The sequence below is a fragment of the Streptomyces sp. NPDC005435 genome, from assembly GCF_040703155.1.
Taxonomy (GTDB): domain Bacteria; phylum Actinomycetota; class Actinomycetes; order Streptomycetales; family Streptomycetaceae; genus Streptomyces.
Genome location: NZ_JBEXEQ010000002.1, coordinates 285,256 through 337,468 on the forward strand (window position 1 = coordinate 285,256; position 52,213 = coordinate 337,468).

The following is a 52,213-nucleotide window of genomic DNA, read 5'->3' on the forward strand; positions in this document are numbered from 1 at the left end:
CAAGCCCTTCGAGCCCGACGAACTCGTCCGGCTCGTCAAGGGGCTCATGGAGCGGAGTAAGCGGGATAAGGGGAACGGGTGGCATGGGGGTGGCGATGACGACGTCAACGGTGGGGTCGCGGGTGGGTGTGGATCGGTGATCAGTTAAGTCCCGCCCATCCCGCCTATTTGTCCCTCTATCTCTTTGTCATTCGCCGGATGTCCGCCTCCACTTCCGCCTTCGCCCCCGCCTCCCCTCCTCCCCGTCAAACACCCCCCTCTCCCCTCCCCTACGCTTGTCCCGTGACCCCCCTCGACCTCTCCCGGACCGTCCTGGACGCCGTGCGGTGTGCCGTGGACGCGGGGGAGCTGACGGTGGGGCTGCCCGACAAGGTCGTCGTCGACCGGCCCGGGCCCGGGGGATGCGGGGACTTCGCCACCAACGTCGCCCTCAGGCTCGCCCGGCCCGCCGGCCAGACCCCGCTGCGCGTCGCCGAGATACTGCGGTCCCACCTCGCCACAGCCGAGGGCATCAGCGACGTCGTCATCACCGGCCCCGGCTTCCTCAACATCAGCCTCGCCGCCCGCGACGACCTCACCGCCGGCCTCGTCGGCGACATCCTCACGCGCGGCACCGCCTACGGGCACAGCCGCGCCCTCGACGGGCAGGTCGTCGTCATGAGGGTGCCGTACGAAGTGCGGGCCGAAGTCATCGCCGACGCCGTCGCCCGTATCGTCGCCACCCAGGGCGGCCGCGCCGAGATCGCGCACCTCAAGCCCGACGACGACCAGAGCACCGGGGTCCTCCGCCCCGTCCCCGCCCCCGAGGACCCCGCCCCCCTCGGCCCCGACGCCGCCCAGTGGGCCCTGCTGCACCCGGCCGCGCACGACCGCCCCCGGATCAGCGCCGATCACCTCGTGCAGCGCGAGAGCAACCCCCTCTTCCGGGTGCGGTACGCCCATGCCCGCGTCCGTTCCCTCTCCCGCGCCGCCCACCTCCTCGGCTTCACCGCCGAACCCGGCGACACCGGCGACACCGGGAACACCGGCGACACCGGCGACACCGGGAACACCGGCGACCCCGCCGCACAGACCGCGCAGCACACCGCCCAGGACACCCTCCTCACCGCCCTCGCCGCCCACCCCCGCGTCCTCACCGCCGCCGCCACCCACCGCGCCCCCGACCGCCTCGCCCGGCACCTCGTGACCGTCGCCGACGCGCTCTTCCCCCTTCTCCCCGGCGTCCTGCCGCTCGGCGAGGAGAAACCCGAGGCCGCCCACCGCGCCCGGCTGGCGCTCGCCGAAGCGGCCGGGACGGTGCTCGCCGGTGGCCTGTCCCTGCTCGGCATCGACGCACCCGAACACCTCTGAGGGCACCGCAAGAGGCCCCAGCGCGACACAGAGAGCCAACGTCATGAGCCGTTCCGCCCACCCCGCCGGGCCCCGCCACGCCGACGTCCTCCCCGAGGGGCACTACTCCGCCCCGCCCGCCGACCTCAACGCACTGGACCCCAAGGTGTGGGCCCGTACCGTGCGCCGGGACGAGGACGGCGTGGTCACCGTCGGCGGCATCCCCGCCACCCGGCTCGCGGAGGAGTTCGGCACCCCCGCGTACCTCCTCGACGAGGACGACTTCCGGGCCCGGGCGCGCGCCTGGCGCACCGCGTTCGGCGAGGACGCCGACGTGTTCTACGCCGGCAAGGCGTTCCTCTCCCGCGCCGTCGTGCGCTGGCTGGACGAGGAGGGGCTCAACCTCGACGTCTGCTCCGGCGGCGAGCTGGCCACCGCGCTGTCCGCCGGAATGGACCCCGCGCGCATCGCCTTCCACGGCAACAACAAGTCCGTCGAGGAGATCACCCGCGCCGTCGAGGCCGGCGTCGGGCGGATCGTGCTCGACTCCTTCCAGGAGATCGCCCGCGTCGCGCACATCGCGCAGGGGCTCGGCAGGCGGCAGCGGGTGCAGATCCGGATCACCGTCGGCGTCGAGGCCCACACCCACGAGTTCATCGCGACCGCGCACGAGGACCAGAAGTTCGGCATCCCGCTCGCGGGCGGCCGCGCCGCCGAGGCCGTACGGCGCGCGCTCACCCTCGACGGGCTCGAACTCATCGGCATCCACAGCCACATCGGCTCGCAGATCTTCGACATGTCCGGCTTCGAGGTCGCCGCGCACCGCGTCGTCGGACTGCTGAAGGACATCCGCGACGAGCACGGCGTCGAGCTGCCCGAGATCGACCTCGGCGGCGGCCTCGGCATCGCGTACACCAGCGACGACGACCCCCGCGAGCCGCACGAGATCGCCAAGGCGCTCACCGAGATCGTCACCCGCGAGTGCGAGGCGGCCCGGCTGAGCGTGCCGCGCATCTCCGTCGAGCCGGGCCGCGCGATCGTCGGACCCACCGCGTTCACGCTGTACGAGGTCGGCACCGTCAAGCCGCTCGCGGGGCTGCGCACCTACGTCTCGGTCGACGGCGGCATGTCGGACAACATCCGTACGGCGCTGTACGACGCCGAGTACAGCGTCGCCCTCGTCTCGCGCACCAGCGACGCCGAGCCCATGCTCGCCCGGGTCGTCGGCAAGCACTGCGAGAGCGGGGACATCGTGGTCAAGGACGCGTTCCTGCCCGCCGACCTGGCGCCGGGCGACCTCATCGCCGTACCCGCCACCGGCGCGTACTGCCGCTCCATGGCCAGCAACTACAACCACGTGCTCCGCCCGCCGGTCGTCGCCGTCCGCGACGGCGAGGCGCGCGTGATCGTCCGGCGCGAGACCGAGGAGGACCTGCTGCGCCTCGACGTCGGCTGAGCCGCGGGAAAAAGCCCAGCCGGTGGGGCCGCCGGGAAAACCTCCTGCGGCCCCACCGGGCGAGATGAAATACATGTCTCAGGATCCGGACCAAGGGGAGAAACCGCCGTCCGGTGAGTGAGACTGGTCCCACCGCACACGGTATGAGGGAAACGAGGTCGGATGATGCGTACGCGTCCGCTGAAGGTGGCGCTGCTGGGCTGTGGAGTGGTCGGCTCCGAGGTGGCGCGCATCATGACGACGCACGCCGACGACCTCGCCGCCCGCATCGGCGCCCCGGTGGAGCTCGCCGGTGTCGCCGTACGCCGCCCGGCCAAGGTGCGCGCGGGCATCGACCCGGCGCTGGTCACCACGGACGCGACGGCGCTGGTCAAGCGCGGTGACATCGACGTGGTGGTGGAGGTCATCGGCGGCATCGAACCCGCCCGCACCCTCATCACCACGGCCCTCGAACACGGCGCCTCCGTCGTCTCCGCCAACAAGGCCCTGCTCGCCCAGGACGGCGCCGCGCTGCACGCCGCCGCCGAGGAGCACGGCAAGGACCTTTATTACGAGGCCGCCGTCGCCGGTGCCATCCCGCTGATCCGCCCGCTGCGCGAGTCCCTCGCCGGCGACAAGGTCAACCGCGTGCTCGGCATCGTCAACGGCACCACCAACTTCATCCTCGACAAGATGGACTCCACCGGCGCGGGCTACCAGGAGGCCCTGGACGAGGCCACCGCCCTCGGGTACGCCGAGGCCGACCCCACCGCCGACGTCGAGGGCTTCGACGCCGCCGCCAAGGCCGCCATCCTCGCCGGGATCGCCTTCCACACCCGGGTCCGCCTCGACGACGTGCACCGCGAGGGCATGACCGAGGTCACCGCCGCCGACTTCCGCTCGGCCAAGCGCATGGGCTGCACCATCAAACTGCTCGCCATCTGCGAGCGCGCCGAGGACGGCGCCTCCGTCACCGCGCGCGTCCACCCCGCGATGATCCCGCTCGGCCACCCGCTGGCCTCGGTGCGCGGCGCGTACAACGCCGTCTTCGTGGAGTCCGACGCGGCCGGCCAGCTGATGTTCTACGGCCCCGGCGCCGGCGGCGCGCCCACCGCCTCCGCGGTCCTCGGCGACCTCGTCGCGGTCTGCCGCAACCTGCTCAGCGGTACGACGGGCCCGGGCGAGTCGGCGTACGCGGCGCTGCCCGTCTCCCCGATGGGGGACGTCGTCACGCGCTACCACATCAGCCTCGACGTCGCCGACAAACCGGGTGTCCTCGCCCAGGTCGCCACGGTGTTCGCCGAGCACGGGGTGTCCATCGATACGGTCAGGCAGCAGGGCAAGGACGGCGAGGCATCGCTTGTCGTCGTGACCCACCGGGCCTCCGACGCGTCCCTGTCCGGGACCGTCGAGGCGCTGCGCAAGCTCGACACCGTGCGGGGTGTCGCCAGCATCATGCGGGTTGAAGGGGAGTAAGCGGCAATGACCCACCAGTGGCGCGGAATCATCGAGGAGTACCGGGACAGGCTGCCGGTCACCGACAGCACGCCGGTCGTGACGCTCCGTGAGGGCGGCACGCCTCTCGTGCCCGCGCAGGTGCTCTCCGAGCGCACCGGCTGCGAGGTCCACCTCAAGGTGGAGGGGGCCAACCCCACCGGCTCCTTCAAGGACCGGGGCATGACCATGGCCATCACGCGGGCCAAGGAGGAGGGCGCCCAGGCGGTCATCTGCGCCTCCACCGGCAACACCTCCGCCTCCGCCGCCGCCTACGCGGTGCGCGCCGGCATGGTCTCCGCGGTGCTCGTCCCGCAGGGCAAGATCGCGCTCGGCAAGATGGCCCAGGCCCTCGTGCACGGCGCGACCATCCTCCAGGTCGACGGAAACTTCGACGACTGCCTCGACCTCGCCCGCGCCCTGAGCGACAACTACCCGGTGGCGCTGGTCAATTCGGTCAACCCCGTGCGCATCGAGGGCCAGAAGACGGCCGCGTTCGAGATCGTCGACGCGCTCGGCGACGCCCCCGACATCCACATCCTTCCGGTCGGCAACGCGGGCAACATCACGGCCTACTGGAAGGGCTACACGGAGTACAAGGCCGACGGCCCCGCGCGCCGCACCCCGCGCATGTGGGGCTACCAGGCCGCGGGCAGCGCGCCCATCGTGCGCGGCGAGGTCGTCAAGGACCCCAAGACCCTCGCCACCGCCATCCGCATCGGCAACCCCGCCTCCTGGCAGTACGCCCTCGCGGCGCGGGACGAGTCCGGGGGCGTCATCGACGAGGTGACGGACCGTGAGATCCTGCGCGCCTACCGGCTGTTGGCCGCGCAGGAGGGCGTCTTCGTGGAGCCCGCCTCCGCCGCCTCGGTGGCCGGTCTGCTCAAGGCGGCGGGGCAGGGCAGGGTCGATCCGGGCCAGACCATCGTCTGTACGGTCACCGGCAACGGCCTGAAGGACCCGGGCCTGGCGACCGAGGGTGCCCCGCAGCCGGTCGTCGTACCGGTCGACGCGGCCGTCGCGGCCCGGCGCCTCGGTCTGGTCTGACCCCGGTCCGAAACCCCGGAAGCGGATCGCGGCGGCCGGAACGGATGCACAGGGGGCTTACGACACGCATCGTGCGCCTCCTGTGCGCCCTATGTCGCCACTGAACCTTCCTTCGATAGGCTGGGACCAACCCGCCCACCGCACATGCCCACGCGTGTGGCACGGCGCCGCGTCGTCTGCGCGGCCCGACGGGTCTTCGTACGTCATCGAATGTCCACACCGAATGTCCGCCGCAGGGCACATTCGGGCAGCCACGCAGCTCAAGGAGAGTCACGAGCGATGGCCGGTCCCGCGTTCCGCGCCGCCGCCGTCCGGGTGCGCGTCCCCGCCACCAGCGCCAACCTCGGTCCGGGCTTCGACGCCCTGGGCCTCGCGCTGGGGCTCTACGACGACGTCGTCGTCCGGGTCGCCGACTCCGGGCTGCACATCGACATCGCGGGCGAGGGCGGCGAGAGCCTGCCGAGGGACGAGCGCCATCTGCTGGTCCGCGCCCTGCGCACCGCCTTCGACGTGCTGGGCGGCCAGCCGCGCGGGCTGGAGATCGTCTGCGCCAACCGCATCCCGCACGGCCGCGGCCTCGGCTCCTCCTCCGCCGCCATCTGCGCCGGCATCGTCGCCGCGCGCGCCGTCACCATAGGCGGCGAGAACCGTCTCGACGACGCGGCGCTGCTCGAACTGGCCACCGAGATCGAGGGCCACCCCGACAACGTCGCCGCCTGTCTGCTCGGCGGGTTCACCCTCTCCTGGCTGGAGCGCGGCGCCGCCCGCGCCATCAGGATGGAGCCCGACGATTCCATCGTTCCGGTGGTTTTCGTGCCCGGGAAGCCGGTGCTCACCGAGACCGCGCGCGGACTGCTCCCGCGCACCGTCCCGCATGTCGACGCCGCCGCCAACGCGGGCCGCGCGGCCCTGCTCGTCGAGGCCCTGACCAGGCGCCCCGAGCTGCTGCTGCCCGCCACCGAGGACCGTCTCCACCAGGACTACCGCGCCCCGGCGATGCGCGACAGCGCCGCGCTCGTGGAGCGGCTGCGCGCCGACGGCGTACCGGCCGTCATCTCGGGCGCCGGACCCACCGTCATGGCCCTGGCCGACGCGGGCACCGCCGACAAGGTCCAGGCGCTGGCCGGGGCCGACTGGGCGGCCAACCGCCTCGACCTCGATCTGCAGGGAGCGAGCGTGCTGCCGCTTGCGTCCTGACACCCGGTTGCCGGATTTGGAGAGGGGGAATGTTTGTTGCATCCGGTAGTGTTAATCTCAAGTCTGCACCCGACCCCACCATGGCGAGGTGCTTCGTGTCCCCGTCAGGGACAGACATTCTTCCGGGAGCCTCCCAAGCCACTCCGTGTTCCGTGCGCCGTACCTGGGCAGTACGACGTATGGGGGCACTGAGCGAGGCACAGGACCCGCTCCGGAATCGGCGCCGCCGCGCCATGTGACACCGGGTGTCACGGCTCGCGGGGAGCGCCATCACCAGAAATTTCTCTTCCGCCGTTTCCAGGCGGACCACCGCCCCGGCACGGTACTCACCGACAGAACCGATGCCGGACAGCACAACCGGTCGCCGAGCCAGACAGGCCGACGTCCGCTCCAGGGAAGGACCCTTCGTGAGCGACACCACCGATCTGATGGGCGCACGTGTCGAGGAGACCGCTGCCGCGCCCGCCACGGACTCCGCGCCTGCCACCGGTGCCGGCTCCCGGCGGCGCCGAGGCACCGGCCTTGAGGGCATGGTGCTGGCCGAGCTGCAGCAGGTCGCCTCGGGCCTCGGTATCAAGGGCACCGCGCGGATGCGCAAGAGCCAGCTGATCGAGGTCATCAAGGAGGCGCAGGCCGGGGGAGGAGCCCCCAAGGCCGAGGCCGCCGCCGAGACCAAGCCCAAGCGCCGCGCCACCTCCAAGACCCGTACGGGTGAGGAGGCCGCCGAGGCGAAGGCGGAGAAGTCCGCCGAGAAGGCCGCCGCCCAGATCGAGATCCCGGGCCAGCCCTCCCCGAAGGGCCAGCCCGAGCAGCAGACCGCCGCCGAGGACACCTCCGGCGAGCGCCGTCGCCGCCGCGCGACCGCCGAGGCGGGCAGCCCGGCCGAGACCGCCGCCGAGGCGCCGAAGAGCGAGCCGAAGGCCGAGACGCAGCAGCAGAACAACGACGCCAAGGGCGACGCCGGTGACGGCGAGGGCCGTGGCCGCCGCGACCGCCGCGACCGCGACCGCGACCGCGACCGTGACCGCGGGGGCCGGGACCGTGACCGCGACCGCCGTGGCGGCAAGGGCGACGACCAGCAGGGCGGCCAGCGTCAGCAGGGCCAGCAGCAGGGCGGCCGTCAGGACCGCCAGCAGCAGGACGACGACGACTTCGAGGGCGGCCGCCGTGGCCGTCGTGGCCGCTACCGCGACCGCCGTGGCCGTCGTGGCCGCGACGAGGTCGCCGAGGTGCAGGTCAACGAGGACGACGTCCTGATCCCCGTCGCGGGCATCCTGGACATCCTCGACAACTACGCCTTCATCCGGACCTCCGGCTACCTGCCCGGTCCGAACGACGTGTACGTCTCCCTCGCCCAGGTCCGCAAGAACGGCCTGCGCAAGGGCGACCACCTCACCGGCGCGGTCCGCCAGCCGAAGGAGGGGGAGCGCCGCGAGAAGTTCAACGCGCTCGTCCGCCTCGACTCCGTCAACGGCATGGCGCCCGAACACGGCCGCGGGCGGCCGGAGTTCAACAAGCTGACGCCGCTGTACCCGCAGGACCGCCTCCGCCTCGAGTCCGAGGCCGGCATCCTGACGACCCGCATCATCGACCTCGTGTCGCCGATCGGCAAGGGCCAGCGCGGTCTGATCGTGGCCCCGCCGAAGACCGGCAAGACCATGATCATGCAGGCGATCGCCAACGCGATCACGCACAACAACCCCGAGTGCCACCTGATGGTCGTCCTGGTCGACGAGCGTCCGGAAGAGGTCACCGACATGCAGCGCTCGGTCAAGGGCGAGGTCATCTCCTCGACCTTCGACCGTCCGGCCGAGGACCACACCACGGTCGCCGAGCTGGCCATCGAGCGCGCCAAGCGCCTGGTGGAGCTGGGTCACGACGTGGTCGTGCTGCTCGACTCGATCACGCGTCTGGGCCGTGCGTACAACCTCGCCGCCCCGGCCTCGGGCCGCATCCTCTCCGGTGGTGTCGACTCCACCGCCCTGTACCCGCCGAAGCGCTTCTTCGGTGCCGCGCGCAACATCGAGGACGGCGGCTCGCTGACCATCCTCGCCACCGCGCTCGTCGACACCGGGTCCCGCATGGACGAGGTGATCTTCGAGGAGTTCAAGGGCACCGGCAACATGGAGCTCAAGCTCGACCGGAAGCTCGCCGACAAGCGCATCTTCCCGGCGGTGGACGTGGACGCGTCCGGCACCCGTAAGGAAGAGATCCTGCTCGGCAGCGAGGAGCTGGCCATCACCTGGAAGCTGCGTCGCGTGCTGCACGCGCTCGACCAGCAGCAGGCGATCGAGCTCCTGCTCGACAAGATGAAGCAGACGAAGTCGAACATCGAGTTCCTGACGCAGATTCAGAAGAACACGCCCGCTCCGGGCAACGGCGACTGAGTCACGCCGAACTCACCCCGCCCGTAAGGGCGTTGAGGCCGCCCCCGTCGGATCTTCCGCCGGGGGCGGCCTCTTTGCGCACTTCTTTGCGCACCCCTTCGCGTGCCTCTTCGCGCACGTTCCCCGCCCGCGTCCGCGCGCTACGGCACCGCGCGAGACCTTTCCCACACGCGCCCCGTCCGCCCCACCCGCGACCCCCGCCGCCGGCCCCGCCGAAACCCCAGGTGAGCGCGGGATCGCCCCCTCACGCCGGTCACGTTCCGTGACGCCCGTCGCACAAGGAAGGCCGCTGCGGCTGTGCGAGTCTGTCCCGAGTTTCCCTGTATGACCAGGCGGAGCGACGATGGTGCATGACGACCGCACCCGACCCTGAACGCAGGGGGTAATCAACCGGACGAGACCTAGGAGTGACGTGTCCGCCGAGAGCACCCCGGCGCCCCGCCGCCGGAGCAAGGGCCGCCGCCGCAAACCCCGCAGCACGCGCCGCAAGGCGCTGCTCGCCACCGCCTGGGCCGCCGCGGGCGTCGTCGTCCTGGGCGGCGCCGGAGCCGGATACGTCTACTTCAAGCTCAACGGCAACCTCACGAGCGTCGACATCAACCAGATCCTCGGCGGCCACCGGCCCGCGAAGGGCGCCACCGGCTCCGAGAACATCCTGGTCCTCGGCTCGGACACCCGCGCCGGCGCCAACCGCAGACTCGGCGGCGGGGCCGCCGACAGCGGGGCCCGCGCCGACACCGCGATGATCGTGCACGTCTACAAGGGCCACAAGAAGGCCACCGTCGTCTCGATCCCCCGCGACACCCTCATCGACCGCCCCGCCTGCGCCGACAGCAAGGGGCAGACCTTCCCGGCCGCGCAGGACGTGATGTTCAACTCCGCGTACGCCACCGGCGGCGCCCCCTGCGCCGTGAAGACGGTCGAATCGCTCACCGGACTGCGCATGGACCACTATCTGGAGGTCGACTTCGCGGGCTTCCAGCGGCTGATCGACGACCTCGGCGGCGTACCGGTGACCACCACCCAGGCCATCCACGACCCGCAGAGCCATCTGGACCTCCCGGCCGGCACCCACACCCTCGACGGCACCCAGGCCCTCGGCCTGGTCCGCACCCGGCACGGCGTCGGCGACGGCTCCGACCTCGGCCGCATCCAGCTCCAGCAGGCCTTCGTCAAGGCGCTGATGGACCGCGTCAAGCACATCGGCGTCCTCAGCAGCCCCAAGCGGCTCTACGACCTCGCCGACACCGCCACCAGGTCCGTCACCACCGACTCCGACCTCGGCTCGGTCAACTCCCTCGCGGACTTCGCCGGCGGCCTCAAGGGCATCAAGTCCTCCCACGTCCAGATGGTGACGATGCCGGTCCAGTACGACCCCGCCGACCCCAACCGCGTCCTCCTGGAACCCGGAAAGGCCGCCCAGGTCTGGCAGGCCCTGAAGAAGGACCACAAGGTCCCCGCGACGGCGACGGCGGAAGCGGCGACGGGCAGGGCAGGCAAGGTGATCGGCACCCCGTAGGGGTAGCCGAAAAGGGGCGCGGGGAACTGCGCGACCAGCCGAAGACGGCCCGCACCCGCCCACGAAGCGCCCCCGGCACCGCAAAAGGCGCCCTCCACACCGCAAAAGGCGCCCCACACCCCCAGGGAATAGAAAAGGGACGCCCCCGGTTTTGGGGGATGGCGCCAGTCCTGGCAGACTGGTACGTCGGCCCCGGTTCACGCCCCGCAAGCCCGCGGCAGCGACCCGGCGCCCTCCCGGAACCTAGGAGACACCTTGAAGCGCGAGATCCACCCCGAGTACGTCGAGACCCAGGTCAGCTGCACCTGTGGCGCGTCGTTCACCACCCGCAGCACCATCCAGTCCGGCGCCATCCGCGCCGAGGTCTGCTCCGAGTGCCACCCGTTCTACACGGGCAAGCAGAAGATCCTCGACACCGGTGGCCGCGTGGCCCGCTTCGAGGCCCGCTTCGGCAAGGCTGCCGCCGGCTCGAAGAAGTAGCGAGCGCGAAACCGCCGGTCCACGGTCACGCCCCGCCCGGGGTGTGCCCGGGACCGGCGTTTTTGGTCGCCCGCCAGCCCTTCACCCGCAGTACAGGAGCCGAAAGATGTTCGAGGCCGTCGAGGAACTCGTCGCCGAGCACGCCGATCTGGAGCAGAAGCTCGCCGACCCCTCGGTCCACGCCGACCAGGCGAACGCGCGCAAGCTGAACAAGCGCTACGCCGAGCTGACCCCGATCGTCGCCACGTACCGCTCCTGGAAGCAGACCGGCGACGACATCGAGACCGCGCGCGAGTTCGCGGCCGACGACCCCGACTTCGCCGCCGAGGTCAAGGTGCTGGACAGGCAGCGCGACGAGCTGACCGAGAAGCTGCGGCTCCTGCTCGTCCCGCGCGACCCGAGCGACGACAAGGACGTCATCCTGGAGATCAAGGCCGGCGCGGGCGGCGACGAGTCCGCCCTGTTCGCCGGTGACCTCCTGCGCATGTATCTGCGGTACGCCGAGCGTGTGGGCTGGAAGACCGAGATCATCGACTCCACCGAGTCCGAGCTGGGCGGCTACAAGGACGTCCAGGTCGCGGTGAAGACCAAGGGCGGCCAGGGTGCCACCGAGCCCGGCCAGGGCGTGTGGGCCCGGCTGAAGTACGAGGGCGGTGTGCACCGCGTGCAGCGCGTGCCCTCGACCGAGTCGCAGGGCCGTATCCACACCTCCGCCGCCGGCGTGCTCGTCACGCCCGAGGCCGAGGAGGTCGACGTCGAGATCCACGCCAACGACCTGCGCATCGACGTCTACCGCTCCTCAGGACCCGGCGGCCAGTCCGTGAACACCACCGACTCCGCCGTGCGCATCACCCACCTGCCCACGGGTGTCGTCGCCTCCTGCCAGAACGAGAAGAGCCAGCTCCAGAACAAGGAGCAGGCGATGCGTATCCTGCGCTCCAGGCTGCTCGCCGCCGCCCAGGAGAAGGCCGAGGCCGAGGCCGCGGACGCCCGCCGCAGCCAGGTCCGCACGGTCGACCGCTCCGAGAAGATCCGGACGTACAACTTCCCGGAGAACCGCATCTCGGACCACCGCGTCGGTTTCAAGTCGTACAACCTGGACCAGGTCCTGGACGGCGACCTCGACGCGGTCATCCAGGCCTGCGTCGACGCCGACTCGGCGGCGAAGCTCGCCGCCGCGTAAGCACCCACCGCACGACGAAGCACGAGACCGGAGGAGAAGCGTGCAGCAAGACTTCGGGGGGCGACCCCCGAGCCCCCGCAGCGTGCTGCTCGCGGAGGTGGCCCAGGCCACCCAGCGGCTGGCCGACGCCGGTGTGCCCTCGCCGCGCAACGACGCCGAGGAACTCGCGGCGTTCGTGCACGGCGTCAAGCGCGGCCAGCTCCACTCCGTGAAGGACGCCGACTTCGACGCCCGCTACTGGGAGGTCGTCGCCCGCCGTGAGCAGCGCGAACCGCTCCAGCACATCACCGGACGCGCCTACTTCCGCTACCTGGAGCTCCAGGTGGGCCCCGGCGTCTTCGTGCCCCGCCCCGAGACGGAGTCGGTCGTCGGCTGGGCCATAGACGCCGTGCGTGCCATGGACGTGGTCGAGCCCTGCATCGTCGACCTGTGCACCGGCTCCGGCGCCATCGCGCTGGCGCTGGCCCAGGAGGTGCCCCGCTCGCGCGTCCACGCCGTGGAGCTGTCCGAGGACGCCCTGCAGTGGACCCGCAAGAACATGCAGGGCTCCAGGGTCGATCTGCGCCAGGGCGACGCCCTGACCGCCTTCCCGGACCTCGACGGCCAGGTCGACCTGGTCGTCTCCAACCCGCCGTACATCCCCCTCACCGAGTGGGAGTACGTCGCCCCGGAGGCCCGCGACTACGACCCCGACCTCGCCCTCTTCTCCGGCGAGGACGGCCTCGACCTCATCCGCGGCCTGGAGCGCACCGCGCACCGGCTGCTGCGCCCCGGCGGAGTCGTCGTCGTCGAGCACGCCGACACCCAGGGCGGCCAGGTGCCGTGGATCTTCACCGAGGAGCGGGGCTGGGCCGACGCGGCCGACCACCCCGACCTCAACAACCGCCCGCGCTTCGCGACCGCCCGCAAGGCGATGCCGTGAGCGCCCGCCCGACTTCATCCCCGCAGTACCCGTACGAGGAGGCCCGCTAGATGGCACGGCGATACGACACCAACGACGCGACCGACCGCGTGACGGGTCTGCGCGAGGCCGCGTCCGCCGTCCGCCGCGGCGAACTGGTGGTCCTGCCGACCGACACGGTGTACGGCATCGGCGCCGACGCGTTCTCCTCCGAGGCCGTCGCCGACCTGCTCGCCGCCAAGGGCCGGGGCCGCAACATGCCCACCCCCGTGCTCATCGGCTCCCCGAACACCCTGCACGGCCTCGTCACGGACTTCTCCGAGAAGGCCTGGGACCTGGTCGACGCCTTCTGGCCCGGCGCCCTCACCCTGGTCGCCCGGCACCAGCCGTCCCTGCAGTGGGACCTCGGGGACACCCGGGGCACCGTCGCCGTCCGGATGCCGCTGCACCCGGTCGCCATCGAGCTGCTCACCGAGTTCGGCCCCATGGCCGTCTCCTCCGCCAACCTCACCGGCCACCCCGCCCCCGAGACCTGCGACGCCGCCCAGCAGATGCTCGGCGACTCCGTCTCCGTCTACCTCGACGGCGGCCCCACCCCGGGCAACGTGCCCTCCTCCATCGTGGACGTCTCCCGTGACGTCCCCGTGCTGCTGCGCGCGGGCGCGATCTCCCCGGAGGAGCTGCGCAAGGTCGTACCCGACCTTGAGGTGGCGAATTGACGGCGCCCGAGCCCCCCGTCCTCCCCGTCCCGCCCGAGCAGGGGGTCACCCCATGCGCGGCATAGGCGGCGGGGAGAGCGCGGCGGAGCAGACCACCACCTTCGGGTTTCCGCGCGACACCTTCCGCATCCTCCACGTCAGCACCGGCAACGTCTGCCGCTCGCCCATCACCGAGCGGCTGACCCGGCACCTCGTGGCGGAGCGGCTCGGCGTGCTCGGCGGCGGTCTGATCGTGGAGAGCGCCGGCACCTGGGGCCACGAGGGCGCCCCCATGGAGGAGAACGCGGAGACCGTGCTGGCCGAGTTCGGCGCGGACGCGGCCGGGTTCACCGGACGTGAGCTGCTGGACGAGCACGTCATCATGGCCGACCTCGTGCTGACCGCCACCCGCGACCACCGCGCCCAGGTCATCTCCATGGGCCACTCCGCGGGCCTGCGCACCTTCACGCTGAAGGAGTTCACCCGCCTGGTGCGGGCGATAGATCCGGCCACTCTGCCGCCCCTGGAGGACGGCGTCGTGCTGCGCGCCCGCGCCCTGGTCCGGGCCGCCGCCGCGCTGCGCGGCTGGCTGCTCGCCCCGACCGCCGAGGCGGACGAGGTGTACGACCCCTACGGCGCCCCGCTGCCCTTCTTCCGCTCCATCGGCGACGAGATACGGGACGCCCTGGACCCGGTCGTCACCGCGCTGACCGGCGTCCCCGCGCACATGTGACCCCGCCCCGGCACTGCGGCGGAACCGGGGCGGAGCGGCCGAGCGCCCCTTCCGCCCCGGGCCTACATTGGACGTAAGTCCACTTCCGACCGCCGGAGCCTCCCATGCCGGTCACTCCCGCCCCGGACCCGGACGTCCTGCGCCGGCAGGACCCGGAGCTGGCCGACATCCTGCGGGGCGAACTGGACCGGCAGACGTCCACCCTCCAGCTGAGCGCCGCCGAGAACTTCGCCTCCCCGGCCGTGCTCGCCGCGCTCGGCTCCCCGCTGGCCAACAAGTACGCCGAGGGCTACCCGGGCGCCCGGTTCCACGGCGGCTGCGCCTTCGCCGACGCCGCCGAGCACCTGGCCGCCGAGCGGGCCCGGGAGCTGTTCGGCGCCGAGCACGCCAACGTCCAGCCGCACACCGGCTCCTCGGCCGTCCTCGCCGCCTACGCGGCCCTGCTGCGCCCCGGGGACACCGTCCTCGCCCTCGGGCTGCCCCACGGCGGCCATCTCAGCCATGGCTCGCCCGCGCACGTCTCCGGCCGCTGGTTCGACTTCGTGTCCTACGGCCTCGACCCCGCCACCGGGCTCGTCGACCACGACGAGGTGCGCCGGCTGGCCCGGGAGCACCGCCCCAGGGCCCTCGTGTGCGGCTCGATCGCCTATCCCCGCCACCTCGACCACGCCTTCTTCCGCGAGGTCGCCGACGAGGTGGGCGCGTATCTGATCGTGGACGCGGCGCATCCCCTCGGGCTGGTCGCCGGGGGAGCGGCGCCGAACCCGGTGCCGTACGCCGACATCGTGTGCGCGACGACGCACAAGGTGCTGCGCGGACCGCGCGGCGGACTGATCCTGTGCGGCGAAGCGCTCGCCGGGCGGGTGGACCGGGCGGTGTTCCCCTTCACCCAGGGCGGCGCGCAGATGAACGTGGTCGCCGCCAAGGCCGTCGCCTTCGGGGAGGCGGCGACACCCGCCTTCGGCCTCTACGCCCATCAGGTCGTCGCCCACGCCCGGGTGCTCGCGGACCGGCTGGCCGCCGAGGGGCTCGCCGTCACCACCGGCGGCACCGACACCCACCTCGTCACCGTCGACCCCGCCCCGCTCGGCGCGGACGGCCGCACCGCGCGCGGTCTGCTCGCCGCCGCCGGGCTCGTCCTCGACTGCTGCCCGCTGCCGCACACCGGGGACCGGGGACTGCGCCTGGGCACCGCAGCGGTGACCACCCAGGGCATGGGCGAGGCGGAGATGGAACGCATCGCCGCGCTGCTGGCGGGCGTCGTGCGGGGTGAGCTTGCTCCCGGCGCGGTGCGCGCGCAGGTGCGCGAACTGACTGGCGCGTTTTCGCCCTACCCCGCCTGAGCAGGGGTAGACGGTAGGCCGTACGGTCCGGTGAGCGGGTGTCGCGCGGGGGGCGGTGCAACCATCGTCACTACCCGGAAGTCCTCATCCGTATGCCCCGCTCGCTAGGGTGTGGGGCTGTGATGGCCAGCGAGATCTGTGGGGAAGCCCGTGCGTGAATACCTGCTGACGCTCTGTGTCACGGCCGCGGTGACGTACCTCCTGACGGGACCGGTGCGTAAGTTCGCGATCGTGGCGGGGGCGATGCCGGAGATCCGGGCACGTGACGTGCACCGCGAACCCACTCCGCGCCTCGGCGGCATCGCGATGTTCTTCGGACTGTGCGCGGGCCTGCTGGTCGCGGACCACCTCAGCAGCCTGAACGAGGTCTTCGTCCGCTCCAACGAGCCGCGCGCCCTGCTCTCCGGGGCCGCCCTGATCTGGCTCATCGGCGTCCTGGACGACAAGTTCGAGATCGACGCCCTGATCAAGCTGGGCGGCCAGATGATCGCCGCCGGCGTGATGGTCATGCAGGGTCTGACGATCCTGTGGCTGCCGGTGCCGGGCGTCGGCACGGTGGCGGTGACCCAGTGGCAGGGCACCCTGCTGACGGTGGCGCTGGTGGTCGTCACCATCAACGCGGTCAACTTCGTGGACGGCCTCGACGGTCTCGCGGCGGGCATGGTGTGCATCGCCGCGGGCGCGTTCTTCATGTACGCCTACCGCATCTGGTACTCGTACGGCATCGAGGAGGCCGCCCCCGCGACGCTGTTCGCGGCGATCCTGATGGGTATGTGCGTGGGCTTCCTGCCGCACAACATGCATCCCGCGCGCATCTTCATGGGCGACTCCGGCTCGATGCTCATCGGTCTCGTGCTGGCCGCCGGCGCCATCTCCGTCACCGGACAGGTCGACCCCGACCGTCTCTTCGGCGCCTCCGAGCGCAGCGCCGTGCACGCGATGGTGCCCGTCTACATCCCGCTGCTGATGCCGCTGAGCATCATCGCGATCCCCGCCGCCGACCTGATCCTCGCCATCGTGCGCCGCACCTGGCGCGGTCAGTCGCCGTTCGCCGCCGACCGGGGCCATCTGCACCACCGCCTGCTCGAGGTCGGCCACTCGCACAGCCGGGCCGTGCTGATCATGTACTTCTGGTCGGCGCTCATCGGCTTCGGCGCGCTCGCCTACTCGGTCAACTCGGCGTCCATGTGGATCGTCCTCGGCGTCGTCTTCCTCAGCGCCGTCGGCCTGGTGATGCTCCTCCTGCCCCGCTTCACCCCCCACGCCCCCCGCTGGGCGGAGGCCTTCGTACCGCCGCGCTACCGACGCCGCAGGGCGGCGGCCGGGGCCCTGGAGAACGCCGGCGAGGACCAGCCCGAAGCCGAGCCCCGCGAGCCCGTCGCGGCCGCTGTCGCGGGCGTCAACGGCGCGACCGCGCTGGGCGCTCGACCGGACTCGGGTAAGGGCCGCAAGGTAAGAATCTGACTAGAGCATTGCCAACCCGTGGGGGAGCAAAGTCCCCCAATATCAGACAAGTAGGCGCGGTTTTTGCACAGACGCGCAGCATCACTCTCATGTGTGACTCCGGGCACACCAGGTGGGTAAAGACCTCATCAAATAGTTTGTGATACGGTTCACGAGAACCCCGGAGAGAGCCGAAGGACCGTAATGCGACGGTCCATTGGTGTGAGTAATCGATCACTCTGCCCGGGACTACGCTCGTCCATGACGACACCTGCCCCCTGTGAAAGCGGAGTTGCCGCCATGCCGTCCAATGACGTCCGGATTCTGGCCCAGGCCGCCGTGCCCACGGCTGTCGTCGGTGCGATCGCCACCGTCGTCAGCGCCGTGGTCGCGGGTGGCAAGGGGGCCATCGGGGCGGTCGTGGCGACGCTGTTGGTCAGCGCTCTCATGGGGCTTGGTCTCTTCGTGCTTCAACGCACCGCCAAGTCACTTCCCCATCTGTTCCAGATGATGGGTCTGTTGCTCTACGCGGCCCAGCTCCTGCTGGTGATCATGTTCATCGCCGTGTTCAAGGACACGACGGCGTTCAATCCGCGGGCCTTCGCCATCGGGATCGTGGTCTGCACGCTCACCTGGACCGCCGCGCAGACGCGCGCGCACATGAAGGCCAAGACTCTTTACGTCGAACCTGATGCCTCGTCGAAGGGCGACAAGCCCGATAAGACAGGGCACTCGTCGTGAGAGGTAGGGCCGGGATAAAGGCGCACGCGAGATCCTGCTATCGTCCGGTGCCAACTGCGGCATCGCGGACGCGGGCATCCCAGCTGACGCCTGTTCCATCGCGAGGCGAGATGCCCCCGAGCCGCCCCCACATCCGAACCACCAGTCCCGTGCCGAACCGCGGCCCTGCGCCGCGCCGACACAACGAGGTTGCCGTACCCATGCGCCACGATGAAGGAGCCCGCGGTGAGTGCTGATCCGACGCAGACGCTCGCTTTCGACACGAGCTGCCACCTGTTCTCCGGGTGCGGCTTCCCGGCTCCGGGCCTGCACTCGTTCCTGTTCAAGCCGCTCTGGGGCGACGCGGACAGCAACCTGTACTTCAACAAGCCGATGCTGCTGGCGTTGCTCGGTTCGATCATCGTCGTGGTCTTCTTCTGGGCCGCCTTCGCCCGCCCGAAGGTTGTCCCGGGCAAGCTCCAGATGATCGCCGAGTCCGGCTACGACTTCATCCGGCGCGGTGTCGTCTACGAGACGATCGGCAAGAAGGAAGGCGAGAAGTACGTACCTCTCGTCGTCTCGCTCTTCTTCTTCATCTGGATGATGAACCTCTGGTCGATCATCCCGGTGGCGCAGTTCCCGGTGACGTCGATCATCGCGTACCCGATCGTCCTGGCTCTGATCGTCTACGTCCTGTGGGTCTCGCTGACCTTCAAGCGGCACGGATTCGTCGGCGCCTTCAAGAACTTCACGGGCTACGACAAGTCGCTCGGCGCGGTACTGCCGCTGGCCATGCTGATCGAGCTGTTCTCGAACCTGCTCGTCCGGCCCTTCACGCACGCGGTGCGACTCTTCGCGAACATGTTCGCCGGTCACACGCTGCTGCTGCTCTTCACGATCGCCAGCTGGTACATGCTGAACGGCATCGGCATCGCGTACGCCGGCGTGTCGTTCATCATGACCATCGTGATGACTGCCTTCGAGCTGTTCGTCCAGGCTCTGCAGGCGTACGTCTTCGTACTCCTGACGTGCAGCTTCATCCAGGGCGCGCTGGCCGAGCACCACTGAGCGTTCCCTCTCTCGGTCTCTCATTCGTCCGGTGGCCAACCCCCACCGGTCCGTAAAGAAAAGGAAGAACGGGCATGTCCCAGACTCTTGCTGCTGTTTCCGGCTCCCTCGGCTCCATCGGTTACGGTCTCGCCGCCATCGGCCCCGGCGTCGGCGTCGGCATCATCTTCGGTAACGGCACCCAGGCGCTTGCCCGCCAGCCCGAGGCTGCCGGCCTGATCCGTGCCAACCAGATCCTCGGCTTCGCCTTCTGTGAGGCGCTCGCCCTCATCGGTCTGGTCATGCCGTTCGTCTACGGCCAGTGATCTGCGGATCCATTACAGCCCACTAGACGAAAGGCACTGATATGAGCCCCCTGGTTCAGCTTGCGGCTGAGGGAGCCGAGAACCCCCTCATCCCGCCGATCCCAGAGCTCGTCATCGGCCTGATCGCCTTCGTCATCGTCTTCGGCTTCCTCGCCTGGAAGCTGCTCCCGAACATCAACAAGGTTCTGGAGCAGCGCCGCGAGGCCATCGAAGGCGGTATCGAGAAGGCCGAGGCCGCGCAGACCGAGGCCCAGAGCGTCCTTGAGCAGTACAAGGCCCAGCTCGCCGAGGCTCGGCACGAGGCCGCGCGGCTGCGCCAGGAGGCTCAGGAGCAGGGCGCGGAGCTCATCGCCGAGATGCGGGCCGAGGGCCAGCGTCAGCGCGAGGAGATCATCGCCGCCGGTCACGCCCAGATCGAGGCCGACCGCAAGGCCGCTTCCGCCGCGCTGCGCCAGGACGTCGGCACCCTCGCCACGGAACTGGCCGGCAAGCTCGTCGGCGAGTCCCTTGAGGACCACGCCCGGCAGAGCCGTGTGATCGACCGCTTCCTCGACGAGCTCGACGAGAAGGCCGAGGCCACGCGATGAACGGAGCGAGCCGCGAGGCACTGGCTGCCGCACGGGAGCGTCTCGACGCGCTGACGGACTCCACGTCCGTGAACGCCGCGCAGCTCGCCGACGAGCTGGCGGCCGTCACCGCGCTGCTCGACCGCGAGGCCGGCCTGCGCCGGGTCCTCACCGACCCGGCGCAGCCCGCCGAGGCCAAGGCCGAGCTGGTGCAGCGCCTGATCGGCGGCCAGGTGAGCGGTCCGGCCGCCGACCTGGTGGCCGGGATGGCCCGCTCCCGCTGGTCGCAGCCCCGCGACCTGGTGGACGCGATCGAGGAGCTGGCGAACATCGCCGACCTCACCGCGGCGGAGAAGGACGGCACGCTCGACGACGTCGAGGACGAGCTGTTCCGCTTCGGCCGGATCGTCGCCTCCGACCCCGCCCTGCGGGCCGCGCTGACCGACCAGGCCGCGAGCGCCTCGGCCAAGGCCGAACTGCTGCACCGGCTGCTCGGCGGACGGGCCAAGCCCGTCACCGAGCGTCTGGTCACGCGCCTCGTCACCGCGCCGCGTGGACGTAGCCTGGAAGCGGGACTGGAGTCCCTGTCCAAGCTGGCCGCCGAGCGCCGGGACCGGCTGGTGGCCACGGTCACCTCCGCGGTGCCGCTGAGCGACCCGCAGAAGCGACGCCTGGGCGACGCCCTGGCGAAGCTCTACGGCCGCCGGATGCACCTCAACCTGGACGTGGACCCCGACGTCGTCGGCGGACTGCGCGTGCAGGTCGGTGACGAGGTCATCAACGGCTCCATCGCGGACCGGCTGGAAGACGCCGGCCGCCGCATGGCGAGCTAGAACTCAACAAGCAAGACGTACCTACGGCCCTGGTTGGGCCGTGCAGAGGATTCACCTCGTTCAGGGGGGAGTCCCCATCCCCCCAAGTGAAACTTCGGGCCCAACAAGGAGAGCAGGGAACCCAGATGGCGGAGCTCACGATCCGGCCGGAGGAGATCCGGGACGCGCTGGAGAACTTTGTCCAGTCGTACAAGCCGGACGCGGCCTCGCGCGAGGAGGTCGGTACGGTCACCCTTGCCGGCGACGGCATCGCGAAGGTCGAGGGCCTGCCCTCGGCCATGGCCAACGAACTGCTGAAGTTCGAGGACGGCACCCTCGGCCTCGCCCTCAACCTCGAGGAGCGCGAGATCGGTGCCATCGTCCTCGGTGAGTTCAGCGGCATCGAGGAGGGCCAGCCGGTGCACCGCACCGGTGAGGTGCTCTCCGTGCCGGTCGGCGACGGCTACCTCGGCCGTGTCGTCGACCCGCTCGGCAAGCCGATCGACGGCCTCGGCGAGGTCGAGACCGACGGTCGCCGCGCGCTCGAGCTGCAGGCCCCCACGGTCATGGAGCGCCAGTCGGTCCACGAGCCGATGGAGACGGGCTACATGGCCGTCGACGCCATGACCCCGGTCGGCCGCGGCCAGCGTCAGCTGATCATCGGTGACCGCCAGACCGGCAAGACCGCCCTGGCCGTCGACACGATCATCAACCAGCGCGACAACTGGCGCTCGGGCGACCCGAAGAAGCAGGTCCGCTGCATCTACGTCGCCGTCGGCCAGAAGGGCTCCACCATCGCCGGCGTGCGCCGCGCGCTGGAGGAGAACGGCGCGCTGGAGTACACGACCATCGTCGCCGCCCCGGCGTCCGACCCGGCCGGCTTCAAGTACCTGGCGCCGTACACCGGTTCGGCCATCGGCCAGCACTGGATGTACCAGGGCAAGCACGTCCTGATCGTCTTCGACGACCTGTCGAAGCAGGCCGACGCCTACCGCGCCGTCTCCCTGCTGCTGCGCCGCCCGCCGGGCCGTGAGGCCTACCCGGGTGACGTCTTCTACCTGCACTCCCGTCTGCTGGAGCGCTGCGCCAAGCTCTCCGACGACATGGGTGCCGGCTCGATGACCGGTCTGCCGATCGTCGAGACCAAGGCCAACGACGTCTCGGCGTTCATCCCGACCAACGTCATCTCCATCACCGACGGCCAGTGCTTCCTGGAGTCGGACCTGTTCAACGCCGGTCAGCGCCCCGCGCTGAACGTCGGTATCTCCGTCTCCCGAGTCGGTGGTTCCGCGCAGCACAAGGCGATGAAGCAGGTCTCCGGCCGACTGCGCGTGGACCTCGCCCAGTACCGCGAGCTGGAGGCGTTCGCCGCCTTCGGTTCCGACCTGGACCAGGCCTCGAAGAACCAGCTCGAGCGCGGTACCCGCATGACCGAGCTGCTCAAGCAGAACCAGTACCAGCCGATGTCCACCGAGGACCAGGTCGTCTCGATCTGGGCCGGTGGTACGGGCCGCATGGACGACGTCCCGGTCGACGACGTCCGCCGCTTCGACAAGGAGCTCCTGGAGTTCCTGCACCGCAAGCACCAGGGTCTGATGACGTCGATCCGCGAGGGAGGCAAGATGTCGGATGACACCCTGCAGGCCATCGGTGACGCGATCGCGGAGTTCAAGAAGCAGTTCGAGACCTCCGAGGGCAAGCTGCTCGGCGAGGACACCCCCGCGACTGCCGCCAAGTGACGTAAGGAAGGGACCTGACTCATGGGAGCCCAGCTCCGGGTCTACAAGCGTCGCATCCGATCCGTCACCGCGACCAAGAAAATCACCAAGGCGATGGAGATGATCGCCGCCTCGCGTGTCGTCAAGGCGCAGCGCAAGGTGGCGGCCTCCAAGCCGTACGCGGACGAGCTCACGCGCGCCGTCACGGCGGTGGCCACCGGTTCGAACACCAGGCACCCGCTGACCACGGAGGCGGAGAACCCGACCCGTGCCGCGGTCCTGCTCCTCACGAGCGACCGCGGTCTGGCCGGCGCCTTCAACTCCAACGCGATCAAGGCGTCCGAGCAGCTGACCGCGCGCCTTGAGCGCGAGGGCAAGCAGGTCGAGACGTTCATCGTCGGCCGGCGCGGTATCGCCCACTACAACTTCCGCGAGCGCAAGGTCGCGGAGTCGTGGACGGGCTTCACCGACGAGCCGACGTACGCGGACGCCAAGAAGGTCGCGGCTCCGCTGATCGAGGCCATCGAGACCCCCGACTCGGAAGGCGGTGTGGACGAGCTGTACATCGTCTACACCGAGTTCGTGTCGATGATGACGCAGACGGCGGTGGCCCAGCGGCTGCTTCCGCTGCGCCTCGACGAGGTCGCCAAGGAGGCCGCCCCCCAGGGGGAGATCCTCCCGCTGTACGACTTCGAGCCCTCGGCGGAGGACGTCCTCGACGCCCTGCTGCCGCGGTATGTGGAGAGCCGCATCTACAACGCGATGCTCCAGTCGGCCGCTTCGAAGCACGCCGCCACGCGGCGCGCGATGAAGTCGGCCACCGACAACGCGGGTGAGCTGATCAACACGCTCTCCCGTCTTGCCAACGCGGCCCGCCAGGCCGAAATCACCCAGGAAATCAGCGAGATCGTCGGTGGAGCCAGCGCCCTGGCCGACGCGAGCTCGGGGAGTGACCGATAAATGACCACCACTGTTGAGACCGCGACGGCTACGGGCCGCGTCGCCCGGGTCATCGGCCCGGTCGTCGACGTGGAGTTCCCCGTCGACGCGATGCCGGACATCTACAACGCCCTCACCGTCGAGGTCGCCGACCCGGCGCGCGCGGGCGAGAAGAAGACGCTGACCCTGGAGGTTGCCCAGCACCTGGGTGACGGCCTGGTCCGCACCATCTCCATGCAGCCCACCGACGGTCTGGTCCGCCAGTCCGCGGTGACGGACACCGGTGACGGCATCACCGTCCCGGTCGGCGACTTCACCAAGGGCAAGGTGTTCAACACCCTCGGTGAGGTGCTGAACTCCGAGGAGAAGCACGAGGGCGAGCGCTGGTCCATCCACCGCAAGGCCCCGAACTTCGACGAGCTCGAGTCGAAGACCGAGATGTTCGAGACCGGCGTCAAGGTCATCGACCTGCTGACCCCGTACGTCAAGGGCGGCAAGATCGGTCTGTTCGGCGGTGCCGGCGTCGGCAAGACGGTGCTCATCCAGGAGATGATCTACCGCGTCGCCAACAACCACGACGGTGTCTCCGTGTTCGCCGGTGTCGGTGAGCGCACCCGTGAGGGCAACGACCTCATCGAGGAGATGACCGACTCGGGCGTCATCGACAAGACCGCCCTTGTCTTCGGTCAGATGGACGAGCCCCCGGGCACCCGTCTGCGCGTCGCGCTGGCCGGCCTCACCATGGCCGAGTACTTCCGTGACGTCCAGAAGCAGGACGTGCTGTTCTTCATCGACAACATCTTCCGCTTCACGCAGGCCGGCTCCGAGGTCTCCACGCTGCTCGGCCGTATGCCGTCCGCCGTGGGTTACCAGCCGAACCTGGCCGACGAGATGGGTCTCCTCCAGGAGCGCATCACGTCGACCCGCGGTCACTCGATCACCTCGATGCAGGCGATCTACGTCCCCGCGGACGACCTGACCGACCCGGCCCCGGCCACCACGTTCGCCCACCTCGACGCGACGACGGTTCTCTCCCGTCCGATCTCCGAGAAGGGCATCTACCCGGCCGTGGACCCGCTGGACTCCACGTCCCGGATCCTGGACCCGCGCTACATCGCGCAGGACCACTACGACTGTGCGATGCGCGTCAAGAACATCCTGCAGAAGTACAAGGACCTCCAGGACATCATCGCGATCCTCGGTATCGACGAGCTGGGCGAGGAGGACAAGCTCGTCGTCCACCGTGCCCGTCGTGTGGAGCGCTTCCTGTCCCAGAACACCCACGTCGCCAAGCAGTTCACCGGCGTGGACGGTTCGGACGTTCCGGTGGAGGAGACGATCCGCGCGTTCAACATGATCTGCGACGGAGAGTTCGACCACTTCCCGGAGCAGGCGTTCTTCATGTGCGGTGGTATCGAGGACCTGAAGAAGAACGCGAAGGAGCTGGGCGTCTCCTGAGCGAGCGCCTGCGGCGGGCCCTGACCGGTTCGCCACAGGAACTGCCTCTTGGTGAGAGGGGTGGCACAGCACCGCGCGGGCCTGTCCTGCGGGGTGCTGTCCGCCCCTCTCCCCACGCCCCACTAGAATTGACCCCAACACCCGGCACTACCGCCGGGTGGTGACCCGAGGAGCCAACCTTGGCTGCTGAGCTGCACGTCGAGCTGGTCGCCGCCGACCGCCAGGTCTGGTCCGGCGAGGCCACCCTGGTCGTCGCGCGCACCACGTCCGGCGACATCGGCGTCATGCCCGGTCACCAGCCGCTGCTGGGTGTGCTGGAGTCGGGCCCGGTGACCATCCGCACGAGCGACGGCGGGACCGTCGTCGCCGCGGTGCACGGCGGTTTCATCTCGTTCGCGGACGACAAGCTGTCGCTGCTGGCCGAGGTCGCCGAGCTGGCGGAGGAGATCGACGTCCAGCGCGTCGAGCGGGAGCTGGAGCGCGCGAAGGCGGAGGAGGACGCGGACGCCGAGCGTCGCGCCGATGTCCGTCTGCGGACGGCTACCGCGGCGAAGTGATCCATCGCGCCGTGTGACCATGTCATTCAGCCGCGGCCGGCCCGGAACATTCCGGTGCCGGTCGCGGCTGTGGCGAATACGGGTGTTTTTCCGGTTCCATTACCTGGCACTGCGGTTTCATTACCTGGTGCCGTCCGCAGTACCCCTACCAGGAAGACGAGGAGGTCGGTGTCGATGGTCCTCGCTCTGACTGTGTGCGGAGCCGTGGTGGTGCTCGTGCTGGTGGGGCTGTTCCTGTTCGGCCTGCGCCGCAGGCTGATCCAGCGCTCCGGCGGCACCTTCGACTGTTCGCTGCGCTGGGACGTCTCGACGGACCCGGACACCAGCGGCAAGGGCTGGAGCTACGGCGTCGCCCGCTACAACGGCGACCGCATCGAGTGGTACCGCGTCTTCTCCTACGCGATCCGTCCGCGCCGCGTCCTGGAGCGCTCCCGCATCGAGGTGGCCGGCCGCCGGCTGCCCGAGGGCGAGGAGGAGCTGGCCCTGCTGTCCGACGCGGTGATCCTCGCCTGCGTCCACCAGGGCACCCGCCTGGAACTCGCGATGAGCGAAGACGCGCTGACCGGGTTTCTCGCGTGGCTTGAGGCAGCCCCGCCCGGACAGCGCGTCAACGTCGCTTAGGGTCTCGCGACCCTTCGTACTCTCTTACGACAGGCCGCTGTTCACGGCCGTCACGAGTTCACCGTTGCTGGTGTCGCCGCTGAAGTCCCAGAAGAACGCGCCGCCCAGGCCCTGGTTCTTGGCCCAGCTCATCTTTCCGGCGATGGTCGACGGGGTGTCGTAGGACCACCAGTTGCTGCCGCAGTGCGCGTAGGCCGTGCCCGCGACGGTGCCGGTGACCGGGCAGGAGCCCTTGAGGACCTTGTAGTCCTCGATGCCGGCCTCGTAGGTGCCCGGGGCCGCGCCGGTGGCGGTGCCGCCCGGGGCGTCCTGGGTGACGCCGGTCCAGCCGCGGCCGTAGAAGCCGATGCCGATGAGCAGCTTGCTCGCGGGGACGCCCGCCGCCTTGTACTTGGCCATCGCGTCGGCGGTGGTGAAGCCGGCCTTCGGGATGCCGCTGTACGAGGTGAGCGGGGAGTGCGGGGCGGTCGGGCCCTGGGCGTCGAAGGCGCCGAAGAAGTCGTACGTCATCACGTTGTACCAGTTGACGTACTGGGAAGCGCCCGCGTAGTCCGCGGCCTCGACCTTGCCGCCGTTGGAGCCGTCCGCGGTGACCGCGGCGGTGACCAGGGCGCTGGAGCCGAACTTGGAGCGCAGCGCCGAGACGACGTTCTTGAAGGCCGCAGCTCCGCTGGTGTCACAGGACAGACCGCAGGCGTTCGGGTACTCCCAGTCGATGTCGATGCCGTCGAAGACATCGGCCCAGCGGGGGTCCTTGACCAGGTTGTAGCAGGACTGGGCGAAGGCCGCCGGGTTCTGGGCCGCCTGGCCGAAGCCGCCGGACCAGGTCCAGCCGCCGAAGGACCACAGCACCTTGATGTTCGGGTACTTGGCCTTCAGCTGGCGCAGCTGGTTGAAGTTGCCGCGCAGCGGCTGGTCCCAGGTGTCCGCCTGGCCGCTGACCGACTGGTCGGCGGTGAACGCCTTGTCGTAGTCGGCGTAGGAGTCGCCGATCGCGCACTGGCCGTTGGTCACGTTGCCGAAGGCGTAGTTGATGTGCGTGATCTTGGAGGCGGAGCCGGACGTCACGATGTTCTTGACGTTGTAGTTGCGGCCGTAGATGCCCCACTCGGTGAAGTACCCGAGCTTGACCTTGTCGCCGGTGGCGGGCGGCGGGTTGGTGCCGCCGCCGGTGGTGTGCACCGCGACGGAACCGCTGACCGGGCCCGTCTGGTCGGCGGTGTCACGCGCCCGCACGGTGTACGAGTAGTCGGTGCCCGCGCTCAGACCGGTGTCGGTGTACGAGGTCGTGGTGACGGTGGCGACCTTGTTGCCGTCGCGCAGGACGTCGTAGTTCTTGACGCCCTTGTCGTCGGTGGCGGCCGACCAGGACAGCTTGACCGAGGTGTCCTTGATCTCGGAGGCGGCCGGGGTGCCGGGGGCGGAGGGTGCCGCGTCGCCGGGGACCGTGGTGCCGTCGCAACTGTCGCCGTTGAGCGTGCAGTTGGACGGGGAGCCGGAGCCCGCGCCGTTGAAGGAGAACGAGACCGAGGCGCCGGGGGCGACCGCGCCGTTGTAGGACTTGTTCTTCGCGGTCCAGTGGGTGCCGGAGGACGTGACGTCCGCGTCCCAGGCGGAGGAGACGGACGTGCCCGAGGGGAAGTCCCACTCGATCTTCCAGGCGTCGATGGCGGTGGATCCCGTGTTCTTCACGGTCCACTTGCCCTCGAAGCCGGTGCCCCAGTCCTGGGTCTTGGTGTAGGTGGCCGTCACGTTGGTGGCGGCCTGTGCGGGACTCGCTATGCCGACCAGGCCGGCCAGGGGGAGCACCAGGGTCGCGGCTGCGGCCGCGGCTCTGCGTCTGAAGCGCATAGAGCGCCTCCCTCGTCTTGGGGGGTGTCAGGAGGCATGGGGGGCATGACTGAGCCTTCACGCCCATGCTGCCGCGAGAATAGAAAGGTCTGGACCACCGGTCAATAGGTCTGGACCATATGGGCGGGAAGTCGGGGAAATTCTCAACTCCCTTGGCTTGTAGGTTGGTTGAATGAGGAGAGCGCATGGGTGACACACCACGGTCCGGGACGGTCCTGGTGGTCGACGACGACGCGGCGATCCGCCGCTCCCTGGAGCGCGGACTCCGGCTGAACGGCTTCGCGGTGCGCACCGCCCCCGACGGCGCCCGCGCGCTCGCCGCCGTCACCGAGGAGGCGCCCGACGTGCTCGTGCTCGACGTGTCGATGCCCGGCCTCAGCGGCATCCAGGTGTGCTCCCGGCTGCGCGCCGAGGGCCGCGAACTGCCCGTGCTCATGCTCTCCGCGCTGGACGAGACCGCCGACCGGATCGCCGGCCTCCAGGCGGGCGGCGACGACTACCTCGTCAAGCCCTTCGCCCTCCAGGAACTGGTGCTCCGGCTGCGCGCCCTGCTGCGCCGCAGCCCCCCGGCCGGCCGCGAGGTGCTGCGCGCGGCCGGGCTCGTGATCGACCCCGCCGCCCACACCGCCGAGCGAGAGGGGCGCCAACTGGAGCTGACCCGGCGCGAGTTCGCCCTCCTGGAGGTGCTCGCGCGCAACACCGGTCTCGTCCTCAGCCGCGACCAGCTCCTGGAGCGCGTCTGGGGCTACGACTTCGACGTGCGCACCGACGCCGTGGACACCTTCGTCAGCTATCTGCGGCGCAAGCTGGAGGCGGACGGCTCACCCCGGCTGGTCCACACCGTGCGCGGGGTCGGCTTCGTGCTCAGGGAGACGCCGTGAAGCTCTCCACCCGGGTCGGCCTCGCCGTCGGCTGCACCGTCCCGCTGCTCGTGCTCGCCTCCGGCTGGCTGCTGCTGCACCTGGTCGCCCGCGATCTGCGCGGCGCGGGCGTGGAGCACCTGCGGCAGCGGGCCACGGCCATCGCCCCGGACGCCCGCGCCCTGCTGCGCGCCTCCGCGAACGGCCGCCCCCGGGTGGCCGACGTGCGCGAGCGGCAGCTGTTCAGCGCGGCCCTGGACGTGGGCGTACGCGTCGAGGGCGCGGGCACGTCCTTCAGCGGCGGTCCGCGGCCCGGGGACTCGGTCCGGCTGCCCGCGCCCGGCGCCGGAGTGGTGACCGTGCGGGACGGCGGCCGCGCCTGGCAGGTGCTGGCCCGCCAGGTCCGCGCCGTTGACGCGCGCGGCACGCTCTGGGTCTTCGCGCCCGACACCGCGAGCCGCGCCCAGGTCCGGCTGGTACGGCGCCGGGTGGTGCTGACCGCGCTGCCGGCGGCTCCGCTGTCCGGGCTGCTCGCCTGGGGCGCCGCGAGCGGTGCGAGTGCCCCGCTGCGGCGCCTGACGCGCCGTACCGCCGGGCTCGACCCGCGCACCGGCGGGGACCGGCCAGGCGAGGAGCGCACCGGGGTCACCGAGGTGGACGAGCTGGCCGCCACCCTGCGCACCGTCCTCGCCCGCTACGACGAACAGGCCGCGCGCACCGCCGAGGCGCTGGACACCGCCCGCTCCTTCTCCTCGGCCGCCGCGCACGAGCTGCGCACCCCGCTGATGAGCATGGGCACCAACCTCGACATCCTCGGCTTCCCCGGGCTGCCCGACGCCGACCGGGACGAGGTGCTGGCGGACCTCAGGATCGAACACGCCCGGCTGCTCGGCCTGTTGGTGATGCTGCGGGAGCTGGGGCGGGGCGACCTGGTGGAGGCGGAGACCTTCGCGCCCGTGGACCTCGGGGACGTCGCCGACGCGGCCGTGGCGGAGGCCCGCCGCCGGGACCGGGACGCCGGGATCGCCCTGGACGCGGAACCGGGGCTGTCGGTGCACGGCTGGGAGGCGGGGCTGCGGCTGCTCCTCGACAACCTGCTCGGCAACGCGCTGGCCCACGGCCGCGACGCCACGGGCGCCGCCCGGATACGGGTGAGCGTGTGGCGCGCCGGGAACGACGCCGTCCTCACGGTGACCGACCGGGGGCCCGGCATAGCGCCCGAGGCGCGGCAGCGGGTCTTCGAGCGGTTCCGGCGCGGCCCGGACAGCGCGGGCTCCGGCCTCGGCCTCACCCTGGTCGCCCAGCAGGCGGCGCTGCACCGGGGGAGCGTGGGTGTCGCCGACGGTCCGGACGGGACGGGGGCGCGTTTCGAGGTACGGCTGCCGCTCGGCGGTCCGGCGCTGCCCGGGCGACGGGACTGGCTGATCGGCACGGCGGCGCACGGCGGCACGGCGGCGCACGGCGGCACAGCGGGGACGAACCGGTCACAGGGTTTCCCCAAAGAAGGCTCCTAGCTTCTGTCCCGACGGACGGCCCGACCGGCCGTCCCGGAAGCGAAGGAGAGGCACATGCCCACACGACCGCAGGCCCGCACCCTCCTGGCCGGACTCGCGGCCGCGGCACTCCTGGCGGGCTCGGCGGGGATCGCCTCGGCCGCCGACGCCACGCCCGCCCCGAAGGCCGCCGGACCCACCGGGGACGGCGCTCGGGCGCTGTGCAAGCGGGTGCCCAGGATCGACCGCCGGCTGCACCGCGCCCTGGAGCGGCTGGACGCCGGCAAGGCCCGACGCGGCTCGGTGGCCCGGCTCCAGCAGCGCGTGGACAACGCGGAGAAGGCGGGCCACTCCGAGGTCGCCACGTTCCTCAAGGACCGGCTGGACTTCCGCAAGTCCCTGCGGACGAGCCTGGAGCAGCGGCAGAAGGACCTGAACTCGGTCGAGGACTGGTGCGCGAAGAACGACGACGGCAAGGCGGGGAGCTGATGCGTGTCGCCTCGGCCGTCCTGCTGACGGCGCTCGCGGTCCTCGCCACGGGCTGCGGCCACGACGACGCGACGACCCCGGGCGCCGGAAGCCCGGCGGCGACCGCCACCGCCACCCCGTCCGGCTACGCGGACATGAAGCAGAAGGTCGACGCCGCCGAGTCGGCGGCCGCCGCGGCCGGCCGGGACGCGACGAGCGACGCCGACAAGTAGCGGGGGAGCGGGCCGGGACGTCTCAGGTGTCCCGGCCCCTCGGTGTCCGGGCTCAGCGCTCGCCGCCCGGCACCCACAGCACGTCCCCGGTCTCCTTGTTCGCCGTGCGGGCCAGGATGAACAGCAGGTCGGAGAGGCGGTTGAGGTAGGTCGCGGTGAGCGGGTTCATCGCGTCGCCGTGCGCTTCGAGCGCGGCCCAGGTGGACCGCTCGGCCCGCCGTACGACCGTGCACGCCTGGTGCAGCAGGGCCGCGCCCGGGGTGCCGCCGGGCAGGATGAACGACCGCAGCTTCTCCAGGCGTTCGTTGAACCGGTCGCAGTCCGCCTCCAGCCGGTCCACGTAGAACTGCTCGACCCTGAGCGGCGGGAACTCGGGGTTCTCGACCACCGGCGTCGACAGATCCGCGCCCACGTCGAACAGATCGTTCTGCACCCGGGTGAGGACCGTGACGACCTCCTCCTCCAGGCCGCCCAGCGCGATGGCGGTGCCGATCACCGCGTTCGCCTCGTTGGCGTCCGCGTAGGCGGCGATCCGGAGGTCGGTCTTGGCGGTCCGGCTCATGTCGCCGAGGGCGGTGGTGCCCTGGTCGCCGGTCCTCGTGTAGATACGCGTCAGATTGACCATGCGGCCAGCGTAGTTACGCCCCGGCCGTACGGAACACCCGTGTGCCCACCGCCACGGCGAGCACGGCGAATCCGACGGCGACGAGCGAGCCGTACAGCATGTGCGCGCTCGCGTACCGGCCCACGTAGGCGTCGCGCACCGCGTCCACCAGATAGCGGAACGGCACGAGGTGCGAGAGCAGGTCCAGCCAGCGGGGACCCAGCGTCATCGGCAGCATCAGCCCGGACAGCAGCATCGACGGCACCGTCAGGGCGTTGATCAGCGGGGCGAACTCCTGCGGGGTGCGCGCCTTCATCGCCAGGGCGTACGACAGCGAGGCCAGCGACACCGTCAGCAGCGCCACGAAGGCGAAGCCGGCCAGGATGCCCGGCAGCGGTGCGCGCAGCCCCAGCACCAGCGCGGCCAGCACCAGCAGCACCGCCTGGACGACGAGGACCGTCGCGTCCCGGAGCACCCGGCCGAGCAGCAGCGCGAAACGGCTGACCGGGGTCACCCGCAGCCGCTCCACCACCCCCTGCGCGTTCTCCATGATGATCGTGAAGCCCGCGAACGAGGCGCCGAACAGGGTGAGTTGGAGCAGCAGCCCGGGGACGAGCAGCTGCCAGGAGCTGCCCCGGCCACCCAGCGGCAGCCGGGTCAGCAGCGGGCCGAAGAGGAACAGATAGAGCAGCGGCGTCAGCAGTCCGAAGAGCAGCCCGGCCCGGGAGCGCAGGGACTGGCGCAGATAGCGGCCGTAGACGAGGGCCGTGTCGTGCAGAAGCATGGGGCGTCCTAGACGGCTACGGGGGCGGAGTCGGCCGGGGCGGGCCCGCGGCCGGTGATGGCGAGGAAGGTGTCCTGGAGGGTGGCGTCGAGCGAGCCGCCGTACTCCAGCTTGAGCGCGGCCGGGGTGCCCTCGGCCGCGACCACACCCCGGTCGACGATGACCAGGCGGTCGGCGAGGGCGTCGGCCTCGTCCAGGTAGTGGGTGGTCAGGAACACGGTCGTGCCGTGCTCGTCGCGCAGCCGGCGGATCAGCTCCCACAGGTCGGCGCGGCTGCCGGGGTCCAGGCCGGTCGTCGGCTCGTCCAGGAACAGCACCCTGGGCCGGTGGGTGAGCGCCATCGCGATGTCCAGACGGCGGCGCTGGCCGCCGGAGAGCGCGCCGGCCTTGCGGTCGAGCAGCTCGGTGAGGTCCAGCTCGCGGGCGAGCTCCCCGGCGCGGGCGGTCGCCTCGGCCCTGGACAGCCGGTACAGCCGCCCCTGGGTGACGAGTTCCTCGCGCACCCCGACCTGCGGGTCGACCCCGCCGGACTGGGCGACGTAGCCGCAGACCCGGCGCACCCCGGCGGGGTCGGTCACCAGGTCGTGCCCGGCGACGGTCGCCGCGCCGCCGGTGGGCTTCAGAAGGGTCGTGAGCATGCGCAGGGTGGTGGTCTTGCCCGCGCCGTTCGGCCCGAGGAAGCCGAGGATCTCGCCCTCGCGCACGGTGAGGTCGACGCACCGTACGGCCTCCACGGGTCCTGTCTTCGTACGGAAGGTGCGGGCCAGTCCGGCCGCGCTGATGACTGCTGCCATGCCCACAGAAAAACAGAGTGACCCTAAAATTGCAACGACCCCAAAATTTCAGAGAGTCCATTTCGGGCGGGACCGCTCTACGATGACGGCATGGCAGAGGGGCTCAGGGAGCGGAAGAAGCGCGAGACCAGACAGCGGATCTCGGACATCGCCACCGGACTGTTCCTGGAGCGCGGCTTCATGGCGGTGACCATGGCGGACGTGGCCGAGGCGGCCGACGTCTCCGTGAACACGGTCTACAACTACTTCCCCGCCAAGGAGGACCTCTTCTTCGACCGCGCCGGCGGCCTGGTCGACCGGCTCACGCGCTGGGTGCGCGGACGCGACACGGGGGAGTCCGCCGCGTCCGCCGTACTGCGGGAGCTGCGCGGCGAGGTCGAGGCGGTCTCGCCCCGGGTCGGTCTGACCAAGGGCTACGACCGCTTCATGCGCGTCGTCCACGAGGCGCCGCCCCTGCGCTCGCGGCTCTGGAGCCTCCAGCAGGAGATCCAGGACCATCTGGCCGCGGCCCTGCGTGAGGAGACCGGCGCCGCCGACGGGGATCCCCGGCCCGAGCTGATGGCCGGACAGATCTGCTGGGCCCACCAGACCGTGTTCGCCGCCATCGGACGCGCCATGCTCGCCGGGCGCGAACCCGGCGAGGTCTCCCGCGAAGTGCTCGTCCTGCTCGACGACATCGAGGAGCTGCTGAGCGAGCAGGTCCTCAACTACGCGGTCCGGGAGCCCCGCTGACCGGACCGACCGTCAAAGGGTGCGAAAGCGTACGGATTTGACGGCCCGCCCCGGTCCAACCGGAACGTGACGGGTGTCTCACGCCCTGAGACCGTGACACGCGTTACTTACGGTCCTCACGGCCGCGCCCGAGCGCTAATGTCCGCCGGAGAGGAACCATAAACAGCGCGTAAGGGGTGTGGGAGTGGCTGGGAAGCTCGCCGTCATCGGAGCCGGGCTCATGGGGTCCGGAATCGCCCAGGTCGCCGCTCAGGCCGGCTGGGACGTCGTCCTGCGGGACGTCACCGACGAGGCGCTCAAGCGCGGGACCGACGGCATCCGGGCCTCGTACGACAAGTTCGTGGCCAAGGGCAAGCTCGACGCGGCCGACGCCGAGGCCGCCCTCGGCCGGATCACCCCGACCACCGATCTGGACGCGGCGGCGGACGCGGACATCGTGGTCGAAGCGGTCTTCGAGAAGCTGGAGATCAAGCACGAGATCTTCCGCGCGCTCGACAAGATCGTGCGGCCGGACACCGTGCTCGCCTCCAACACCTCCGCCATCCCGATTACCAAGATCGCGGCCGTCACCGAGCACCCCGAGCGCGTCGTCGGCGTGCACTTCTTCTCGCCGGTGCCGATGATGCGGCTGGTCGAGCTGGTCCGGGGCTACAAGACCAGCGACGAAACCCTCGCCACCGCGCGGGAGTTCGCCGAGTCGGTCGGCAAGACCTGCATCGTCGTCAACCGCGACGTCGCCGGGTTCGTCACCACCCGCCTGATCTCCGCCCTCGTGGTCGAGGCCACCAAGCTCTACGAGTCCGGCGTCGCCACGGCCGAGGACATCGACCTCGCCTGCAAGCTCGGCTTCGGACACGCCATGGGCCCGCTGGCCACCGCCGACCTCACCGGCGTGGACATCCTGCTGCACGCCACCGGCAACATCTACACCGAGAGCCAGGACGAGAAGTTCGCCCCGCCGGAGCTGATGCGCCGGATGGTGGACGCCGGTGACATCGGCCGCAAGAGCGGGCAGGGCTTCTACACGTACTGATCCGTACGGAGGCGGTACCGGATCGGCACCGACCCGGCGTCGATCCCCGTACCGATCCGTACACACCCGGACACGCACCCCCGGAGTATCACCCTCGGGGGTGAATTCGGTATCGGTTCGCTTACAAAGAGCAACCGCTCTGCCACTCACACAGTCAGACGGTGCACAGCTCCGTCATGGAGTACGCCACTCGCACTCAACGGGGAGCGCATATGTACATCAGGGGCGACCACGCCGAGCTGGTCGTCGGGGGGCGCCTCGACGTCCGCAGCGCGGCGGACGCCCGTACGGCCCTGCACGCGGCCGTCGACCACGGGATCGGCGATCTCGTGCTCGACCTGTCCGAACTGGACTCCTGGGACGCCACCGGACTCGGGGTGATCATGGGCGCCCACCGGCGGGCCGGCCGCTGCGGCCGCCGCCTGGTGCTGCGCGACGTGCCGGCGCAGATGCAGCGCCTGCTGGTCGCCACCCGGCTGCACCGCATCCTCGCCATCGAGGGCGGCATCGGCGTCGAGTCGCTGCCCCGGGTGTGACCCCCCGGCGGTGAGCCACGGGCAGTAACGGTCCTGCCCGAGCGGGCAGGTCCACGGCGGGTCCGCGGCGGGGCCGCAAGGGCGGACACGGACGCCGAACCGCACGTCGGGGGCAATCCTCACCGGACCGTGATCTCTCGGACCGCCCGGCACCCCGCTCTGTCGCGGATGCCGCCCGAAGGTTTAAGGTTCGGTCGCCCGCTGCCTCGTATCCCTTCCGGCGGGCCCGGACCAGAAGCGACAGCGCGATGTGCGGCAGGCCGGTGGGGGCCGAGACAGGGCACACGACGCTTTTGGGGAGAACCCATGGACCCGATCACTCCGGGAGCCGAGGAGCACGACCGGGCGCCGAGCCGCCGGCCGCCCCGCGACTCCCTCACCGCCCACCTCGTCCAGAGCGCCCCGGCCCTCGTCCGGACGACCCGGATCGTCACCGGTGACTTCCTGCTGACCGTCAACCCCGTCGACGGCAGCGAGATCGCGCCCGTCCCGCCCGGCAGCCCGGGCACCGGCACGCCCCGCAAGCGCAGCGCCGAGGAGCGCGCCGAGGCCGAGTACGCCGCCCTGCCGCCCGGCGCCGAGGAGTCCGAGACCGAGCTGCTCGCCCGGCAGGAGATCCGCGAGAGCCTGGTCCAGCTGCTCACCCGGGGCCGCTCCGTACGCCTGACCGGCCCGGCGGGCGCCGGCCGCACCGCCCTGCTCGACCTGGTCGCCGAGGACTGCACCGACCTCGCCCCCGACGGCGTGGTCCGGCTCACCGGCGCCCACCGCACCGCCGACGACCTGCTGCGCGACCTCTTCCACACCGTCTACGACGCCCCGCACCACCGCCCCGAGCCGGACGAACTGCGCACCCTGGTCAAGGAGATCGGCGCCGTCGTCGTCGTGGACGACCTGGAGTTCGGCGGCGCCTCGCTCGCCGACCTCCTCGACTCCACCCCCGAGTGCGCCTTCCTGCTCGGCGCCACCCCCGACATCCCCGCCCCCGCCGCCGACCTGGAGGTCGAGGAGGTCGAACTCCCCGGCCTGGACCGCAAGGCGAGCGTGGAGATACTGGAGCGCACCCTCGGCCGCGCCCTCACCGAGGAGGAGTCCAACTGGGCGGGCGACCTGTGGTTCGAGTCCGAGGGCCTGCCCCTCAGGTTCGTCCAGGCGGGCGCCCTGCTCCGGCAGCGCGAGCAACTGCGCGCGGGCGCGGGCGTGGTGGACGAGTACGGCGTCTTCCAGGACGTACGGCCCGCCGCCGAGGCGGTGTTCGGGATGACGGTCGAGGAGGACCAGGCCGAGGAGGTCCCGCTGCCCTCCCTCGGCGAGGCCGCCGCGCCCGCCCCGCTGCTCGCCTCCCGCCTCAGCTCCTCGGCCCGCGCCACGCTGCGCTTCGCCGTCGCGCTGGAGGGCGAGGTGCCCCACCAGGCCCATCTGCCCGCGCTGGTGGGCGACACCCACGCCGACGCCGCGCTCGCCGAGCTGTCGGCCTGCGGCCTGGTCTCCCGCGCCGGTGCCCGCTACCGGCTGGCGACCAGCGTGCGCACCCAGCTGGAGGCCGCCGGCTACGGCGACGCCGCCGCCGAGCGCGCGCTGACCGCCGCCCGGCACTACGCCTGGTGGGCGGGCCACCCCTCGGTCGCCCCCGAGCGGGTGTGCGCCGAGGCCGACGCGGTCCTCGCCGCGCTCGCCCTGCTCGCCCCCGCCGTACGGCAGCGGCCCGAGGGGGACGAGGAGGAGGCAGAGGAGAACTGCGCGGTACGGCTCGCGCACGCGGCCTGCGCCGCCTTCGCCGCCGGACTGCACTGGAACGCCTGGCAGCGCACCCTGCGCGTCGGCACCGAGGCCGCCCGGCTCGCCGGCGATGCGGCCGAACAGGCTTACTTCCACCACGAGTTGGGCGTACTCGCGCTGTGTGAGGGCCAGTTGGACCGGGCCCGCGGCGAACTGGAGACCTCCCAGCAGCTGCGGGCCGCGCTCGCCGACAAGCGGGGCACCGTCGCGGGCCGCCGCGCGCTCGCGCTGGTCGCCGACCGCGCGGGCGACCTGCCCGCGCTCGCCGCGCTGACGGCCGCCGAGGCGTCCGAGGCCCGAGCCGAGACCCTGCCGGTGCCCGTCGCGCTGTACGGCCCCTCCGGCGCCGGTACGGTCACGATGAGCCCGGCGGCCGACGACGGCCGGAGCGGGTTCCGTGGCACGGCCCGGCGCAATCTGGTGGCCGCCGGGTCCGGCGCGCTGCTCGTCGCCGTGCTCGGCACGGTCGTCACGCTCGGCATGACCTCGCAGCAGAACGCCGACCGCGATCCGGCGGGCAGCGTGGAGATCGACCCGTCCGCGACCCAGGGCCTGGGCGACGGCAACCTGGGCGCGGTGCCGAAGAAGGACGACGCCAAGGTCCGCCACAAGGCCGCCCCGAGCGCCCGGCCCACCGACCCGGGCCCCGACGGCACCCTCGGCACCACCGACGACCCGACCCCGTCCGCACCGGCGACCACGGCGGCCGCCGAACCGGAGGAGTCGAAGGGGACGGGCGGGGGGCACCAGCACACCCAGAAGCCCGCGCCCCGGCCGAGCCGGAGCACGGACAAGCCGGAGCCGAGCACGAAGCCCAGCGGGTCGCCGAAGCCGAGCAAGACGCCCACGACCCCGCCCGCGACGGAGAGCGAGACCCCGGACCCGACGGAGAGCGGCACCGACCCGGAGACCTCCACCTCCGCCAGCCGCCCCGTGCCGTCGAGCGCTTCACCCGTCGAGCAGTCCTCCGCCGCCCCGTCGAGCAGCGGCCCCGGCGAGGTCATCTGACCGGGGCCGTGGCCCGGGGCCGCTGACGGGGACGGTGGGGATCAGAACAGCCGCAGCTTGTCGTCCTCGATGCCGCGCATCGCGTCGTAGTCGAGGATCTGGCAGTTGATGCCCCGGTCCGTGGCGAGCACGCGGGCCTGGGGCTTGATCTCCTGGGCGGCGAAGACACCGCGCACCGGGGCGAGGTGCGGGTCGCGGTTGAGCAGCTCCAGATAGCGGGTGAGCTGCTCCACGCCGTCGATCTCACCGCGCCGCTTGATCTCGACCGCGACCGTGCCGCCGTCGGCGTCCCGGCACAGGATGTCCACCGGGCCGATGGCGGTCATGTACTCGCGGCGGATGAGCGTGTAGCCCTCGCCGAGCGTCTCGATGCGGTCGGCGAGCAGCTCCTGGAGGTGCGCTTCCACGCCGTCCTTGATCAGACCGGGGTCCACCCCGAGTTCATGGGAGGAGTCGTGCAGGATCTCCTCCATCGTGATGATCAGTTTTTCGCCCGCCTTGTTGATGACGGTCCACACCCCGCTGTCGTCCCCCGTGCCCTCCTTCAGGGTGCAGGGCGGCGACATCCAGTTGAGGGGCTTGTAGGCCCGGTCGTCCGCGTGGATGGAGACGCTGCCGTCCGCCTTGACCAGGATCAGGCGGGGAGCCGAGGGCAGGTGGGCGGTGAGCCGGCCGGCGTAGTCGACCGAGCACCGGGCAATGACGAGACGCATGGTCGGCAACGCTACTCGACGCGCCCCCGTGCACGCGATTCGCCCGGAGCCCGTTCCGTACCGCCCGCCTCAATCGCCCAGTGGGCCACCCTATTTGTCCCTGGAAACTCTTGTTCATCCCTGGCCGATTGTGACTGCAGAGCGACCGTTCCATATACGCATTCTGCTGGTGTGGTCACCGACGGTTGCCTACCGTAGGAATCGGGGGGCGCGGTGGGTGTACCGATCGTCCGGATGTCGCGCACTCCCACATCTGTCCGGCAACCCCTGCCCATCGGGGGTGCGAGAGGAGAACCCATGTCGCTCGACGTCTCACCGGCCCTACTCGAAAAGGCCGAGCGAGGCGAGGTCGACGATGCAGAATTCGTCGACTGCGTCCGGACCTCCCTGCCTTTTGCGTGGGAGATGATCAGCGCCCTGGTGGCCCGGCTGAACGTGGACGGCGGACCCTTCGCCGACAACCAGACGCCCCCGCCGGACGAGCACGCGCGCGGTGAACTGCTGCGCGTGCTCGCGAGCGACGCCATGCGCGGCGCGCTGCAGCGGCACTTCGGAGTGCGGCTTGCCTTCCAGAACTGCCACCGGGTGGCGGTGTTCCCGCTCGACCCCTCGGCCGACGAGACGCTGGCCCGGTTCACCTCGGTGCGCAGCCAGTTGCTCAACCAGTCGCCGGAACTCAGGGACTGCTGACGGCCCGGCCGGCCTGCCGCTCCGACCCGCGCAGCCCGCGCGGCCGCGGAGCGGCAGGCAGCCCGGCCGGACGCACCGCGGGGCCCGTCAGCGCAGCTGGGGCAGTACCTCGGCGCCCAGGCGCCGCAGGTTCTCCTCGGTCGCGTCCAGATCGCCGGACCCCTCGGTGAGCAGGGCGAACCGGGAGATGCCGGTGCGCTCGGCCGTCGCCGCGAGCCGGTCGGCGGCCAGCCGGGGCGTGCCCACCGGGTGCAGCCCGCAGAGCAGTTCGGTGTAGGCGTGCGGATCGCGCATCGAGCGCGGCCGGCCGTCCACCGTCACATGGGCGCCGAGACCCAGTTTCAGCCAGCCCGGCATCGCCTTCAGGAGCGTCTCCGCCGCGTCCGTACGCCGGTCCGCGAGCTGGCAGACCCCGGCCGAGACGTGCCCGGCCCCGGTGATCTCCTCGCCGGGACGGCCCGCCGCCCGCGCGTGCCGCCGCCACAGCGCGACCATCTCCGCCTTCTCCTCGTCCCCGATGTGCATCCCGAGCAGCATCGGCAGCCCGCGCTCGGCGGCCAGCCGCACGCTCGCGGGCGAGGTGCACGCGACGACCACCTCGGGTCCCGGCGTCTCGGTCAGCGACTCCGAGGGGCGCGGTACGACGGGCACCTCGCGGAACCGGTACCGCTCGCCCGAGGCCGCCACCGACGGCTCCCGCAGCCAGCGCAGCAGCAGGTCCAGCGACTCCGGGAAGCCGCGCTCGTACGCCCCGAGGCCGCTGCCGAACACCTCCAGATCGACCCAGGGGCCGCCGCGCCCCACGCCGAGGGTGAAGCGGCCGCCGCTGGTCATGTGCAGCAGGGCCGCCTGCTCGCCGACGGCGACCGGGTGGGCGGTGGGCAGCACGCTGACGGCCGTGCCGACCCGGACCCGGCGGGTGCGGCCGAGCAGCAGGGCGGCCAGGGTGATTGCCGACGGGCAGGTCCCGTACGGCACGAAGTGGTGCTCGGCCAGCCATACGGTGTCCAGGCCGGCCTCGTCGGCCACCTCCGCCGAGCGGACCGCCCGGTGCAGGGCCTCCCCGGGCCCCTGGCCCGGGAACTGGGCTGCCAGGACAAAACTTCCTACACGCATCGCAATTTCCCGCTTTCTCGGCTCCGACCGGAGCTCCCCCGCTCTCGGCATAACCACATGACACGTGCCCAGGACACGGCTCGGCAGGGGGATTTGCGGATTGTCTGCAGAATGGTCGGTTCTCTGCTGGAATGGATCGGCCCTGAAGGGGACTTGTGCGGGTTGGTTCTTTACGGGTACCCCCGGGCGGTGCCGCGTAGGCTGGACGCGGCCCGTGCTTCCTGTATAGCCCCGAGAGGTGTCCCGTGTCCCCGCGTCGCAACCGACCGAAGGCAGCCGGTGCGTCCGGCCGCAGCGCCGAGGACGAGGGGACCGGCCGGTACGGCGGCTGGCAGGCCAGCGAGAGCTGGCAGGGCGAGGACTGGAGCGTGCGCCACGTCGCGGGGGCGAGCGCCGAGGGCAAGACCTACCGCTGCCCCGGCTGCGACCAGTTGATCGCCTCCGGCGTCCCGCACGTGGTGGCCTGGCCCCAGCACGCGGGCGTCGACGACCGCCGGCACTGGCACAAGGCCTGCTGGAACGCGAAGGACCGCCGCACCACGAGGGTGCGACGGCCCGGTGGCGCGCCGAGGTTCTGAATCCCGCGCGGGCTACACGTCCCGGCTACACGTCCCGGCTCCGCAGCAGCGCGTACGCCGCCGCGTAGGCCGCGGCCGTCACCCCCAGCATGATCCACACCGGCTCCCAGCCCGACGGCCCGGAGTGGCTCAGGGTGTTGTCGTAGAAGACGCCCATCTGGCTCGGGATCGAGTATTCGAGCAGCGCCTCCTGGACCTTCTCCAGCGAGGACGTGTTCATGAACAGGGCGATCACCAGCGGGGCGAGCACCGCGCCGATCATGAGGGTGATGGCGCCCGCCGAGTGCCGGATCATCGAGCCGACCAGCAGCGAGATGAGCCCGACCAGCGCGATGAAGAGGCTGATGCCGACCGTGGCCTTCAGCCAGTCCTGGGCGGTCGGCGAGTCGACGCCGTTGCCGTCCAGGAGCGAGGTCTGCACCAGGCCCGTCACCGTCACGGTCACCAGCGTCACCACGAACGCGAGGACGAAGAACACGATCGACTTCGCGGCGAGCACCCGGCCCCGGGTCGGGCAGGCCGTCATCGTCGTACGGATCATGCCCGTGCCGTACTCCGAGGCCGTGGTCAGCACGCCGAGCGTGATCACGCAGACCATGCCGAGCAGCAGTCCGAAGAAGCCCAGGGCGAGCGCGGTCGAGCCGGACATCTCGGTGTCGGTGCCGCGCACCGCGAGCGCGACCATCAGGCCGATGCCGAGCACGAGCAGCACGAACACGCCCAGCGTCCACAGCGTCGAGCGCACCGACCTGATCTTCGTCCACTCCGAGGCCAGCGCGTGCCCGAGATGGGTGCGCACGACGGGGATGGGCGAGCTGTAGCCGGGGTACGGACCGCCGCTCACGGCGGCCTCGGCTGCCTGCGGCAGCGGGGTCTGGTGCGTGCTCATCGGGCGTCCTCGGGCTGGGTCGGTTCGGCGGCCTTGTCGTCCGCTCCGGCGGAGCGCGCGGGCGCGGCCGCCGGGGCCGGCTGCGGGGCCGGCTGCGCGGCCGGGGGAGCGGTGGCGGGGGCCGGCGGCGGGGCGTCCTGTGCGGGCGCCGCGTACGGGTTCGGGGCGCCGGCGGCCGCCGGGCCGTACCCGCCGCCGTACGGCCCGGAGGCCGGTGTCTGCGGGGCGTACGGGGTGCCCGGCCGGGGCGGCGGCGGGGCGTACCAGCCCGGCTGGCCCTGGCCCGGCACCGGCATCGGGGGCTGGACGCCCGGCGGCAGCGGCTGCTGGAGGCCCGAGCGCTGGTCGGTGGTCGAGCGGTAGTCGACCACGCCCTGCGTCATCCGCATGTACGCCTCCTCCAGCGAGGCCTGGTGCGGGGACAGCTCCCACAGCCGTACGTCCGCGCCGTGCGCGAGGTCGCTGATGCGGGGCAGCGGCAAGCCGGTCACCCGCAGCGCGCCGTCCGGCTCCGGCAGCACATGGCCGCCCGCCTCGGTGAGCGCGGCCGTCAACTTCTCGCGCTGCTCCGGCTCGTCCCCGGGCGTGCGCACGCGGGCGAAGTCGGCGGAGTTGGCGGAGATGAACTCCGTCACGCTCATGTCGGCCATCAACTGGCCGCGTCCGATCACGATGAGGTGGTCGGCGGTCAGCGCCATCTCGCTCATCAGATGCGAGGAGACGAAGACCGTACGGCCCTCGGCCGCGAGCGCCTTCATCAGATTGCGCACCCAGAGGATGCCCTCGGGGTCGAGGCCGTTGACCGGCTCGTCGAAGAGCAGCACCTGCGGGTCGCCGAGGAGCGCGGCCGCGATGCCGAGCCGCTGGCCCATGCCGAGCGAGAAGCCCTTGGAACGCCGGCGCGCCACGTCCTGGAGGCCGACCACACCGAGCACCTCGTCCACCCGGCGGGCCGGGATGCCGGACAGCTGGGCCAGGCTCAGCAGGTGCTGGCGGGCCGTACGGCCGCCGTGCACCGCCTTGGCGTCGAGAAGGGCGCCGACCTGGCGGGGCGCGTTGGGCAGCTTGGCGTACGGATGACCGCCGATGGTCACCGTGCCCGCCGTCGGGTTGTCCAGCCCGAGGATCATGCGCATGGTCGTGGACTTGCCCGACCCGTTGGGCCCGAGGAAGCCCGTCACCGCGCCCGGACGCACCTGGAAGGAGAGGTTGTGCACTGCGGTCTTGTCACCGTAGCGCTTGGTCAGGCCTGCCGCCTCGATCATGCTCCGCACCCATCGGAAGGTTCAGGACAGCGGGGCGCACGCCCCCCGTAAGGGTTAGGAGGATAGCCGGGCGCTGACGGTTCCGCTCAAGAGAAAGTAAAGCCAGAGCTTCACCCGGCGTGTCCGAAAGGGTTCGGGCGGCCCGGCCGGACACCGTGACGATCATGCCAGGACCGGGCGAAGCCCCCTGCCGACTGCAACGGAAGGGGGCTCCGCCCGGTCCTGGCGACCGTACGAACGAAGGCCGCGCGGGTACTAGCGCGTCTGCTGCGCCGGGACGCCGCGCGAGACCGGCTCGTCCTCGGCCGGAGCGCCGGCGGCGGCCACCGCGGCACCGGTCAGCGTGGCCAGCATCTCGCGGACGTTGGTCAGCTGGGCGTTGATGCTGTCGCGACGGTTGGTCAGGGCGGCCAGCTCGCGCTCGGACTCCGAACGGATGCGGTCGGCCTTGGCGTTGGCGTCCGCCACGATGTCCTCGGCCTGACGCTGCGCCGTCTCCACCGTCTGACGGGCCCGGCGGTCGGCGTCGGTGCGCAGCTTCTCCGCCTCCAGACGGAGCTGCTCGGCGCGGTGCTCGATCTCGGCCAGCCGCTTCTCCGCCTTCTGCTGGCGGGAGGCGAGGTCGCGCTCGGACTGCTCGCGGCGCTTGGCGAGGTTCGTCTCGAAGTCGGCGGCGGCCTGCGCGGCCTTGGCGCGGGTCTCCTCGAAGAGGGCGTCCGCCTCCTCGCGCTTGGACTGCGCGTCCTTCTGCGCGTCGGACCGCAGCTGGGCCGCGTCGCCCTTCGCCTTCTCGACGATCCGGACGCCCTCGTCCTCGGACTTCGCCTTGCGCTCGGCGGCGAACGACTCGGCGTCGTTACGCACCTGCTGGGCGGCGGACTCGGCCAGCTCGCGGTGCTGTTCGGCCGCGCGCCGGGCCTCCTCGCGCAGGTCCTTCGCCTCTTCCTCGGCGAGCCGAAGGATCTTCTCGACCCGCGCGCCGAGACCCGCGTACGACGGCTCGGCGTCGGTGATCTGGGCCTGGGCGTTCTGCGTTTCGAGGTGGAGCTCCTCGATGCGCTTCTCCAGAGCGGTGATCCGGGAGAGCGCGCTGTCACGGTCGGAGACGAGCTTGGAGATGCGTTCGTCCACCTGAGCGCGGTCGTATCCACGCCGCACAAGCTCGAAGCCGTAGGGGGAAGTGTCGCTCATGGGGTTCCTGTCGAATGAGACCGGTGAGGTGATAGGTGGAATCCTAGGCGCCGAAGCGGTGTGTCATCGAGCGGATACGTGTTTGATCAATAGAATGACACCTCTTTCGGGTGGCCGGACCCCTGACAACTTGCCAAAGACCCGGCCGCACACCCCGCCCCACCCGGCACACCGCTCCGGCCGCTAGTTCTCCTGGGATTTGCCACCCGATCGGGGTGCGCCCACCGTGGCGCCCGCCTTGACCCCGCCGTCCTTGGCACCCGGACCCTCGAAGGACTCCAGCGCCTCCAGGACGTCCTGGACACGCGAGATCTCCGTGTTGATGTCCTCGCGCCGGCGCACCAGCAACTCCAGCTCGCGCTTGCCCTCTTCGACCGTCTGCCGGGCCTCGCGGATCGCCTCGGCCTTCAGCTCCTCGGCCTCCTTGACCAGCTTCGCCTTCTTCTGCTCGGCCTCCTTGAGCAGCCCCTCCGCCTTCTTGACGGCGGCGATGCGCACCTTGCTCGCCTCCGAACTGGCCTCCGAGACCAGCTCCTTGGCCTTCGTCTGCGCCTTGGCGAGCTGCTCCTCGGCCTGCTTGACGAGGTGGTCGCAGCGGTCGCCGGTCGACTTCATCGTCTCGGCCGCCTCACGACGGGCCCGCTCGTGCAGCTCCTCGATCTCGGAGGTGATCCGGTCGCGCAGCTCCTCCGCGCGCTCCCGGATCGCCGTCGCGTCCCGGCGCGCCCCGACCAGAAGCTCGTCGGCGTCCGTACGGGACTTCTCCACACGGGAGTTGCCCTCCACCGTCGCCTCGCCGACGATCCGCTCCGCCTCGGTGCGGGCCGCGCCCACCATCGAGTCGGCCTGCGCCTCCGCGTCCGCGGTGGTCTGCTGCGCCTGCTGACGCGCCTCGGCGAGCAGCTTGTCCGCCTCGGCCGCCGTCTCCGTGATGAGCGTGTCGACCTGCTCGGCCGCCTCGGAGCGCCGCTTGTTGGCCTCCTGGCGCGCCTCGTCCAGCGTCCGCTCGGCCTCCTCGCGCGCCGAGCCGACCAGCCGCTCGGCCTCCGACTCCGCCTCGGTGCGCACCCGTTCGGCGTCCGCGCGCATCCGCTCCGCGTGCCGCTGGGCCGTACCCACCGTCTCGGCGGCCTCGGCACGCAGCCGCTCCGCGTCGTCGGTCGCGTCCGCGATCAGCCGCTCCGCGCCCGCGACCGCCTCCGCGCGCACCCGCTCGGCCTCGGCGGCCGTCTCGCTCTGGAGCCGCTCCGCCTCCGACGTCGCCTCGGTGATGAGGGTGTCCACCTGCGTCGCCGCGTCCGAGCGGATGCGGTTGGCGTCCTCGCGGGCGTCCGCCCGGGTGCGGGACGCCGCCTGGTCCGCCTCGGCCAGCGCGTCGGACGCCTCGGTGCGCACCCGCTGCGCGTACTCCGAGGACTCCGCGCGCAGCCGCTCGGACTCCGTGATCGCCTCCGCGACCGTGCGCTCCGCGAGCGACTTGGCCTCCTCGGCCTCCTCGTTCGCCTCCCGGCGCAGCCGTGCCGCGTCCTCGCCCGCGCGCTCCCGCTCGGCGTAGGCGTCGGTGCGGACGCGGTCCGCCTCCTCCTCCGCCTCCCGGCGCGTACGCTCCGCCGCGTGCTCGGCGGCCGAGCGCAGCCCGGCGATCTCCTCCTGGGCCTGCTCGTGCAGCCCGGAGACCGACTCGCGCACCTGCTGGGCGTGCTGCTCGGCGGCGGACACCATCTCGGTGGCACGCCGGTCGGCCTCCTCGACCAGGCGGGTGGCCTCGGTCTGGGCCTCCTCCACGCGCTTGCGCGCCGAGGCGAGCAGCTCCTCGCTCTGCTCGCGGGCCCGCTCACGCTCCTGGTCCGCCTCCTCGCGGGCCGAACCGAGCAGCTCCTCCGCCTCCCGGCGGCGGCGCGCGGCCTCCTCCTGGGCGGCGGCCAGCGTCTCGGACGCCTCGGTGGCCAGCCGCTCGGCGGCGGCCTGCGCCTCCGCGCGCACCCGGTCCGCGGTGTCCTGCGCCTCCACCTTGAGCCGCTCGGCCTCCGCCGCGGCCTCGGACCGCAGCCGTACGGCCACGGACTCGCCCTCGGCGCGCGAGGCGGACGCGTCGGCCGCGGCCTCGTCGCGCAGCCGCTCGGCCTCGGCCTCGGCCTGCTGCTGGAGCGTACGGATGCGCTCGGCGGCCTCCGACCGCAGCCGCTCGGCCTCCTCGCCCGCCTCCCGGCGGATCCGGGACGCCTCCTCGCGGGCCTCGGTCAGCGCCCGCTCCGCCGACTCCAGGCGGTCCTGTGCCTCCGTCTGGAGCCGCGTCAGCTCGGCGGCGGCCTCCTCGCGGCGCGCCTCGGCGGCCCGCTCGGCCTCCTCGCGCAGCTCGCGCCCGGCCCGCTCGGCGTCCTCGCGGACCGTCTCGGCCCGCTCCTCGGCCTCGGCCTTGAGCCGCTCGGCCTCCTTGCGGGTGCGCTCCAGAGTCTCCTCGGCCTGACGGCGCAGCGCGGTGGCGCGCTCGATGGCCTCGGTGCGGACCTTCTCGCTGTCCGTGGTGGCCGTCTTGCGCAGCTCGTCGGCGTCCGCCTTGGCCTTGGAGAGCAGCTCCTCGGCGGACTTGGCCGCCTCCTCGATCTGCGCCACCGCCTCGCGGCGGGCCTCGGCGCGGATCGACTCGCCCTCTTCGACCGCGTCGGCGCGCAGCTGCTCGGCCTCGCCGCGCAGGCGACGGGCCTCCTCCTGCAGCTCGACCGTCTTGGCCCGGTACTCCTTGGTGTCGTCCTTGGCCGTGCCCTTGAGCTGCTCGGCCAGGTCGTGCGCCTCGGCACGCAGCCGGTCCGCCTCGGCCTCGGCCTCCGAGCGGATGCGCTCGGCCTCCTCGGTGGCGGCCTTCGTGGTCCGACGGGCGTCCTCCGACGCCTTGTTGAGCACGTCCTCGGCGGTGCGGGCGGCCTTCGACAGCTGACTCGCCGTCTCCTCCGCGGTCGCGTTGCGGGCCTTCTCCCCGGCCTCCGCGAGGATCTTCTCCGCCTCGGCGCGGGCGTCGGCGACCAGCTGCTCGGCGTCGGCCTTGGTGGTCTCCGCCTCCTTGGTGGCCTCGCCGACGAGCCGGGCGACCTGCTCCTTTGCCGTGCGCGTACGCGTCTCGTTGGCCGCCTCGGCACTGGAGATGGCCTTGGCGGCACGCTCCTCGGCCTCCGCGACCAGCTTGTCGGCCTCCGAACGCGCGCTGCGCAGCGCCCGCTCGGCCTCCGCCATGCGCTCCTCGGCCGTACGGCTCAGCTCGGCGGCCTGCCGGCGCGCGGCGTCCGACTCGCTGACCGTGGACGACCGCACCTGCTCGGCGTGGTCGGTGGCCTCCTGGGCCTGCGCGGAAGCCGCGTTCAGCAGCCGCTCGGCGTCCGTGCGGGCGCGGCGCAGGATCTGCTCGGCCTCCGAACGGGCCGCCTCGGCGTCGGTGCGCAGCCGGTCGCGGGCCTCCCGCGTCAGCCGCTCGGCCTCCGCGCGGGCCGCGGCCATCGCCTGCTCGGCCTCCGCGCGCGACTCGTCGAGCAGCCGGCGCGCCTGCTGCTCGGTACGGGCGCGCAACTGCTCGGCCCACGCCACGTTCTCGTTGACGTGCGACTCGACGGTCTGCCGGCGCTCCGCCAGCTCCTGGTCGAGCTGCTGGCGACGGGTGACCGCCTCCTGATGCAGCTCCGCCTGGAGCCGGGCCGCCTGCTCGGCGTGCTCCTGCAGGATGCGCTGGGTCTGCGCGCGGGCCTGACTCAGCTCCCGTTCCGCGTCCTGCCGCAACTGCTCGGCCTGCACCTGGGCATTACGCAGCAACTGCTCGGCCTGATAGCCGATGTCGCCGCCCTCGTAGGAGGGCCTGGTCATCAGGGTGCGGCGCGCCTCGTGCAGCTTGGCGCGCAGCACCTCGACCTGGTAGCCGAGGTCCTCGGCGTGCTGGATCGCCTTTTCCCGCTCGGTCTTCAGCCGCTTCATCTCGGCCTCGAACCGAGAGAGGTGGTCGACGTCAGCCGCCGGCTCTCGCTCCTGGCTCTCGTAGCCCCGCACTGCGCGGTCCCATCCGTCCCCTGGTCAGCTTCTCCAACGAGCTCCGTCCGTCTGCCGAACGGGGCCCCCGGGGAATGGTGTCAGATCAACGGTGGAGCACGGGCTGCTGCCCCGTCGCTCGTCCCCCAACCCGGACCCCGGCATCGGTCGTCCCCCGTGTTCGGAGACGACCGCCCCCAACCCTACCGGCCCTTATGTACGAAGGTCAGTGGTCAGGTGACTCAACCGAGGCCGAAGTGACCAGTTCTGTCAGGACTCCGTGGCAATCCTTCGGGTGCAGGAAGGTGATCCTCGACCCCATGGACCCACGTCGTGGCTCGTCGTACAGAACGCGTACGCCCTTGCCGCGGATGTCCTCGGAGTCCGTGTCCACATCCGCCGTACCGAAGGCGATGTGATGGACGCCCTCCCCATTCTTGGCGAGCCATTTGCCGACCGCGGAGTCCTCGCGGGTCGGTTCGAGGAGCTGGAGATAGGAGGCGCCGCCGTCGGACGTCTCGTTGATCTTGAGCATGGCCTCGCGCACGCCCTGCTCTTCGTTCACCTCGGTGTGGAACACCTCGAAGCCGTAGGTGGTCCGGTAGAACTCGACGGTGGCGTCGAGGTCGTGGCAGGCGATCCCGATGTGGTCGATTCGCGTCAGCATGTTTTCAGTGCAGCGCGTGCGAGGTGGTTACGCAACGTGCGCGCGATCACACCGTACGCCCGGTGACGGGTTCCGGTACCGGTCAGTACATTCGAAGTAAACCCTCGTTCACTCCTCGGCTGTGCAGGCCGGTAAGGGGATCGCAGCTCATGTCTTCTGGAACGACCACCTCCGTGATCGTCGCGGGCGCCCGTACGCCCATGGGACGGTTGCTCGGTTCGCTGAAGTCCTTCTCGGGTGCCGACCTGGGCGGCTTCGCCATCAAGGCCGCCCTCGACCGCGCCGGCATCGGCGGCGACCAGGTCCAGTACGTGATCATGGGCCAGGTGCTCCAGGCCGGCGCGGGCCAGATCCCGGCCCGCCAGGCGGCCGTCAAGGCGGGCATCCCGATGAGCGTCCCGGCGCTCACCGTCAACAAGGTGTGCCTCTCGGGGCTCGACGCGATCGCGCTCGCGGACCAGCTGATCCGCGCGGGCGAGTTCGACATCGTGGTCGCGGGCGGCCAGGAGTCCATGACCAACGCCCCGCACCTGCTGCCCAAGTCCCGTGAGGGCTTCAAGTACGGCGCGATCGAGATGCTCGACTCCATGGCGTACGACGGGCTGACCGACTCCTTCGAGGGCATCGCCATGGGCGAGTCCACCGAGAAGCACAACACCCGGCTCGGCATCGGCCGGCCCGAGCAGGACGAGATCGCCGCGCTGTCCCACCAGCGGGCCGCCGCCGCGCAGAAGAACGGCCTGTTCGAGGCCGAGATCACCCCGGTGGAGATCCCGCAGCGCAAGGGCGAGCCGGTGCTCTTCAGCAAGGACGAGGGCATCCGGGGCGACACCACCGCCGAGTCGCTCGGCAAGCTGCGCCCCGCCTTCGCCAAGGACGGCACGATCACCGCCGGGTCCGCCTCGCAGATCTCCGACGGCGCGGCCGCCGTGGTCGTGATGAGCAAGGCCAAGGCCGAGGAGCTGGGCCTTCAGTGGCTCGCGGAGATCGGGGCGCACGGCAATGTGGCGGGGCCGGACAACTCGCTCCAGTCGCAGCCGTCCCACGCGATCGAGCATGCCCTGAAGAAGGAGGGGCTTGAGGTCGCGGACCTCGACCTCATCGAGATCAACGAGGCCTTCGCGGCGGTCGCCGTGCAGTCAATGAACGACCTCGGCGTGTCCACGGAAAAGGTGAACGTCAACGGCGGCGCCATCGCGCTGGGCCACCCGATCGGCATGTCCGGCGCCCGGCTCGTCCTCCACCTGGCGCTGGAGCTCAAGCGCCGGGGCGGCGGGGTCGGCGCGGCCGCGCTGTGCGGGGGCGGCGGGCAGGGTGACGCGCTGATCGTGCGGGTACCGAAGGGCTGAGGGAGTCTTTTCCGGCGGGTTTGATTCCGGCGGGTTTGATTTCGGCGGTGTGGTCCCGGCGGTGCGAGCGGTCGGCGGTGTGGTCCCGGTGGCGTGAGTGGCCGGCGGTGCGGTTTCGGCGGCGTGAGCTGTCGGGGGTGCGGCCGGCCGGCGGCGCGAGTGACTGGTGGCGCGGACGACCGGTGGCGTGAGTGGCCGGCGGTGCGAGTGGCTGGCGGTGCGATTTCGGCGGCGTGAGCTGTCGGCGGTGCGAGTGAACGGAGCTGTGGTGATGCGGGACGTCTCCTCTCTGGTGGCCGAGGCGCGAGAAGGGCGGCCCCGGGCCGTCGCCCGGCTGATCTCCCTGGTGGAGGGGGCGTCCCCGCAGCTCAGGGAGGTCATGGCGGCGCTCGCCCCGCTGACCGGCAACGCGTACGTCGTCGGTCTGACCGGCTCGCCGGGGGTCGGCAAGTCGACCACCACCTCCGCGCTCGTCACCGCCTACCGCAAACAGGGCAAGCGGGTCGGCGTCCTCGCCGTCGACCCGTCCTCCCCGTTCTCCGGGGGCGCCCTGCTCGGGGACCGGGTGCGGATGTCCGACCACGCCTCCGACCCCGGTGTCTACATCCGCTCCATGGCCACCCGCGGCCACCTCGGCGGCCTCGCCTGGGCGGCACCGCAGGCGATCCGCGTGCTGGACGCGGCGGGCTGCGACGTGATCCTCGTGGAGACCGTCGGCGTGGGCCAGTCGGAGGTCGAGATCGCCTCCCAGGCGGACACCTCCGTCGTCCTGCTCGCCCCCGGCATGGGCGACGGCATCCAGGCGGCCAAGGCCGGAATCCTGGAGATCGGCGACGTGTACGTCGTCAACAAGGCCGACCGGGACGGGGCCGACGCCACCGCCCGCGAGCTGAACCACATGCTCGGCCTCGGCGAGGCCCGCGGCCCCGGCGACTGGCGGCCGCCCATCGTCAAGACGGTCGCCGCCCGCTCCGAGGGCGTGGACGAGGTGGTCGAGGCCCTGGAGAAGCACCGGGCCTGGATGGAGGAGCACGGCGTCCTCACCGAGCGCCGCCGCGCCCGCGCCGCCCGCGAGGTGGAAACGATCGCGGTGACGTCCTTGCGTGAACGCATCGGCGACCTCCACGGCGCCCACGACCTCCCCAGCCTCGCGGGCCGCGTCACCACGGGCGAACTGGACCCGTACGCGGCAGCAGACCGACTGCTCACGGGGCTGACGCGGGAGGCGGGGGAGGGCTGAGCGGAGGCCGGGGCCGGGGGCGGGCTGACCTGGGGGGCCGGGGACCGAGAGCTGGGGCCGGGGCGGGGCTGACGCGGGCGCTGCCCCCGAGCCGGGCCCGGGACTGGGAGCTGAGGCCGGGGGCTGGGAGCTGGGGACCGGGAGCTGGGGGCCGGGGCGGGGCTGACGTGGGCGCTGCCCCCGAGCGGGGCCCGGGGCTGGGAGCTGAGGCCGGGAGCGGGAGCCCGGGAGCCGGGGGCTGGGGACCGAGAGCTGGGAGCTGGGGGCCGGGGCGGGGCTGACGCGGGCGCTGCCCCCGAGCGGGGCCCGGGGCTGGGAGCTGAGGCCGGGAGCGGGAGCCCGGGAGCCGGGGGCTGGGGACCGAGAGCTGGGAGCTGGG

48 protein-coding genes (1 of these 48 cut by a window edge) are annotated in these 52,213 nt (G+C 71.6%); 37 read left to right on the forward strand and 11 right to left on the reverse strand.

Annotation, left to right across the window (positions count from 1 at the left end):
• The 25 genes from AB0898_RS04340 to AB0898_RS04460 form a co-directional block, all read left to right on the forward strand.
• Window positions 1-148, forward strand: partial view of a response regulator gene (locus AB0898_RS04340; protein ID WP_366801380.1) — the 3' end only. Its footprint begins 365 nt before the window's first position; only the last 148 of its 513 coding nucleotides appear in the window; the start codon falls outside the window, past its left edge; it ends in the stop codon at window positions 146-148.
• A 134-nt stretch (window positions 149-282) separates the two neighbouring features.
• Window positions 283-1,350, forward strand: a complete 1,068-nt coding sequence (gene nrtL, locus AB0898_RS04345; RefSeq protein WP_366801278.1) for an ArgS-related anticodon-binding protein NrtL — start codon at window positions 283-285, stop codon at window positions 1,348-1,350.
• Window positions 1,351-1,393: 43 nt separating this feature from the next.
• Window positions 1,394-2,785, forward strand: a complete 1,392-nt coding sequence (lysA, locus tag AB0898_RS04350; protein ID WP_366801279.1) for a diaminopimelate decarboxylase — start codon at window positions 1,394-1,396, stop codon at window positions 2,783-2,785.
• A gap of 165 nt (window positions 2,786-2,950) precedes the next feature.
• Entirely contained in the window at window positions 2,951-4,240 is a 1,290-nt protein-coding gene (locus tag AB0898_RS04355) for a homoserine dehydrogenase (RefSeq protein WP_366801381.1), read from the forward strand.
• Between the two features lie 6 nt (window positions 4,241-4,246).
• Window positions 4,247-5,305 carry a threonine synthase gene (thrC, locus tag AB0898_RS04360; RefSeq protein ID WP_366801280.1) on the forward strand — a complete coding sequence of 353 codons (1,059 nt, stop codon included), beginning with the start codon at window positions 4,247-4,249 and terminating at the stop codon, window positions 5,303-5,305.
• Window positions 5,306-5,584: 279 nt separating this feature from the next.
• Window positions 5,585-6,502, forward strand: a complete 918-nt coding sequence (thrB, locus tag AB0898_RS04365; protein WP_366801281.1) for a homoserine kinase — start codon at window positions 5,585-5,587, stop codon at window positions 6,500-6,502.
• A 407-nt stretch (window positions 6,503-6,909) separates the two neighbouring features.
• Window positions 6,910-8,889: a transcription termination factor Rho gene (gene rho, locus AB0898_RS04370; RefSeq protein WP_366801282.1), complete on the forward strand. Its 1,980-nt coding sequence runs from the start codon at window positions 6,910-6,912 to the stop codon at window positions 8,887-8,889.
• 412 nt (window positions 8,890-9,301) lie between these two features.
• Window positions 9,302-10,408, forward strand: coding sequence for an LCP family protein (locus AB0898_RS04375; RefSeq protein ID WP_366801283.1), 1,107 nt, complete (start codon window positions 9,302-9,304; stop codon window positions 10,406-10,408).
• Window positions 10,409-10,663: 255 nt separating this feature from the next.
• The gene (gene rpmE / locus AB0898_RS04380; protein WP_018544505.1) at window positions 10,664-10,888 is read left to right on the forward strand and encodes a 50S ribosomal protein L31; all 225 of its coding nucleotides are present in this window, start codon (window positions 10,664-10,666) and stop codon (window positions 10,886-10,888) included.
• Between the two features lie 106 nt (window positions 10,889-10,994).
• Window positions 10,995-12,071 (forward strand): peptide chain release factor 1, encoded by a 1,077-nt coding sequence (prfA, locus tag AB0898_RS04385; protein ID WP_366801284.1) that lies wholly within the window; start codon window positions 10,995-10,997, stop codon window positions 12,069-12,071.
• 82 nt (window positions 12,072-12,153) lie between these two features.
• The gene (gene prmC / locus AB0898_RS04390; protein ID WP_161178786.1) at window positions 12,154-12,993 is read left to right on the forward strand and encodes a peptide chain release factor N(5)-glutamine methyltransferase; all 840 of its coding nucleotides are present in this window, start codon (window positions 12,154-12,156) and stop codon (window positions 12,991-12,993) included.
• A 50-nt stretch (window positions 12,994-13,043) separates the two neighbouring features.
• A complete protein-coding gene (locus tag AB0898_RS04395) occupies window positions 13,044-13,691 on the forward strand; it encodes an L-threonylcarbamoyladenylate synthase (protein WP_018544508.1) in 648 nt (215 codons plus the stop codon).
• 52 nt (window positions 13,692-13,743) lie between these two features.
• Window positions 13,744-14,403, forward strand: coding sequence for a low molecular weight phosphatase family protein (locus tag AB0898_RS04400; RefSeq protein ID WP_018544509.1), 660 nt, complete (start codon window positions 13,744-13,746; stop codon window positions 14,401-14,403).
• Window positions 14,404-14,507: 104 nt separating this feature from the next.
• The gene (gene glyA / locus AB0898_RS04405; protein ID WP_366801285.1) at window positions 14,508-15,746 is read left to right on the forward strand and encodes a serine hydroxymethyltransferase; all 1,239 of its coding nucleotides are present in this window, start codon (window positions 14,508-14,510) and stop codon (window positions 15,744-15,746) included.
• A 150-nt stretch (window positions 15,747-15,896) separates the two neighbouring features.
• Window positions 15,897-17,210, forward strand: a complete 1,314-nt coding sequence (locus AB0898_RS04410) for an MraY family glycosyltransferase (protein ID WP_366801286.1) — start codon at window positions 15,897-15,899, stop codon at window positions 17,208-17,210.
• 279 nt (window positions 17,211-17,489) lie between these two features.
• On the forward strand, window positions 17,490-17,930 hold the full coding sequence (locus tag AB0898_RS04415; protein WP_366801382.1) for a hypothetical protein: 441 nt from the start codon (window positions 17,490-17,492) through the stop codon (window positions 17,928-17,930).
• Window positions 17,931-18,140: 210 nt separating this feature from the next.
• The gene (atpB, locus tag AB0898_RS04420) at window positions 18,141-18,977 is read left to right on the forward strand and encodes a F0F1 ATP synthase subunit A (protein ID WP_366801287.1); all 837 of its coding nucleotides are present in this window, start codon (window positions 18,141-18,143) and stop codon (window positions 18,975-18,977) included.
• Window positions 18,978-19,051: 74 nt separating this feature from the next.
• Complete coding sequence (atpE, locus tag AB0898_RS04425; protein ID WP_030915976.1) at window positions 19,052-19,282, forward strand: ATP synthase F0 subunit C; 231 nt, start codon at window positions 19,052-19,054, stop codon at window positions 19,280-19,282.
• A gap of 41 nt (window positions 19,283-19,323) precedes the next feature.
• Window positions 19,324-19,869, forward strand: coding sequence for a F0F1 ATP synthase subunit B (locus tag AB0898_RS04430; protein WP_366801288.1), 546 nt, complete (start codon window positions 19,324-19,326; stop codon window positions 19,867-19,869).
• Window positions 19,866-20,681, forward strand: coding sequence for a F0F1 ATP synthase subunit delta (locus tag AB0898_RS04435; RefSeq protein WP_366801289.1), 816 nt, complete (start codon window positions 19,866-19,868; stop codon window positions 20,679-20,681). Before AB0898_RS04430 ends, AB0898_RS04435 begins: the two co-directional genes overlap by 4 nt.
• 125 nt (window positions 20,682-20,806) lie before the next feature.
• Window positions 20,807-22,399: a F0F1 ATP synthase subunit alpha gene (atpA, locus tag AB0898_RS04440; protein WP_018544517.1), complete on the forward strand. Its 1,593-nt coding sequence runs from the start codon at window positions 20,807-20,809 to the stop codon at window positions 22,397-22,399.
• A gap of 21 nt (window positions 22,400-22,420) precedes the next feature.
• Window positions 22,421-23,338 carry a F0F1 ATP synthase subunit gamma gene (locus tag AB0898_RS04445; RefSeq protein WP_366801290.1) on the forward strand — a complete coding sequence of 306 codons (918 nt, stop codon included), beginning with the start codon at window positions 22,421-22,423 and terminating at the stop codon, window positions 23,336-23,338.
• Window positions 23,339-24,775 (forward strand): F0F1 ATP synthase subunit beta, encoded by a 1,437-nt coding sequence (gene atpD, locus AB0898_RS04450; RefSeq protein WP_366801291.1) that lies wholly within the window; start codon window positions 23,339-23,341, stop codon window positions 24,773-24,775.
• Window positions 24,776-24,954: 179 nt separating this feature from the next.
• Window positions 24,955-25,332, forward strand: a complete 378-nt coding sequence (locus AB0898_RS04455; RefSeq protein ID WP_161178781.1) for a F0F1 ATP synthase subunit epsilon — start codon at window positions 24,955-24,957, stop codon at window positions 25,330-25,332.
• Window positions 25,333-25,506: 174 nt separating this feature from the next.
• Window positions 25,507-25,953, forward strand: coding sequence for a DUF2550 domain-containing protein (locus tag AB0898_RS04460; RefSeq protein WP_366801292.1), 447 nt, complete (start codon window positions 25,507-25,509; stop codon window positions 25,951-25,953).
• 24 nt (window positions 25,954-25,977) lie between these two features.
• Here AB0898_RS04460 and AB0898_RS04465 read toward each other — a convergent pair whose 3' ends face one another.
• A complete protein-coding gene (locus AB0898_RS04465) occupies window positions 25,978-27,804 on the reverse strand; it encodes a glycoside hydrolase family 18 chitinase (protein WP_366801293.1) in 1,827 nt (608 codons plus the stop codon).
• 185 nt (window positions 27,805-27,989) lie between these two features.
• Here AB0898_RS04465 and AB0898_RS04470 point away from each other — a divergent pair, with 185 nt between their 5' ends.
• The 4 genes from AB0898_RS04470 to AB0898_RS04485 are packed head-to-tail and all read left to right on the forward strand — an operon-like array spanning window position 27,990 to window position 30,858.
• Window positions 27,990-28,685 carry a response regulator transcription factor gene (locus AB0898_RS04470; protein ID WP_366801294.1) on the forward strand — a complete coding sequence of 232 codons (696 nt, stop codon included), beginning with the start codon at window positions 27,990-27,992 and terminating at the stop codon, window positions 28,683-28,685.
• The gene (locus AB0898_RS04475; RefSeq protein WP_366801295.1) at window positions 28,682-30,178 is read left to right on the forward strand and encodes a HAMP domain-containing sensor histidine kinase; all 1,497 of its coding nucleotides are present in this window, start codon (window positions 28,682-28,684) and stop codon (window positions 30,176-30,178) included. Before AB0898_RS04470 ends, AB0898_RS04475 begins: the two co-directional genes overlap by 4 nt.
• 54 nt (window positions 30,179-30,232) lie before the next feature.
• Window positions 30,233-30,646, forward strand: a complete 414-nt coding sequence (locus AB0898_RS04480) for a hypothetical protein (RefSeq protein WP_366801296.1) — start codon at window positions 30,233-30,235, stop codon at window positions 30,644-30,646.
• Complete coding sequence (locus AB0898_RS04485) at window positions 30,646-30,858, forward strand: hypothetical protein (RefSeq protein WP_366801297.1); 213 nt, start codon at window positions 30,646-30,648, stop codon at window positions 30,856-30,858. Before AB0898_RS04480 ends, AB0898_RS04485 begins: the two co-directional genes overlap by 1 nt.
• A 52-nt stretch (window positions 30,859-30,910) precedes the next feature.
• On the opposite strand, the gene AB0898_RS04490 is transcribed toward AB0898_RS04485, so the two are convergent.
• From AB0898_RS04490 to AB0898_RS04500, 3 genes are read right to left on the reverse strand one after another with little or no spacing between them, the layout of a single operon-like run.
• The gene (locus AB0898_RS04490; RefSeq protein WP_366801299.1) at window positions 30,911-31,483 is read right to left on the reverse strand and encodes a cob(I)yrinic acid a,c-diamide adenosyltransferase; all 573 of its coding nucleotides are present in this window, start codon (window positions 31,481-31,483) and stop codon (window positions 30,911-30,913) included.
• Between the two features lie 13 nt (window positions 31,484-31,496).
• Window positions 31,497-32,246 (reverse strand): ABC transporter permease, encoded by a 750-nt coding sequence (locus tag AB0898_RS04495; RefSeq protein WP_366801300.1) that lies wholly within the window; start codon window positions 32,244-32,246, stop codon window positions 31,497-31,499.
• Between the two features lie 8 nt (window positions 32,247-32,254).
• Window positions 32,255-33,040, reverse strand: a complete 786-nt coding sequence (locus AB0898_RS04500) for an ATP-binding cassette domain-containing protein (protein WP_366801301.1) — start codon at window positions 33,038-33,040, stop codon at window positions 32,255-32,257.
• Between the two features lie 90 nt (window positions 33,041-33,130).
• Here AB0898_RS04500 and AB0898_RS04505 point away from each other — a divergent pair, with 90 nt between their 5' ends.
• The 4 genes from AB0898_RS04505 (at window position 33,131) to AB0898_RS04520 (ending at window position 38,128) form a co-directional block, all read left to right on the forward strand.
• Window positions 33,131-33,772, forward strand: a complete 642-nt coding sequence (locus AB0898_RS04505) for a TetR/AcrR family transcriptional regulator (protein ID WP_366801302.1) — start codon at window positions 33,131-33,133, stop codon at window positions 33,770-33,772.
• A gap of 184 nt (window positions 33,773-33,956) precedes the next feature.
• Window positions 33,957-34,805: a 3-hydroxyacyl-CoA dehydrogenase family protein gene (locus AB0898_RS04510; RefSeq protein ID WP_366801303.1), complete on the forward strand. Its 849-nt coding sequence runs from the start codon at window positions 33,957-33,959 to the stop codon at window positions 34,803-34,805.
• A gap of 212 nt (window positions 34,806-35,017) precedes the next feature.
• Entirely contained in the window at window positions 35,018-35,341 is a 324-nt protein-coding gene (locus AB0898_RS04515; protein ID WP_199587311.1) for an STAS domain-containing protein, read from the forward strand.
• 306 nt (window positions 35,342-35,647) lie between these two features.
• Window positions 35,648-38,128: an ATP-binding protein gene (locus AB0898_RS04520; protein WP_366801304.1), complete on the forward strand. Its 2,481-nt coding sequence runs from the start codon at window positions 35,648-35,650 to the stop codon at window positions 38,126-38,128.
• 41 nt (window positions 38,129-38,169) lie between these two features.
• On the opposite strand, the gene nucS is transcribed toward AB0898_RS04520, so the two are convergent.
• The gene (gene nucS, locus AB0898_RS04525) at window positions 38,170-38,841 is read right to left on the reverse strand and encodes an endonuclease NucS (protein WP_018544534.1); all 672 of its coding nucleotides are present in this window, start codon (window positions 38,839-38,841) and stop codon (window positions 38,170-38,172) included.
• Between the two features lie 297 nt (window positions 38,842-39,138).
• Here nucS and AB0898_RS04530 point away from each other — a divergent pair, with 297 nt between their 5' ends.
• A complete protein-coding gene (locus AB0898_RS04530) occupies window positions 39,139-39,531 on the forward strand; it encodes an SCO5389 family protein (RefSeq protein WP_161181269.1) in 393 nt (130 codons plus the stop codon).
• Window positions 39,532-39,618: 87 nt separating this feature from the next.
• Here AB0898_RS04530 and AB0898_RS04535 read toward each other — a convergent pair whose 3' ends face one another.
• A complete protein-coding gene (locus AB0898_RS04535; RefSeq protein WP_366801305.1) occupies window positions 39,619-40,647 on the reverse strand; it encodes an LLM class flavin-dependent oxidoreductase in 1,029 nt (342 codons plus the stop codon).
• Between the two features lie 245 nt (window positions 40,648-40,892).
• On the opposite strand from AB0898_RS04535, the gene AB0898_RS04540 reads away from it, so the two are divergent.
• Window positions 40,893-41,225, forward strand: coding sequence for an ATP/GTP-binding protein (locus AB0898_RS04540; protein ID WP_366801306.1), 333 nt, complete (start codon window positions 40,893-40,895; stop codon window positions 41,223-41,225).
• Window positions 41,226-41,250: 25 nt separating this feature from the next.
• On the opposite strand, the gene AB0898_RS04545 is transcribed toward AB0898_RS04540, so the two are convergent.
• The 5 genes from AB0898_RS04545 to mce all read right to left on the reverse strand — a co-directional run bounded on the left by AB0898_RS04545 (window position 41,251) and on the right by mce (window position 49,245).
• Window positions 41,251-42,114 (reverse strand): ABC transporter permease subunit, encoded by an 864-nt coding sequence (locus AB0898_RS04545; RefSeq protein WP_366801308.1) that lies wholly within the window; start codon window positions 42,112-42,114, stop codon window positions 41,251-41,253.
• A complete protein-coding gene (locus AB0898_RS04550) occupies window positions 42,111-43,379 on the reverse strand; it encodes an ABC transporter ATP-binding protein (protein ID WP_366801309.1) in 1,269 nt (422 codons plus the stop codon). The genes AB0898_RS04545 and AB0898_RS04550 overlap by 4 nt, the downstream gene beginning before the upstream one ends.
• A gap of 255 nt (window positions 43,380-43,634) precedes the next feature.
• A complete protein-coding gene (locus AB0898_RS04555) occupies window positions 43,635-44,570 on the reverse strand; it encodes a cellulose-binding protein (protein WP_366801310.1) in 936 nt (311 codons plus the stop codon).
• A gap of 183 nt (window positions 44,571-44,753) precedes the next feature.
• A complete protein-coding gene (gene scy / locus AB0898_RS04560) occupies window positions 44,754-48,599 on the reverse strand; it encodes a polarized growth protein Scy (protein WP_366801311.1) in 3,846 nt (1,281 codons plus the stop codon).
• A gap of 205 nt (window positions 48,600-48,804) precedes the next feature.
• Window positions 48,805-49,245 (reverse strand): methylmalonyl-CoA epimerase, encoded by a 441-nt coding sequence (gene mce, locus AB0898_RS04565; protein WP_366801312.1) that lies wholly within the window; start codon window positions 49,243-49,245, stop codon window positions 48,805-48,807.
• 149 nt (window positions 49,246-49,394) lie between these two features.
• Here mce and AB0898_RS04570 point away from each other — a divergent pair, with 149 nt between their 5' ends.
• On the forward strand, window positions 49,395-50,594 hold the full coding sequence (locus tag AB0898_RS04570) for an acetyl-CoA C-acetyltransferase (protein WP_366801313.1): 1,200 nt from the start codon (window positions 49,395-49,397) through the stop codon (window positions 50,592-50,594).
• Window positions 50,595-50,865: 271 nt separating this feature from the next.
• Complete coding sequence (gene meaB, locus AB0898_RS04575; RefSeq protein ID WP_366801314.1) at window positions 50,866-51,834, forward strand: methylmalonyl Co-A mutase-associated GTPase MeaB; 969 nt, start codon at window positions 50,866-50,868, stop codon at window positions 51,832-51,834.
• Window positions 51,835-52,213 lie beyond the last annotated feature (379 nt).

What these genes read in the sequence shown, in the direction of transcription:
- AB0898_RS04495 (WP_366801300.1), bottom strand. Translation starts at nt 32,246, where the DNA reads ATGCTTCTGCACGACACGGCCCTCGTCTACGGCCGCTATCTGCGCCAG.
- atpE (WP_030915976.1), top strand. Translation starts at nt 19,052, where the DNA reads ATGTCCCAGACTCTTGCTGCTGTTTCCGGCTCCCTCGGCTCCATCGGT.
- atpA (WP_018544517.1), top strand. Translation starts at nt 20,807, where the DNA reads ATGGCGGAGCTCACGATCCGGCCGGAGGAGATCCGGGACGCGCTGGAG.
- AB0898_RS04500 (WP_366801301.1), bottom strand. Translation starts at nt 33,040, where the DNA reads ATGGCAGCAGTCATCAGCGCGGCCGGACTGGCCCGCACCTTCCGTACG.
- AB0898_RS04395 (WP_018544508.1), top strand. Translation starts at nt 13,044, where the DNA reads ATGGCACGGCGATACGACACCAACGACGCGACCGACCGCGTGACGGGT.
- AB0898_RS04430 (WP_366801288.1), top strand. Translation starts at nt 19,324, where the DNA reads ATGAGCCCCCTGGTTCAGCTTGCGGCTGAGGGAGCCGAGAACCCCCTC.
- AB0898_RS04515 (WP_199587311.1), top strand. Translation starts at nt 35,018, where the DNA reads ATGTACATCAGGGGCGACCACGCCGAGCTGGTCGTCGGGGGGCGCCTC.
- AB0898_RS04460 (WP_366801292.1), top strand. Translation starts at nt 25,507, where the DNA reads ATGGTCCTCGCTCTGACTGTGTGCGGAGCCGTGGTGGTGCTCGTGCTG.
- atpD (WP_366801291.1), top strand. Translation starts at nt 23,339, where the DNA reads ATGACCACCACTGTTGAGACCGCGACGGCTACGGGCCGCGTCGCCCGG.
- AB0898_RS04505 (WP_366801302.1), top strand. Translation starts at nt 33,131, where the DNA reads ATGGCAGAGGGGCTCAGGGAGCGGAAGAAGCGCGAGACCAGACAGCGG.
- AB0898_RS04545 (WP_366801308.1), bottom strand. Translation starts at nt 42,114, where the DNA reads ATGAGCACGCACCAGACCCCGCTGCCGCAGGCAGCCGAGGCCGCCGTG.
- AB0898_RS04415 (WP_366801382.1), top strand. Translation starts at nt 17,490, where the DNA reads ATGCCGTCCAATGACGTCCGGATTCTGGCCCAGGCCGCCGTGCCCACG.
- AB0898_RS04465 (WP_366801293.1), bottom strand. Translation starts at nt 27,804, where the DNA reads ATGCGCTTCAGACGCAGAGCCGCGGCCGCAGCCGCGACCCTGGTGCTC.
- AB0898_RS04470 (WP_366801294.1), top strand. Translation starts at nt 27,990, where the DNA reads ATGGGTGACACACCACGGTCCGGGACGGTCCTGGTGGTCGACGACGAC.
- AB0898_RS04490 (WP_366801299.1), bottom strand. Translation starts at nt 31,483, where the DNA reads ATGGTCAATCTGACGCGTATCTACACGAGGACCGGCGACCAGGGCACC.
- nucS (WP_018544534.1), bottom strand. Translation starts at nt 38,841, where the DNA reads ATGCGTCTCGTCATTGCCCGGTGCTCGGTCGACTACGCCGGCCGGCTC.
- lysA (WP_366801279.1), top strand. Translation starts at nt 1,394, where the DNA reads ATGAGCCGTTCCGCCCACCCCGCCGGGCCCCGCCACGCCGACGTCCTC.
- thrB (WP_366801281.1), top strand. Translation starts at nt 5,585, where the DNA reads ATGGCCGGTCCCGCGTTCCGCGCCGCCGCCGTCCGGGTGCGCGTCCCC.
- prfA (WP_366801284.1), top strand. Translation starts at nt 10,995, where the DNA reads ATGTTCGAGGCCGTCGAGGAACTCGTCGCCGAGCACGCCGATCTGGAG.
- AB0898_RS04535 (WP_366801305.1), bottom strand. Translation starts at nt 40,647, where the DNA reads ATGCGTGTAGGAAGTTTTGTCCTGGCAGCCCAGTTCCCGGGCCAGGGG.
- AB0898_RS04445 (WP_366801290.1), top strand. Translation starts at nt 22,421, where the DNA reads ATGGGAGCCCAGCTCCGGGTCTACAAGCGTCGCATCCGATCCGTCACC.
- AB0898_RS04435 (WP_366801289.1), top strand. Translation starts at nt 19,866, where the DNA reads ATGAACGGAGCGAGCCGCGAGGCACTGGCTGCCGCACGGGAGCGTCTC.
- AB0898_RS04550 (WP_366801309.1), bottom strand. Translation starts at nt 43,379, where the DNA reads ATGATCGAGGCGGCAGGCCTGACCAAGCGCTACGGTGACAAGACCGCA.
- AB0898_RS04530 (WP_161181269.1), top strand. Translation starts at nt 39,139, where the DNA reads ATGTCGCTCGACGTCTCACCGGCCCTACTCGAAAAGGCCGAGCGAGGC.
- AB0898_RS04555 (WP_366801310.1), bottom strand. Translation starts at nt 44,570, where the DNA reads ATGAGCGACACTTCCCCCTACGGCTTCGAGCTTGTGCGGCGTGGATAC.
- glyA (WP_366801285.1), top strand. Translation starts at nt 14,508, where the DNA reads ATGCCGGTCACTCCCGCCCCGGACCCGGACGTCCTGCGCCGGCAGGAC.
- meaB (WP_366801314.1), top strand. Translation starts at nt 50,866, where the DNA reads ATGCGGGACGTCTCCTCTCTGGTGGCCGAGGCGCGAGAAGGGCGGCCC.
- AB0898_RS04485 (WP_366801297.1), top strand. Translation starts at nt 30,646, where the DNA reads ATGCGTGTCGCCTCGGCCGTCCTGCTGACGGCGCTCGCGGTCCTCGCC.
- mce (WP_366801312.1), bottom strand. Translation starts at nt 49,245, where the DNA reads ATGCTGACGCGAATCGACCACATCGGGATCGCCTGCCACGACCTCGAC.
- AB0898_RS04400 (WP_018544509.1), top strand. Translation starts at nt 13,744, where the DNA reads ATGCGCGGCATAGGCGGCGGGGAGAGCGCGGCGGAGCAGACCACCACC.
- thrC (WP_366801280.1), top strand. Translation starts at nt 4,247, where the DNA reads ATGACCCACCAGTGGCGCGGAATCATCGAGGAGTACCGGGACAGGCTG.
- AB0898_RS04480 (WP_366801296.1), top strand. Translation starts at nt 30,233, where the DNA reads ATGCCCACACGACCGCAGGCCCGCACCCTCCTGGCCGGACTCGCGGCC.
- AB0898_RS04355 (WP_366801381.1), top strand. Translation starts at nt 2,951, where the DNA reads ATGCGTACGCGTCCGCTGAAGGTGGCGCTGCTGGGCTGTGGAGTGGTC.
- AB0898_RS04520 (WP_366801304.1), top strand. Translation starts at nt 35,648, where the DNA reads ATGGACCCGATCACTCCGGGAGCCGAGGAGCACGACCGGGCGCCGAGC.
- AB0898_RS04570 (WP_366801313.1), top strand. Translation starts at nt 49,395, where the DNA reads ATGTCTTCTGGAACGACCACCTCCGTGATCGTCGCGGGCGCCCGTACG.
- atpB (WP_366801287.1), top strand. Translation starts at nt 18,141, where the DNA reads ATGAAGGAGCCCGCGGTGAGTGCTGATCCGACGCAGACGCTCGCTTTC.